Origin of the sequence: Chitinophaga rupis (assembly GCF_900109685.1) — a bacterium.
In the GTDB taxonomy this organism is placed as follows: domain Bacteria; phylum Bacteroidota; class Bacteroidia; order Chitinophagales; family Chitinophagaceae; genus Chitinophaga; species Chitinophaga rupis.
Genome location: NZ_FOBB01000008.1, coordinates 115343 through 173013, shown reverse-complemented (window position 1 = coordinate 173013; position 57671 = coordinate 115343). Strand labels below are relative to the sequence as shown.

39 protein-coding genes (2 of these 39 running past the window's edge) are annotated in these 57671 nt (G+C 48.0%); 6 read left to right on the top strand and 33 right to left on the bottom strand.

Going from position 1 to position 57671, the window contains the following annotated elements; translation table 11 throughout:
- From BMZ54_RS25395 to BMZ54_RS25360, 8 genes are all read right to left on the bottom strand, one after another.
- Window positions 1-1213: the 5' portion of a RagB/SusD family nutrient uptake outer membrane protein gene (locus tag BMZ54_RS25395; protein ID WP_089918774.1), read on the bottom strand. The gene continues 554 nt to the left of window position 1, outside the view; the window shows 1213 of its 1767 coding nt (coding positions 1-1213); its start codon is at window positions 1211-1213; the stop codon falls past the left edge of the window.
- A gap of 13 nt (window positions 1214-1226) precedes the next feature.
- On the bottom strand, window positions 1227-4355 hold the full coding sequence (locus BMZ54_RS25390) for a SusC/RagA family TonB-linked outer membrane protein (RefSeq protein WP_162277665.1): 3129 nt from the start codon (window positions 4353-4355) through the stop codon (window positions 1227-1229).
- A gap of 40 nt (window positions 4356-4395) precedes the next feature.
- Entirely contained in the window at window positions 4396-5412 is a 1017-nt protein-coding gene (locus tag BMZ54_RS25385; RefSeq protein ID WP_089918770.1) for a DUF4961 domain-containing protein, read from the bottom strand.
- A 26-nt stretch (window positions 5413-5438) separates the two neighbouring features.
- The gene (locus tag BMZ54_RS25380; RefSeq protein WP_143081132.1) at window positions 5439-5864 is read right to left on the bottom strand and encodes a DUF5004 domain-containing protein; all 426 of its coding nucleotides are present in this window, start codon (window positions 5862-5864) and stop codon (window positions 5439-5441) included.
- Window positions 5865-5881: 17 nt separating this feature from the next.
- Window positions 5882-7660 carry a RagB/SusD family nutrient uptake outer membrane protein gene (locus BMZ54_RS25375; RefSeq protein WP_089918766.1) on the bottom strand — a complete coding sequence of 593 codons (1779 nt, stop codon included), beginning with the start codon at window positions 7658-7660 and terminating at the stop codon, window positions 5882-5884.
- A 133-nt stretch (window positions 7661-7793) separates the two neighbouring features.
- Window positions 7794-8618, bottom strand: a complete 825-nt coding sequence (locus BMZ54_RS25370) for an alpha/beta hydrolase (protein ID WP_089918764.1) — start codon at window positions 8616-8618, stop codon at window positions 7794-7796.
- A gap of 8 nt (window positions 8619-8626) precedes the next feature.
- Window positions 8627-10015 (bottom strand): SGNH/GDSL hydrolase family protein, encoded by a 1389-nt coding sequence (locus BMZ54_RS25365; protein ID WP_089918761.1) that lies wholly within the window; start codon window positions 10013-10015, stop codon window positions 8627-8629.
- Between the two features lie 13 nt (window positions 10016-10028).
- On the bottom strand, window positions 10029-12323 hold the full coding sequence (locus BMZ54_RS25360; protein ID WP_238386693.1) for a GH92 family glycosyl hydrolase: 2295 nt from the start codon (window positions 12321-12323) through the stop codon (window positions 10029-10031).
- A 343-nt stretch (window positions 12324-12666) separates the two neighbouring features.
- Here BMZ54_RS25360 and BMZ54_RS25355 point away from each other — a divergent pair, with 343 nt between their 5' ends.
- Window positions 12667-15246, top strand: a complete 2580-nt coding sequence (locus BMZ54_RS25355; protein ID WP_089918757.1) for a glycoside hydrolase family 2 protein — start codon at window positions 12667-12669, stop codon at window positions 15244-15246.
- A 135-nt stretch (window positions 15247-15381) separates the two neighbouring features.
- On the opposite strand, the gene BMZ54_RS25350 is transcribed toward BMZ54_RS25355, so the two are convergent.
- The 4 genes from BMZ54_RS25350 to BMZ54_RS25335 all read right to left on the bottom strand — a co-directional run bounded on the left by BMZ54_RS25350 (window position 15382) and on the right by BMZ54_RS25335 (window position 18732).
- Window positions 15382-16224 carry a DUF899 domain-containing protein gene (locus BMZ54_RS25350; RefSeq protein WP_089918755.1) on the bottom strand — a complete coding sequence of 281 codons (843 nt, stop codon included), beginning with the start codon at window positions 16222-16224 and terminating at the stop codon, window positions 15382-15384.
- Window positions 16225-16652: 428 nt separating this feature from the next.
- A complete protein-coding gene (locus tag BMZ54_RS25345) occupies window positions 16653-17894 on the bottom strand; it encodes an RNA polymerase sigma factor (protein ID WP_089918753.1) in 1242 nt (413 codons plus the stop codon).
- A gap of 44 nt (window positions 17895-17938) precedes the next feature.
- Window positions 17939-18280 carry a YciI family protein gene (locus tag BMZ54_RS25340; protein ID WP_089918751.1) on the bottom strand — a complete coding sequence of 114 codons (342 nt, stop codon included), beginning with the start codon at window positions 18278-18280 and terminating at the stop codon, window positions 17939-17941.
- Between the two features lie 95 nt (window positions 18281-18375).
- Window positions 18376-18732 carry a nuclear transport factor 2 family protein gene (locus BMZ54_RS25335; RefSeq protein WP_089918747.1) on the bottom strand — a complete coding sequence of 119 codons (357 nt, stop codon included), beginning with the start codon at window positions 18730-18732 and terminating at the stop codon, window positions 18376-18378.
- 545 nt (window positions 18733-19277) lie between these two features.
- Here BMZ54_RS25335 and BMZ54_RS25330 point away from each other — a divergent pair.
- The 3 genes from BMZ54_RS25330 (at window position 19278) to BMZ54_RS25320 (ending at window position 21787) form a co-directional block, all read left to right on the top strand.
- Window positions 19278-20273: an SDR family oxidoreductase gene (locus BMZ54_RS25330; protein WP_089918745.1), complete on the top strand. Its 996-nt coding sequence runs from the start codon at window positions 19278-19280 to the stop codon at window positions 20271-20273.
- 101 nt (window positions 20274-20374) lie between these two features.
- On the top strand, window positions 20375-20566 hold the full coding sequence (locus BMZ54_RS25325; protein WP_089918744.1) for a DUF3606 domain-containing protein: 192 nt from the start codon (window positions 20375-20377) through the stop codon (window positions 20564-20566).
- Between the two features lie 60 nt (window positions 20567-20626).
- Complete coding sequence (locus BMZ54_RS25320) at window positions 20627-21787, top strand: transglutaminase domain-containing protein (protein ID WP_162277664.1); 1161 nt, start codon at window positions 20627-20629, stop codon at window positions 21785-21787.
- A 30-nt stretch (window positions 21788-21817) separates the two neighbouring features.
- On the opposite strand, the gene BMZ54_RS25315 is transcribed toward BMZ54_RS25320, so the two are convergent.
- From BMZ54_RS25315 to BMZ54_RS25210, 19 genes are all read right to left on the bottom strand, one after another.
- Entirely contained in the window at window positions 21818-24334 is a 2517-nt protein-coding gene (locus BMZ54_RS25315; protein ID WP_089918738.1) for a DUF5686 family protein, read from the bottom strand.
- 351 nt (window positions 24335-24685) lie between these two features.
- The gene (locus BMZ54_RS25305; protein ID WP_089918734.1) at window positions 24686-25609 is read right to left on the bottom strand and encodes a helix-turn-helix transcriptional regulator; all 924 of its coding nucleotides are present in this window, start codon (window positions 25607-25609) and stop codon (window positions 24686-24688) included.
- An 81-nt stretch (window positions 25610-25690) separates the two neighbouring features.
- Complete coding sequence (locus BMZ54_RS25300; protein WP_089918732.1) at window positions 25691-27418, bottom strand: hypothetical protein; 1728 nt, start codon at window positions 27416-27418, stop codon at window positions 25691-25693.
- A gap of 2 nt (window positions 27419-27420) precedes the next feature.
- Window positions 27421-29676, bottom strand: a complete 2256-nt coding sequence (locus tag BMZ54_RS25295; protein WP_143081131.1) for a hypothetical protein — start codon at window positions 29674-29676, stop codon at window positions 27421-27423.
- Between the two features lie 215 nt (window positions 29677-29891).
- Window positions 29892-30197 (bottom strand): hypothetical protein, encoded by a 306-nt coding sequence (locus BMZ54_RS25290; RefSeq protein ID WP_089918728.1) that lies wholly within the window; start codon window positions 30195-30197, stop codon window positions 29892-29894.
- A gap of 15 nt (window positions 30198-30212) precedes the next feature.
- Window positions 30213-30647, bottom strand: coding sequence for a MauE/DoxX family redox-associated membrane protein (locus tag BMZ54_RS25285; RefSeq protein WP_089918726.1), 435 nt, complete (start codon window positions 30645-30647; stop codon window positions 30213-30215).
- 482 nt (window positions 30648-31129) lie between these two features.
- Window positions 31130-32053 (bottom strand): hypothetical protein, encoded by a 924-nt coding sequence (locus BMZ54_RS25280; RefSeq protein WP_089918723.1) that lies wholly within the window; start codon window positions 32051-32053, stop codon window positions 31130-31132.
- A gap of 306 nt (window positions 32054-32359) precedes the next feature.
- Window positions 32360-34189: a glycoside hydrolase family 35 protein gene (locus BMZ54_RS25275; RefSeq protein ID WP_089918722.1), complete on the bottom strand. Its 1830-nt coding sequence runs from the start codon at window positions 34187-34189 to the stop codon at window positions 32360-32362.
- A 15-nt stretch (window positions 34190-34204) separates the two neighbouring features.
- A complete protein-coding gene (locus BMZ54_RS25270; protein WP_089918720.1) occupies window positions 34205-35752 on the bottom strand; it encodes a glycoside hydrolase in 1548 nt (515 codons plus the stop codon).
- A gap of 49 nt (window positions 35753-35801) precedes the next feature.
- Window positions 35802-37466: a RagB/SusD family nutrient uptake outer membrane protein gene (locus tag BMZ54_RS25265; protein WP_089918718.1), complete on the bottom strand. Its 1665-nt coding sequence runs from the start codon at window positions 37464-37466 to the stop codon at window positions 35802-35804.
- 18 nt (window positions 37467-37484) lie between these two features.
- Window positions 37485-40559, bottom strand: coding sequence for a SusC/RagA family TonB-linked outer membrane protein (locus BMZ54_RS25260; protein WP_089918716.1), 3075 nt, complete (start codon window positions 40557-40559; stop codon window positions 37485-37487).
- Window positions 40560-40730: 171 nt separating this feature from the next.
- The gene (locus tag BMZ54_RS25255) at window positions 40731-44714 is read right to left on the bottom strand and encodes a hybrid sensor histidine kinase/response regulator transcription factor (RefSeq protein WP_238386692.1); all 3984 of its coding nucleotides are present in this window, start codon (window positions 44712-44714) and stop codon (window positions 40731-40733) included.
- Window positions 44715-45028: 314 nt separating this feature from the next.
- The gene (locus BMZ54_RS25245) at window positions 45029-46951 is read right to left on the bottom strand and encodes a sialate O-acetylesterase (protein ID WP_089918711.1); all 1923 of its coding nucleotides are present in this window, start codon (window positions 46949-46951) and stop codon (window positions 45029-45031) included.
- A 56-nt stretch (window positions 46952-47007) separates the two neighbouring features.
- Complete coding sequence (locus tag BMZ54_RS25240) at window positions 47008-48573, bottom strand: glycoside hydrolase family 43 protein (RefSeq protein ID WP_089918709.1); 1566 nt, start codon at window positions 48571-48573, stop codon at window positions 47008-47010.
- Between the two features lie 42 nt (window positions 48574-48615).
- A complete protein-coding gene (locus tag BMZ54_RS25235) occupies window positions 48616-50598 on the bottom strand; it encodes an alpha-L-arabinofuranosidase C-terminal domain-containing protein (RefSeq protein ID WP_238386691.1) in 1983 nt (660 codons plus the stop codon).
- A 364-nt stretch (window positions 50599-50962) separates the two neighbouring features.
- Window positions 50963-52498: a serine hydrolase domain-containing protein gene (locus BMZ54_RS25225; RefSeq protein ID WP_089918702.1), complete on the bottom strand. Its 1536-nt coding sequence runs from the start codon at window positions 52496-52498 to the stop codon at window positions 50963-50965.
- Window positions 52499-52588: 90 nt separating this feature from the next.
- Entirely contained in the window at window positions 52589-53365 is a 777-nt protein-coding gene (locus tag BMZ54_RS25220; RefSeq protein WP_089919012.1) for a TerC family protein, read from the bottom strand.
- A gap of 308 nt (window positions 53366-53673) precedes the next feature.
- On the bottom strand, window positions 53674-54192 hold the full coding sequence (locus tag BMZ54_RS25215) for a GNAT family N-acetyltransferase (protein ID WP_202909355.1): 519 nt from the start codon (window positions 54190-54192) through the stop codon (window positions 53674-53676).
- Between the two features lie 169 nt (window positions 54193-54361).
- Window positions 54362-55114, bottom strand: a complete 753-nt coding sequence (locus BMZ54_RS25210; RefSeq protein ID WP_089918700.1) for an SDR family NAD(P)-dependent oxidoreductase — start codon at window positions 55112-55114, stop codon at window positions 54362-54364.
- Between the two features lie 108 nt (window positions 55115-55222).
- Between BMZ54_RS25210 and BMZ54_RS25205 the strand changes: the two genes are divergently transcribed.
- Window positions 55223-55582 (top strand): winged helix-turn-helix transcriptional regulator, encoded by a 360-nt coding sequence (locus BMZ54_RS25205; protein WP_089918697.1) that lies wholly within the window; start codon window positions 55223-55225, stop codon window positions 55580-55582.
- A gap of 30 nt (window positions 55583-55612) precedes the next feature.
- Here the strand turns inward: BMZ54_RS25205 and BMZ54_RS25200 are convergent, their stop codons facing one another.
- Window positions 55613-56065, bottom strand: a complete 453-nt coding sequence (locus BMZ54_RS25200) for a ferritin-like domain-containing protein (protein WP_089918695.1) — start codon at window positions 56063-56065, stop codon at window positions 55613-55615.
- 297 nt (window positions 56066-56362) lie between these two features.
- Here BMZ54_RS25200 and msrA point away from each other — a divergent pair, with 297 nt between their 5' ends.
- Window positions 56363-56854: a peptide-methionine (S)-S-oxide reductase MsrA gene (msrA, locus tag BMZ54_RS25195; protein WP_089918693.1), complete on the top strand. Its 492-nt coding sequence runs from the start codon at window positions 56363-56365 to the stop codon at window positions 56852-56854.
- 78 nt (window positions 56855-56932) lie between these two features.
- Here msrA and BMZ54_RS25190 read toward each other — a convergent pair whose 3' ends face one another.
- Window positions 56933-57671, bottom strand: the 3' portion of a protein-coding gene (locus BMZ54_RS25190; RefSeq protein WP_089918691.1) for an alpha/beta hydrolase. Its footprint extends 41 nt past the window's final position; only the last 739 of its 780 coding nucleotides appear in the window; the start codon falls outside the window, past its right edge; it ends in the stop codon at window positions 56933-56935.

The following is a 57671-nucleotide window of genomic DNA, read 5'->3' as shown; positions in this document are numbered from 1 at the left end:
CTTCATATGTTTGTACTGTGCCGTTCAGCCATTTGGCACCATTATAGAAAATGGTGGCGGTAAAGCGTGGATCACGTTTTACATCAGACAATACACTATAGGGATCGGATACCAGGTACCCGGAAGCCGGGTCTGTAATGGGCAAGCCGTTCTGCATGGGGAAAGCATCCACCAGCTCCTGTGTGGGGCTGGTATTGCCGGTGCCGCCTGCTGAAAACCCTACAGGCCCATTGCCGGTTTCAATATTGGTGGTGTTGTTCCCCGGCCGGATAAAAATGCGCTCACTGTTATTCTGATCCAGGAAAATACCGGTAAAAGAAGTATGCAGAGCATAGGTATGCAGGTCTATCACGTCCTTTGCAGCCTGCGCTGCCTGCACCCAGCGGTTCGCATCGTAATTCGTATACCCGGTAAGGTTATTGGCGTTGTCAATATTATTACCGTTAAAGAGCGGGCTGGCAGCCAGCAGCAGCGCTTTCATCTTAAGGGTCATAGCGGCTCCCTTTGTAGCGCGGTAGTTATCGGCATCCGCTACCGGGGCTGTGAGCAGGCTATCCCTGATGGCGTCACATTCACTCGTGATATATGAGATACAGTCTGCAAAGCTGCTGCGGGGAAGGCTAAGATCCTCTCCGATATTATATACCTTATCGCCCAGCAGCGGCACGCCGCCATAGCGCCTTACCAGCTCAAAGTAGAAATAGGCCCGCAGGAATCGTGCTTCGCTTCTCCACACCTGGGCGGTTGTAGCGCCATTGGCAAGCCCTCCCTTTACCGGTACTACGCCAATATTATTGATGAAAATATTGGCGTTGCGGATGCCTGCCCAGAAAGATTCCGGTACCCCGGTATTATTAGGCGACTGTGAGAGATTAGTACCTTCCCATAAATTTTCCGAGCCAGGGAAATTGAAAGCAGTTACCGCATTGGTAGCGATGAGGGTAACCGGTATATTGCCGCCTGTTTTGGAAGATACCGCATCATCTGACGCTGCATCCAGGTAATCACCGCCTACCCGGTTATGGCCGTTCTTCACAATGGCATAGATCCCATACAGGAACGACTGCGCATTTACGCCTGCAGAATCCAGCGGATCAAATACATAGTTGCCGGTCACTTTATCAACCGGGAACTGCTCATATTTTTTGCAGGCGCCCAAAATGACTGCCACCAGCAGGAAAACAGCTATTGTATGGATATAATTTCTTTGCATAGCTCAATCTCATTTATAACTTAATATTAACCCCGGCAGTTACCACTCGTTGTATAGGGTAGCTATTGGGCATGACTTCCGGGTCCATTCCCTTAAATCCTGCAATGGTGAACAGGTTCTCCCCATCCAGGAATATCTTTAAACCGGAGATGCGGATCCTTCTCAGCAAACTATAAGGCAATGAATATCCCAGCTCCGCATTGCGCAAGCGTACATAATTGCCATTCTTCAGGTAAAAAGTGGAGAACAGGGAGTTGTTATTTGCCGCAGATACCGCCAGGCGGGAAAGCGTTGCCCTGTCTGCCGTTTCCGGCGTCCAGCGGCCGGTGGCGCTGGCATATGCCTGCCCGTTAGTAGTGGAATAATCCAGGCCAAAATGATCGATCACATTATTCTCTACACTGATCTGCCGGTTAGCCACCCCCTGGATAATAACGCTGAAATTGAATCCCTTGTAATTGGCGCCCAGGGTTACACCGTAAAAAGCCAACGGCTTGCGGCCCCCGATGGTAGACTGGTCAAAGTAGTCAATCACACCATCCCCGTTAAGATCTTTGTACTTGATATCACCGGGGCTGGGGGTATACCCTGCTATATGCGCGCTGGTGGCGGCATCATGCGCATCCTGGTACAGCCCCAATGCCGTATAGCCGTAAAAGGTACCTGATACCGGCAATCCGGTGCGGCTGTTCCAGGCGTATGGCGTTGTCAGCTCGTCGTTGTAAAGGATCTTTGAATAAGCCAGGCTACCATTTGCCGTTACAAAGTAATTGAAATTGCCTGCGTGGTTGTTATAGGTAAGCGACAGCTCTATACCCTGGTAAAGGTTCTTACCAATATTCTCCAACGGGTAAGCAGTACCTAACAGGGCGATGGAGTTACCGCGAAAGCCCAGCACATCAGAATAGCGGTCATGGTAATAATCAGCTGACAGCTGCAAATGGTCATGCAGGAAAGAGATATCCGTACCAATATCCAGCTTATCCCCTTTTTCCCAGGTGATGTATGGATTAGCCAGCGTACCCTCATACTGGTAATACACATTGGTATAGCTGGTGCCTACCTGGTAATTCTTATTATTGTTGTTGGATGAATAGGTTTGTGAATAGGCATAATACAGCGCTGCATTCAGATCAATATTTGCATTGCCTGTTCTTGCATAGGTAGCCCTCCATTTCCAGCCGCTGATCCAGGAAATATTATCTTTTATAAATGATTCACGGCCCATTTCCCAGCCCAGGCCTGCACCATAGAACAGGCCCCACTGGCCGCCGGGAGGGTAACGGTTATTTTTGCTGCCAATAAGTGTGGCATTCACAAAATATTTATTCTCATAATCGTAACCGGCCCTTACGCCTACATTCGTAGTGGTGGAAGCCAGGTCGTAGTTAGCCACAATGGACTTCACATCATATAATGCCTGGGCCGTTACATTACTTTTATTAAAGTGCCGGTCGTAGTTCAGGCTTAATTGTCCAAAGGACTGACGGGAAGTGAATACTGTACGGAATTTGTTGTTCTGGGCAGTAGTTGTGCCATAAATGAGATACTCATTATCGATCAAACCATAGGAAGGATTCTGCAGGCTTCTGTCCAGCGCTGTAATGGACTGGTAAGATAAATTCCCTTTCAGCTTTGCGCTCAGTCCGGGCAATACGCTGTTCAGGTTATAATGCAGGTCTACATTCGCCAGGATATCATTGGTATTATTTTGTGTATATCCCGAGTACTGCGCCCTTGACAACAGGTTATTGCTATAAGGGCCGTTATTGCCGCCGATATTATTACCGCCGAAAGTGCCGTTAGGATTATAAATGGGATAGGCGTTATTGGGCGTGCTATACAGCGCCGACAGCAAGGCATTGTAATCATTTCCGGGCTCCCGCGCATTCTGCACACGGCCAAACAATTGCAGGTCTACATCCAGGTTTTTATTAACCTGCACGCCGATGTCGGAATTGATGATGTAACGCTTTAAGCTGTTGTTGGTATTATAAGTAATATCCGGGCTGGTTTTGAAGATGCCTTCCTGGTCAAAATAGCTCAGTGATACGGAATAGCGGGCTACGTTCGTTCCCCCGTTCACGTTTAGCTTATAATTGGAAATGGGAGAATAGTTCCGCAGCAGGGTATTAAACCAGTTCACATCCGGATGACCAATGGGATCAGTATGGTTCCGGTAAGCATTGAAATCCTCCGCGCTATACAGCGCCGGCTTACCGTCATTTGCCAGCGTTTCATTCAGCAGATAGGCATACTGGTAGGCCGGCAGCGGCTTTGGCATGCCTAATGACTGCTGTACGCCGGATTGCGCCGTAAACGAAATACGCGGGCGTCCCAGCTCTCCCCGCCGGGTAGTGACCAGCACCACGGGATGTGAGCTGTTATTACCCAGCAATAAGGTGGAGAAGCCATCTTTCAGCACTGAAATGGATTCGATGGATTCCGGATCAATTGAAGAAATCTCCCGCTGCACGCCGTCTATTACCGTTATAGGCGTTTGCCCGCGTACGCTCAGGGCTATCTCTGAATTATCTGTAGACCGGTTGTTATTGGAGCCTGCATTTACCAGTGTTTGTCCAATAACCTCGGGAGAAGATATTTCCTTTACATTGAAAGATGTGAACCCGCTATTCTGTTTGGTGTACACACCGGCCAGCTGACCCGGGAACGCATATACGTACAGGGAAGCAGGCGTGGTGGTGAGCTGGTTGGTGTAGATGGTGGATACTGCACCCGGCACGTGGGAACGGTCTACCCGCTCATACAGCATGTTCACCTCCTTTGGCGATTTCAGGAAAGCATCTGTTAGCTGCACATCCAGGGGCTCTCCAGCATTTACGGGTAATTCACGGGTATAGTAATCCTTATACGAAAACACCAGCGTGACGCCTGCCGGCGCATCTATTTCAAAATGCCCGTTCTCATTCGTGAATACCGCAGCTGCTTTATTTTTAACGCGGACGCTTACACCGGGCAGGGGTTCATTAAATTCATTCACAACAGTGCCATTTGCCCATCCCGGATGAGCAATGCCCTTTGTGGTGGTATCCTGTGAAGACTGAAAGGCACGCGTAGCATGCGGAAGCGCCAGCAGACAGGCTACACCGATCAGGCATATATTATAGTACCAAGAGCGCATAGAATCAGGTTTTAAACGATGATTTTGGTAGCGGCAATGATCAGCCACATTTAAACTTATAAGTGAAGGGAGCAGCGGTATTACCATAGCCAACCTGCTTGGTGCCGGATTTATCCCGGATATAGTAAGTCATATTAGTGACCGTTTGGCTATCGTTGATACCAAAGAACGACCGTGGCCAGAGGGTGATCTCATACCGCCCCCTGCCGGTGAGCTTCATCAGTGTTTTGCTGGTTTGCTCACAGACAATGATCGTTTTACCATCATTGGTGGTACCGGTTGCGCACAGGTATACTTCACTACTTCCTGACAGGGCTGTGTTGGCTACATTGGAATCGAAGGTGATGGTCACCAGGTCATTATCCAGGGATTTGGGCGGTGAAATAGTAGTGAGCTGCGGATTACAGAAGTCAACCAGGTCGCCGCTTCCACCGGTTACGGTAAAACAGTCCCCGATATATTCATTGTAATATTCCGCAGTAGGGCCATAGCCTGCATCCACGTTGCCATCAGAAGTAAAGCCATTGGTAGTATTCGCTACTACATACGCCAGCTTAACAAGGGCGGGGTTATCATCTGCCCCAACTTTCAGCTTAAGGAAAATAGAGCCGGTGATCTTGTCATTATTGCCATAGGTAAATGGTACATCACTCTGCATCACCACCCATTCCATATCATCTATCAGGTTGCCGGCAATACCAAATGTTGCGCGCATATAATCCGGCCAGTTCTTGCCATCGCCATGCGGGGCCAGGGTACTGAGCGGCGTCATTACAAAGCTGCCATCTCCTTTGCTGCCTCTGTAAGTGGCTGTTAAGTTCTGTGTACCCTTCCAGCCTTTAGGCATCAGCACTCCCAGGATCAGCTTATCTGAACCATCGGAATTACAGGATACATCAATGTCCAGCTGAATAGGCACCACATCTCCCACCTTAGCAGATGCAGGAATAGTGACCTTGGTGATCTTTATATGACAGAAGCTGAAAATAATGGCCACTATAAGCAGCGCAGCCAGCATCCAGATCCTCTGTCCTTTGATACGTAAACGTGGTAACATATAATAATCAGGTAAGTTTTCAAAAATCAGTTATCCCTTGACAGGGTATAGATATAGGCATTCAGCTCACAGCCGGGAACGAAGCTGAGGTTTAACAGCCTCACACCGGCACTCGTTGGATAATTGAGCGAGGTAGTTACAGCGCTCCCTCCTTCAGGCGTAAGCGTGAGCTTGAACGGGTATTCCGGATCGTCCAGCGCATACTTCCCGTTTGCATTCACCAGGAAGGGCAGCCTGTTCTCCAGCATATAATTGCCCGTGGAATCAAACCTTAACCTGAACTGTGTAAAATCAAAAACGTTGGTAATGTCCGTACCATTCCGGGTAGCTTTAACAATTTTCCAGCGGCCGGTTAAATTCTTGGGCGCTTCAGCTACCGGGGCAATCTCCTCTACTTTACAGGAAGCAAGGAAGCAGATACAGGCGGCGATGAAGAGTATAAAGCGATTCATATCATACAGGATTAAGATCAATAACCAGGATTTTGAACTAATTCCGGCGACTTGCCGGTTTCTGAAAGCGGGAATGGCCACAGGTACATTGCCGGACGGAAATTATGCTTGGTAACGTTGAATGGCTTGTAGGTAACGGCGCCTCCATTGCGGTTCACTTCCATGCCCATGGATTGTATGTTCTCTGTTTGCGGCGCTATCTTCCATCTTCTCACATCCCAGAAGCGGTGCCCTTCGTACGCCAGCTCCACCCTTCGCTCATTCTGGATCCGGCTGCGCATTTCAGCCTGTGTAAGGCCGGTGGGCAGCTGATAAGGGTCCAGCCCTGCGCGCTGCCGTACTGCTTCCACAGCGGCATATACATTACCTGTAGGCCCTTCATATTCATTGGCAGCTTCCGCATAGTTCAGCAATACTTCTGCATAGCGTATCAGCGGCATTACCCTGTTGCTGGCAAAGCTGAGGGTAGCTGCAATGGCGGCAGGATCCAGCATTTTATTATTGTAATAGCCTGTAATAGTACCCTGGTGCACTGCATCCTGCCCCGTGAGGATGCCGTTATAATTGCCTACGAAAATGTTTACGGGAGCAGATCCATTCGTTTGCCCGTTACTGGTACGCACCAGCAAAACCGTTTGATCCCGGATAATGCTGTATTCCAGTCTGGGATCACGATCCTTATAAGGATCAGCAGGATTATAGCCTGAAGTGGGATCGGTGATGGGCTTTCCATTTCTCATGGGAAAAGCGTCCACCAGCCCCTGGTAAGGGAAAGAGCCGGTGCCATTGCTGCCACGGGAAGGAGGCAGACATATATTTTCGAGATCACTGTTACCCGTAGGGCGCATCAATTCAAAAATGTATTCCGTATTCACACGCAGGGGAAATAATCCCTGGAACCCATAACCCGGTAAGCTTGTCTGGTAATTATTCTTTGTGTTCAAAGAATACACACCCAGTGCAATCACTGCCTGGGCAGCATCCTTTGCCAGCTTCCAGCGGTTCATATCAAAGGTTGGATAACCTACCAGTGCAGGATCTACTGCCACACCTCCACCAGGGCCCGCATCTGCCGGTAATGTGGTACCATTGAACAATGGGCTGGCTGCGTATAACAGCACCCGCGCTTTCAATGCCAGGCAGGCGCCTTTGGAAGCGCGTCCGTAATTGAGGCCCATTTGTGTGGCGGGCAAAATGGCGGCAGCAGCATCACATTCAGAGAGAATGTAATCCACACACTCCGCATATGTATTTCTTTTGGCCTGAATAGGCTTGTCATAGGTAAGCAAGGTATCACCTACCAGCGGCACGCCTCCGTAATGCTGCACCAGCATAGCATAATACCAGGCGCGCAGAAAGCGGGCTTCTGCTACCATCTGGGTTTTGTAAGCTGGTTTTAATGGTGCGTTGGGAAGGTTCTTAATTAACACGTTCACTGCGCGGATGTTGCTGTAGCAGGTCTTGTACGGCTCTTCGCCAATGATGCCTGCATTTACGGTACCGGTTGCAAACTGTGTAGCGGGTGTTGAAAAAGCATGTGAGGGTTCTGCCTCATCACAGGCAGCCTCCAGCCCGCCGCAAACGACAAAGTTATAGGAAAAGCGGCTCAGGCTTGCACTAAGCCCTGTATTGGAATAAATATTAGCTAAGAAACCAACGGTCCTGGAACTGTCAGCAAAAATAGTTTGTTCGGTCAGGTTGGTGGTAGAGGTGGCAGCAAGAAACCCCTCTTTTCTGCAGGATGCATACACCAATGCCGATGCCATTAGCACTAAAACGGGAATTCGTTTTATCATAAAATTGGCGTGGTTTATTTGTATCAGTGAATAGGTTGCCCCAAAAATCTGCTAAGGTGGTATAGTATTAAAATTCTCTGATCTGGCTGATGAATACTAAAATACGACTACTAAACCGGTTTAGCAAATTAAATCAATTATTTTTCTCAAAGTATTGATGAAAAAACAAGGCTTGGTACCGGATGGAATTAGACCAGTATTCCCAGGTATGCGCGCCGGGTCTTACCGTGTAATCATGCGGTATATTACGTTCCAGCAGCGCTTCATGCAGCTTGTTATTATACCGGATAAAGAAATCGTCTGCTCCGCAATCAATAGTAATATCCAGCTGATTGGGTGTGACCAGGTACAGCATGTTTATCACACTATTCTTTTCCCAGCGCTCCGGGTTCTCACTGTATTTTCCCAGCACCTCATCCAGCCCAAAGCTCTTCGGAAAAGCGCGCAGGTCCACTCCCCCGCTCATGCTGCCCACTGCTCCAAAAGTATTGGCATGCCGGAAAGCAAGGAACAGCGCGCCATGCCCGCCCATGCTTAGCCCTGCAATTGCCCTTCCCTTACGGCTTGCGATGGTGGAATAGTGCTCATCGATCCAGCTCACCAGCTCACCTGCAACATAGGTTTCATACTTTGAGCCGGCTTTTACCGGGCTGTCAAAATACCAGCTGGCAAAATCGCCGTCCGGGCATACAATGATCATATGGTATTCGTCCGTTAACCTTGCCAGCCCGGTATCTTTTTTTATCCAGTCGCTGTAATTACCGCTAAACCCATGCAGCAGATAAAGCACCGGGAGCCTGCTTTTGCTGTTGTAGTTCCGCGGAGTGATCACAACGGCCTTGATCTCTTTGTGCATAGCAGCACTGAATGTAGTAACGGTATCCACCTTTGCTGCCAGCAATACTGAAGTATACAGTATGCATAGCAGTAATAAACTAATTCTGAAAATGTTCTTCATAAGTCGGGCTATCTGGCTGCTGCAATGGTAATGGTGTGCAGTTTTGGTTGATTGATCTGGTAAATTTTATCTGTCAGGATATTCATCTCTCCCTGCCATACTTCACGCAGGGCTTTGTAACGTGCACGGGAAAAATTATCCTTGTTGCCGCCTACCGCCCAATCTGTTGCTGCATGGGCATTCACAGAGTCCATCGCTGCATTATCATCTTTAAAAAGCATTCCTCTTGGTTTCAGGAAATCAAATTCTATCCAGGCATACATTCTCAAACGTCTTTCAATATCCCAGCGCTCCTCATTCAATTCCCGGATCTGGATAGCCTGCTGGTATTCCGGTGTGCGGGTATTTTCAGCCAGGTTAATACCTGCTGCCAGCTGCCCTGCATCGTAAACGCCTACTTTTTCGCCATCCATCAGCAGGTTATAACGGCCTGCCTGTAACCCGCTCACCTGCAATATTTCCTGGTTAAACTCTTTCATAAAAGGCACCACCTTCATAGCATCCGCCTGTTTATTATGATTGCCCCAGCCGCGTGGAATAGTATCCAGCGGGTAAGGGAGCGACTGCGCCAGGTAACCAAAGCTGATACCGGATGCCGTTCCTGTTACCCCGTTGATCTTACAGTTCACTGCCTGCTGCACTTTTTTGGTGGCGGCATCGATCCGTATACCGGCAACCGGTTGGTCAGCAAGGCCCTGCGCCTTCAGGAACAGGTACGCCATTACCATGTGACCATCGTTATCAGGATGGATACGATCGCCGGGCGTAAGGCTGAAAGTGGAATCCCGCTGCTGTTCGCGTTGATTGATGGTCCTCATAGGATGGTAAAAATCAACAAACGGCCATCCGTTCTTTTTTGCCGCCTGTTCCTGGAAGGCCACTACTTCATTCAGGGCTTCGGCTTTGTGAGGGAAGATATTTTTATCCGTGAACTTAGTTGTTTCATCATAAGGCGAGGTGCCAATGAAGATCTTCTTAATATCAGCACGCTTTTTCAGCTGATCTTCCACCATACGGTAACTGCTATACGAACGTTCCAGCTTTTTCTGCATAGTATCCTTTCCATCCGCACGGTACCATTCAAAGTAACCGGTATCATTCATTCCCCAGGTAAGGGTAAGCACGGTGGGCTTTTTTGAAAGCACGTCATCCTCAAAACGGTCGCGGATCTGGGTAATAACATCCCCTCCTATCCCGGCATTGAGGCAGGTAATGCGCCTGCCCGGAAAATGGGTCATGTAATACAGCCAGATGTAGGAATGATAATGGCCTCCGTCGGTGATGCTGTTGCCAACAAAAACAACACGGTCGCCCTGCTGAAAAGGTGCCGGATGCTGCTGTGCTTTTGCCTGTACAGCAGCTGCAGCCATGAACAATAACAGTAGTTTTCTTCGCATGTGCATGTATTAATTAGTTGATCCCCCATTGCTGAGCGGGAGCAGGCCCCATGACCAGCTCCAGCATGCCACCCTTCGCAATTTCCCGGTAGTCGATGTGGCACTGGTTGAGCGGCTTTCCATTCAGCCTTGCGCTTTGGATGTAAATATTCTCCGGTGAATTGTTGATGGTTTTGATGGTAAAGCTGCCCTTTTCCAATTTTACGCTTACCTTATCAAACACCGGGCTGGTGATCTCCTGGCGGGTATCGCCGGGGCACACAGGGTGCAGGCCAATAGCAGCCAACACATACCAGGCCGACATCTGCCCCACATCTTCATTACCTACCAGCCCTTCTACACTGTTATGATAGGCCCTGCGGCAAATAGCCCTTGTCCATTGCTGTGTTAACCAGGGTTTGCCCAGCCTGTTAAACAGGAAAGGCACATGATGTACCGGCTCATTGGCATGATTGTAATAATCATTCCACATCATGTTTTCCGGCGTATGTTCAAAGAATGATTGCAGATCGCTGATCACTTTTTCCTTTCCACCCATGAGCGCTACCATCCCATCTACATCCTGCGGCACAAACCATCCCTGCTGATAAGGGTTGCTTTCCATGGTGCCATACCAGGCCGTCATACGGCCTGCATCCGGCCATGGCAGCCAGTTACCCACCGTATCCCGTGGCCTGAACCATCTCTTGTCTGCGTCAAAGATCTTTTTATAATTTTCGCCTCTTAAAGCATATTTCTTTTCATCGTCCGGGTGATGCAACCCTTTAGCCAGTTGCGATACACACCAATCCGTGTAAGCATATTCCAGCGTATAGGAAAGGCAGAGGTTACCCGGCGTATAACCTTTATCCCCGTTTCCAAAACGTTCTACAGAATTAACAGCAAGGCGGTACGCTTCCGGCACATTATAATTGCGGATGCCTTTTGCATAGGCATCTGCGATCACTGACACAGCGGGATTGCCCAGCATACAGCCGGAATAAGCATTAAGCAGCTCCCAGCGTTCCAGGTAATCCTTATTCTTTTCCTGCGCCAGTGTAACCAGCGAGTTAACCAGGTCATTGACCAGTGAAGGATTGATAATGGTTTGCAACGGCATCTGGCTGCGGAACACATCCCATCCGCTGAAGATGGTGCGTTTGCGGAAAGCGCTGCCGGTATGTACTTTGCCATCTCCGCCCGTATATTTACCATCTACATCCTGCACAATACGCGGGTCTATCATAGTATGATATAAGGCCGTATAAAATACCTGCTGTTCTTCTTTTGTGCCACCGGCTACCTGTATGCGGGAAAGCTCCCTGTTCCACAGCTCACGTGCACGGCTATGTACCTTTTCAAAATTCCAGTCCCTTATTTCCTGCTGCAGGTTAGCTGCCGCACCTTCCATGCTCACAAAGGAGATACCTGCTTTCATGAATACCTGTTCTCCTTCCTTTGTATCGAACTCCGTGAAAAATCCCAAGTGTTTTCCTTCTTTTTCTTTAACGGCGTTCAGGATGGCTGCATGGCCTACCTGTTGCTGGTAGCGGTCGCTTGTTACATCTTCCAGCTTGCTCGGCCAGCTATCCGGAATATCAGCGCTCCATACGCCGTAGTGCCGTAAGGGCTTGCTGAATACTGCGTAGAAATAAACGGTATAATCTGCATGACCATCTCCATTTCCCCAGCCACCACCATCCGGTGTGCATTTCATCCATCCTGTGATGGTGCTGTCATTTACTATCTTTACATACTGGCTGGTAGAAGTACCTCCCACCCTGCGGGCAAGATCTATCTGGATCCTTGACTGCTGATTAGCGGGGAATGTGAATTTTAAGATACCACTATGCGGGGCAGCTGTCATTTCAGCTTTGATCTTATAATCCGATAGCTGCACTGAATAGTATCCTGCAGCTGCTTTTTCACTTGATTTAAGGTAGTTTGAACGATAGCCGTCCTGGCTACCCGGCTTGCCGGCCTGTGTTCTTAAAGGCCCTGTTGTGGGCATTACGAGGAAGTTGCCCAGGTCTCCATACCAGCCAATGCCGCTCATCTGGGTAAATGCAAATCCTTCTATGCTGGTATGTTCATAGCTGTAACCGGAACCGTTATCGCCACCGGTGATAGTATTAGGACTAACCTGTACCATACCATAAGGAGTGGTAGCCCCGGGAAATGTTTTTCCCAAGCCATGATAGGTACCGGCAGCACCTACGCTGGTACTGGCGCCTACAAAGGGATTCACCAGGTCGGCCGGTGATTGGGCGGCTGCGCGGTGAATACAACATACAAGCGTACAAACGATGATTAACTGGATCTGCTTCACTATCATTTATTTTTGCAGCAAGATACTAAAACGTGGCAACCCTCTATAGAAGTGGCAATTGTCATTTTTGAGCACAGGCCTGGTCTGCGCCGCTGCAGATACCCCCCAAAAGCCCGTCAGTAGCAGGTAAAGGAAACTTTTCATACGCGTGAAACATGCTAAACTGATTTAGCAAATAAAGTATAAAAGAATTTCCCGCACAACATCATTAACATATTAATATTTATATAATTTGTATTCACTTACAGAACAACTAAATAACAAGCTATAAAAATCACTATTTTAACATTACTAAACCGGTTTAGCAAAATATTTTTATTATTGCGGAAACATTTCACCACTTATGAAGTCAATTGCATTGCTGCTTTTATCCCTGGTTACCGGTACTTTATTATATGGTCAAGGCCTTCACTGGAAAGTATCTCCACAGGCAACAGCTCAGGGCCTCGCTGCTGCTATTGCCACTCCGGGTTTTCCGGATAAGGATTGGGTACCGGCGATTGTACCCGGCACTGTATTTTACGCCTATGTGAAAGCAGGGATAGAAAAAGATCCGGATTACGCGGATAATATTTACCAGGTGGATGCCGCGAAATATAACCGGCCTTTCTGGTACCGGACAGAATTTCCTGCAATAGCGGTGCAACAGCAGCAGCGTGTGTGGTTAAAATTTAACGGTATCAATAAATACGCAGACATTTATTTCAATGGTAAGCACCTGGGTTATTTACATGGGCATATGCAGCGGGGTAGCTATGATATTACTTCCCTGCTGCATCCAAAAGGCAAGAATGCCATTGCGGTGCTAATCTCTCCTCCTAAATATGATCCAGCCCATGATCACGGCCTGGCTAACTGGGAAAGCCCTACCTACATTTGCAGCGGCAGCTGGGATTGGATGCCGGCCGTACCTGGGTTGAACAGCGGCATTACTGATACAGTAGCCATTTCCATTACAGGCCCTGTGAGCATCTCTGATCCCTGGATACGTACTGATATGCCGGATACCAGCGCGGCGGCTATCACGGTAGCTGCCCGGCTTACCAACGCCTCCCCTGCTGCCATTACCGGCACATTGAAAGCCGTGATCAGCCCGGGTAATATTACTATTAGCAGCAAAGCCATTACCCTGGCTCCGGGAAGCAGCCAGGAATACAACCTTCCCGCTCAAACAATTCAGCATCCACATCTCTGGTGGCCCAATGGATATGGCGATCCATTCACGTATTCCTGCAAGCTGTCATTTGAAACAGGCAGCACTATCACAGACAAAACAATACAGGCTTTTGGTATCCGAAAAATTTCCAGCGACACTACTTCCCTGAACGGACCTATGCGTTTATACGTGAACGATGTACCCGTGCTTGTCAAAGGCGGCAACTGGGGCATGTCAGACTATATGCTGAAAGCAAGGGGCAGCGACTATGATACCCGCATACGCCTGCACCAGGCCATGCACTTTAATATGATCCGTAACTGGACAGGAGAAGTAACGGATAATGCTTTTTATGACTACTGCGACAAATACGGCATTATGGTTTGGGACGACTTCTGGCTGAACAACATGGGCGGTATTGACAGCCTGGAGATGTTCAGGGATAATGTTGTGGAAAAGCTTAAAAAATTAAGGAACCACCCCGCTGTTGTAATATGGTGCGGCGCCAATGAAGGGGTACCTGGCGGTGATGCGCATGGCGCTATCAGCAATGTTATTACTGCTGCCATTCAACAATATGACGGGGAGGGCAGGCTATACCTGCCCCGTTCAAATGCGGGAGTTGCCAACCCTAACTTTTCCATACAGGGCGGCAGTAAAAACCTTTCCGGCAGCGGCATTTGGGCTAATGTTGATCCCAAGACCTATTTTACCGACCCGCATAACGGCTACCTGTTTTCCCGCAATAGCTGGGGCATGCGCAGTGAATTGGGCATGGCCACATTTGTGAACCCGGAAAGCTTTAAAAGATTTATGCCGCGGGAGTTTTGGATCCCTCCCACCCCGGAGGCTGTTAACAGCAAGGATAACATGTGGGCCAGGCATTTCTTCAGTACAGATGGTGCAATGGGCGGCGGAGCCGACCCGGTAAAGTATATCAACGATATTAATAAAAGCTATGGTAAAGCTGTTACCCTGGAAGATTTTTGTAAAAAGGCGCAGCTGCTGAACCTTGCAACCATGAAAGCCATGTTTGAGGCATGGAATGATCATATGTGGAATGATGCATCCGGTTTATTGATCTGGATGAGCCAGTCGGCCTACCCTTCCATGATCTGGCAAACCTATGACTACTATTATGATCTTACAGGCGCTTATTTTGGCGCCAGGTCAGCTTGTGAGCCCGTACATATTCAATGGAACCCGGCCACGCGAATGGTAAAAGTGATCAATAATACACAACATGCGTTGCATAACCTGACTGTTGAAGCGAGTGTGTATAATGCAGATGGTAAACCGGTTGCAGGATATGGAAAAAAAACAACGTTACAGGTAAATGTCACTTCTTTAAATGATGCCTTTACCCTGTTGGATGACACAACGGGCTTGTCTGCCGTGTATTTCCTGCGGTTGAAATTATATGATGATAAAGGAGGGCTACTATCCACAAACACTTACCTGCTGGGAAAAGAATATCTGAATTATACTGCGCTGAATACACTGCCACGGGCAGCTGTTGCCGTAAGCGCACCTGTATTATCTGGTAACCATCTTACATTCACCGTTACTAACAGCTCCAGACAATCCGCCGCTGTTGGTGTACGGGTGCAGCTGCTGGACAATAATAATAAACAGATCTTACCGGCTTTGATCAGTGATTCCTATTTTAACCTGATGCAGGATGAGCAAAAACAGGTGCAGGTAGAAGTAGATAAGGCATTATTGAAGAATGGGTACAGGCTGGAAGCAAAAGCGTATAATGATTAAATCCCCGCAGCTACGGCGGTAATAGGGGCATGATACAAACCGCGATAAATTCAGCCGGCAGCTTGGCCTTACTGTAGCCGGCTGAATTTTATGTTGCGGGCTATTGTGCCATATAATTATCTGTTTACCGGCCGTTCAGGCGCAGCAGTCTTTTTTAACGCCCTGCGGTTGGTCATATTCATCATGGCGGCGCCACCAGGGGCCTTCTTCGTTGCGTCCTTTGGGAGCGCGGTCCAGCCATGGGTACATGCCCCAGAGGGCATCTACTCCGCGTGCATAGGCGGAATAAGTGTGGTATACAACACCATCTTCCAACGCAAACGCGCTCATACCCGGCCTGTCACGATGGTATGAAGGAACATCAGTTCCACACATGGCAGCCAGCTTAGCCTCTGCCCCGTCACCACCTCCCTCATGGCCTGCGCGCCAGCGGAATACATCGCTCGTTGGCGCCTCCTGCCGGTAATTGTATTCAACGCCACCCTCTCGCTGCTGCTCCTCCGTGAGCGCAACGCCGAAGTCGAAATTGAACTCCCCATCCAGCGACGACGCCCATGGAAAGCTCCAGCACATCCGCTGCTTATATGCCTGCAGCTTTTCGAGCGAAGCCCGCGATACGGCCCAAAACATCACATCGTGATTCGCCAGGTGAACGGCAATACCATTGAACCCATCTGCAATGGATGAGCAGGATGGACACCCCGCCGTCCAGTCGGGGCCAAACATGAAATGATAGATGATCAGCTGCGAACGTCCTTTAAAAAGATCCGCAAGCGATGCTTCGCCTTCATCCGTATCAAAGCGGTATTTCTTGTCTATCCGCACCCATGGCAGCTCCTGCCGCAGCTGCGCTACCTCATCGCTATGTTTTGTTAATTCCTTTTCGGCTTTGAGCAGCTCCAGCCTGGCTGCAAGCCATTCTTTTTGCGAAACTACCTTCCGGTTTTCGGTTCCGCTAACAGTTTTGATCGTAGGCATGATTTCATTTTTATAATGCTACATGATTGGTTTGTAAAAAAGCCAGGCTGTACGGGTATAACCTTCCGGGGGGTTTCAGATTAACTTTTATGCGACCGAAAAAATCGTACCATATACTTTTTGTACATTCACTACCATCACGGGCTGGATCAGCCATCAATTAAACTACCTAACAGCTCTTAGGTAACAGCCCGTATAGACGGCGCACTGGAAGTTGCAGCCATTTTATGCGGTACCCAGGTAGCTGAGCGGATCCAGCTACAAATAGAGTATGCGCCGGAACCAAGGTTTCACAGCGGAACGCCGGAACAGGCATCTGCAGCGGTGTTGGAAGCATTCTATGAAAAATATGAGAATACTAAAAACTATAGGGAAAATGCTGCGAGGGAGTATGCAGCAAGGAATGGTATAAACACCAGGGGTCTTCATTAAGTAGCAGCCCGCTTTTCAGCCAGCCGTTTTATTTCCTTTGAGAGGGTTTGCTTTTCTATCCTGGACTTTGTAAGCCCAACCGCTTTTTCGTAATGGTGAATTGCTTGGTCACTGTTTATACCGGCATACAGATACCCCAGCAGGGAATGATAATAGACATGTTCATCCAGCTTAAGCTTCTCCGCTTCTTTTATGCCTTTTTCATGACCGAATACTTTTGCAAATGCAAACGCCCGGTTCAATGCAGTTACAGGCGAGTATTCAATAATGACAAGCTGGTTGTATAACTGCAAAATATGCTGCCACTTATCTTTATCCGTTGGGGTGGCATGCCAGTATGCAAGCATTGCATCCAGGTGATACTTTGAAATTTCATTGCCCTGACAGGCATTTACCAGGTAATGATTTCCTTTTTCAATTAATTCCTGATCCCACAAATTCCTGTCCTGGTCCTCCAGCAGAATTGCTTCTCCATTATCGCTTATTCGTGCGTCAAGACGTGAGCTTTGAAAACACATTAAGGCAAGCAGTGCGTTTGCCTGTGGTGTGCTTGTAAGGTTATTCTCCGTAAGGATATACGTTAGCCGCACCGCTTCAGAACAAAGGTCTTTACGGATCAGCTGATTATTTGTCTGGGAAAAATATCCTTCATTAAACAACAGGTATAAAGTTTTTAAAACACTTTCCAAGCGGGTCTTAATTTCCGCTTCACTTAAAATTTTGATCTGAAAATCACCATTACGAAGGTTGGCCCTGGCCCTTTGTAAACGCTTTTTTATGGTTTCGGTTTTTGTTAAAAACGCATTTGCAATTTCTTCCACGCTAAACCCGCAAAGGATTTGAAGCGCTAAACAGATCTGGGCTTCTGCTGAATTACCGGGATTGCAAACGGCAAAGATCATAGCCAGCTGACTGTCGGCTATATTTTGATCGCTAAAGTCAAACTCCTGCGCTGCTTCAATATCATTTAACTGTTTGGCCTCTTTAACCTGCTTTTCAATAACCGCATTATGTTTAAAATAATCTTTGGTTTTGTTTTTTGCTACGGTATAAAGCCAGGCAGCCGGATTTTCCGGAACGCCTTTAATACTCCAGACTTCGGCGGCTTTCAGAAAGGTTTCGCTCGCAATATCTTCGGCAATTTCAAGCTGCTTTAAATTAAACGAATGATAGAGCACAGCCACTATTTTGCTGTATTCCGTTCTAAATAAGTGTGGTATTAAGCTATCTTGTTGCATAGATAAAAAAAGCCCCTGCAAATTTGCAAGGGCTATCAAAATTATTATAGTGCATTAATTTCCCTGATCTCCACATTTCCGCCGAATGATAATATCGGGCAATCCTTTGCAAGCGCGGTTGCTTCTTCCAGAGAGGCTGCTTTTACAAGCGTGTAGCCCAGGATGGATTCCTTGATCTCTGTGTAAGGTCCGTCAGAAATGATACCGTCGCTTTTTAATACATTACCTGTGCTCATCAGCCGGTTGCCCCGGTCAACCAGCTTACCCTGTGCGGCAATCCCTGCCACCCAGTTCATCCACCTTTGCGTATTGGCCTGCATTTGTTCCGGTGATGCCTGGGGCATAGTCTTGTAATCTGCTCTGAATACAAATAAGAACTCTTTCATTTTTTTAAGTTTTATGGGTTTATACCCTAGGGACGACCGGTAATTCTCAATGGGGACAAAATGGAAAATATTTTTCATTTCGTACAGGATCCAGGCTAAGATTTGGCCAGTACCGGCCTTGGATCAAAGATGACATTCAAGGACTTAATACCGTCCTTGCCTACCTTGTACCAGCCGGCGGCAAAGAGGACCACCTCTCCCATATTGATGTCATAAAATACGGATACATCCTGATCCTGCACAAAAAGTTTTTTTACCTGGTATTTGAATTTCATCTTTTTCATATCCTGTATGTATACCTCTGCACCATTGCGCGTACCCAGCACGCCCACAAAAGTAAAGTCATCTGCCAGGTATTGCCTGGCCGTATCAAAATCTTCTTCATTCAATGCCTGAAGAAAACCCTGCACCGCTTCAACCGGGCTTACGAGGGTTGATTGTTGCTTTTCCATAAGACTGGTTTTTATTTAAAGAAAAGGTTTCCGCAACTGGCCGGCTTATCAGGTGACCGGCGTTATCAATATCGCTGTTTTACAACAAGTTCCTTGCCAGTGGCCAGTGATAAGGTGGTGGGCTCACCGGAAAAATCGATCTTTCAGTGATGTAATTTAACGGTTCCCTGACATTATTCAATGCCGTGAAAACCGATCTTTAAAATCCATGACCAAGCTGCCGCTTATAACCCTGAATGAGTATCACACCTGTCTTAGGGCCGGCCTTTGGATCAGCCCTTTTTTGTTAACGCTATTCACGTAGAGACCGGCTACGCTTCAGTCCAATGGCAGTCCATAGTGTGGAGTGCTGCCTCCCCGGTACAGCATGAAAATTCCCCAGCCCTGCTATCAATTTTTAGAATGGCGTACATGAAGGGTCCATTGCATTGACATGGCGTAAACTTTGTAACGGTTCGTTAATAATAAGCAATGAACCAGGATATCTTCAGCTGGTTCTAGCTAATCAATAATAATTAACCATTCTAAATCTTAATGTTAGTCATATGGACCAGTCAAACAAAATAAGCCGCCGTAAGGCAATAGGAGGCCTGGCAGCATTAGCGGCAGCCCCATCTTTTATTATAAAAGGTACCGCTCAATCCCGTACATCCGCAACACCGGGTCTTGAAGATCCGACTACAAAATATCCCAAGCCACCATTTAATGCGCAAAGCCAGCCCTGGCCCGGTTTAGCAGGAAAAATGGAACCCCGCCCGGATCATGGCGAAACGTCCTATAAAGGTTCCGGCCGTTTGAGCGGACGTAAGGCATTAATTACCGGAGGCGATTCCGGTATGGGGCGTGCTGCCGCTATTGCCTATGCACGGGAAGGCGCCGATGTTGCCATCAACTACCTGCCGGCTGAAGAAGCAGATGCCCGGGAAGTAGTTGAACTAATTAAGGCAGCAGGCCGTAAGGCGGTGGCTATACCTGGTGATATACGGGAAGAGCAATTCTGCCGGGATTTAGTGGCAAAGGCAGTACAGCAGCTTAATGGATTAGATATTGTGGTTTGCAATGCCGGACGGCAACAGGCCAGGGCATCGATCCTGGAAGTAAGTACGGAAGATTTTGATGCTACTATGAAAACTAATATCTATGCACCGTTCTGGATTATTAAAGCAGCCCTGCCGCATTTAAAACCCGGTTCAGCCATTATTGGTACAACATCAGAGCAGGCCTATGATCCGTCTCCGGATCTGTATGATTATGCGCAAACCAAAGCTGCAACAGCCAACTATGTTAAATCGCTGGCAAAGCAGCTCGGCCCAAAAGGCATTCGTGTTAATGGCGTCGCTCCAGGTCCGATCTGGACACCTTTACAAGTCAGCGGCGGCGCTACACAGGAAAAACTTAAAAACTTTGGCGGTGATACACCAATGGGCCGTCCGGGTCAGCCGGTGGAGCTTGCCTCTATTTATGTTCAGCTCGCAGCAAGCGACGCAAGTTTTGCCACTGGGCAGATTTATGGTTCTTCCGGAGGGAAAGGACAACCATAACCGGTCCTGAATGGTCCGGCAGCCTTACTGGCCGTCTCCGGCATGATGTATGTGTTTATATTAATGACAGACCAAGATTTTTCATTTAAAACGCTAATATTATGGCAGACAATAAATCAAACGTGGGTCAGCAGGATAGAATACGGGTTGATGCTAACGACCCCAGTGAAGTAGAATACCTGCACCGGCAATTCGCCCACCTTAAACATGAGCAGGTTGTGGAGGCTATTAAATCCAAAGGGCCCTTACGGGCAGATGTGGTTAAATACCTGGAAACATTGAATAAGCGGTGATAAAATCCTATCCCCGCGCACAAACACCGGAGTTCTAAAAGTATTGTAATAGTAATATCTTTGCTATACGTTCATAAGCCTAAAACTGCTACCGCGGCAAAGCCTGTCCCCAATATTTATGCGGAGGTGGACGCCAAAGCTTTACAAGCGCCGGATTCAGCTGCCACTACTACGGCCGGTATTGCGGCTTACATTAATAGCCAGTTTAGCCGGAATAGTGATAAGGTGCGGGCCGCCTTTATCTGGGTGGCCAGCAATATCCAGTATGATCTGAACAATATGTTTGCCCTTAACTTTTATGAAAAGAAAGAGGAGAAGATAGAAAAGGCCCTGAAAACCCGGAAAGGCATTTGTGAGAATTATGCAGTGTTGTTCCAGGACATCTGCTCCAAAGCAGGCATTAAATCTTATGTGATAGAGGGCTATACCCGGCAAAATGGCTTTGTGGACTACATTCCCCATGCCTGGTGCGCAGCCCTTACAGATACCGGCTGGGCCCTGTTTGATCCTACCTGGGGCTCCGGTTATATCCAGAATAAGCAATTTGTGAAAAAGATCAGCAACCGGTATTTTGCGGCCAGCGGCACTGAGCTCATAAAGTCGCATATGCCTTTTGATTACCTGTGGCAGCTGCTGCCTTACCCGGTTAGCAGCCAGGAGTTTTATGATGGTAAAACCAAGCCCGATCCTGCCAAACCGTTCTTTAATTATGCGGATTCTATTGCCGCTTTTGAAAAGCAGGACAGGATCAGCTATTACACGGAAGCTGCCCGCAGGCTGGAAACCGCAGGGGTAAAGAACTCCATGAGCTTTGACCGCCTGCAATACCTGCGCAGGGAAATTGAAATAGATGCGCAGAATAACATTGTATACCATTACAACGGCGCTTTAGCCCGGTATAACAATGCAGTAAATGCTTTTAACGATTACATTAATTTTTATAACAAACAATTTAAGCCGGAGCGCAGTGATACGGAGATACAAGCCATGCTCACAGAATGCAGCACCGAGCTGAAACAAGCCACAGAGCGGCTGGATAAGATCAAAAAACCGGACGCTAATACCACTACACTCATTACCGGTATGCGCAAGCAGATCGGCGATTTGAGCACCCGGGTAAATGAGCAGCAGGAATGGCTGACTAAATATTTTACTAAAGGCAGATCCGGCCGCAGGTCTATGTTTGTGAAGTACACCTGGTTTGGCGTACCCTTGAATTAGCGGGGCGCCGTTCAAAAAAACAGCTCTCCCTTACAGCTCAAAGTTTATTCCTCCCCGTACACTCCATTGCGATATGGAAGGATGGTTCAGGTAGGTAAAACGCCGGATCACATCTATACGCAGTACTTTGAAAATACGGGTAATACCAGCGCCTGCTTCAAAATACGGACCGCTGTTAAGTGTATACGTGGCCGTTACATTATCCTTAACCGGAAATTTAAAAGCGCCATTTGCCCAGGGCTGGTTCTCTGCGCGCAAGCCACCATATAGCAACCTGCCGGATATTACTTCACGCCATTTTAACTTCCTTATCAATGGTATACGGTCAAAAAAGAAGCCTTTAAAAGAATGCTCAATACTGATGCCTGCATAGTGATCGCTTACAAACTCAAGATAGTTCATCATATTAAAGCCGCTTGAGCTGTATCCCAGCGTTTGGTTGCCCTGGTGCATCTCTAACAAAGGCCAGGGTAAGCTGCCTGAAATATAGCCCGCATTGCCCGTTATATCTGTATAACCAAAGGGTGCCCAGTAAAACCTTTTGTAGAGGGTGGCCTCGAAGCGGTTGTAATCATATTCACCACCCAGCGCATTAAAGCCATGCGTGTAATTAACGGTTAATATCGGGTAACGGTTTACAACATTAAAACGCCACAGGTCATTCTGGTAAAATTGCTCATGGGGCGCCCAGCGGAATGTGGCGGAGAGCTCATTCGTTTGCAGGGAACCAACCGTATCCACGCCCTTTGCAAAGAACAGGCTTCCGGAGGGATGCTGTTTCTTATATTTAACGCCAAAGCCTGCCAGCAGGTGGTTGCCAAATTCATAGACATAATCCACACGAAAAATGTTGTTATACAGGTATTTGTCATTAGCCCCGCTATTAATGGAAAGTAAAAGATTACTTTCCACGTATTCATCATCCGTACCGGGAATGTTTGTATCATGCCGGTAGCCTACCCGCAGAAAATGCATGGGATACCTGTAAACAGAGCGGTTGTTAAAGGAATAGGTGGCGCTGCCAAAATATTTGAATTGCTGGTCTTTTGTACCATACGCCAGGTAACCATCCAGGTAATACCGCTTGCTGAAATAGGGAGTGGTACGCCCTCCTACCCGGGGCTTAAAACCTTCGACCGGGTTATAGCTCAGGAAACTGAAAACCGGCCCAATGCTAACAGCGCCAAAGGACTTATAACCCGTTGAGCTCATATTTATCAGGTCGGTGGTTAGTTTGTAGGATGGCATGTGCAGCAGGCTGTCAATATTCCCATAGGTGCGGATTTCTGTTGTGGACAAGGTATTGAGCCGGTAGGCCCGGAAAAAACTATCCGGTTTTACAACCGGCTTATATTCGACGGTATAGTCCTTTTTAAAAAGGCTGTCTGCAATGGGCTGCCCGGTTACGAAGTTGCTGAAAAGCACCAGTCTTTCGCCAAACAGGCCGGAGGTACCTTTGGTTAATCCAAAGTCTGTGATCACATCAGAGTAAGCCAGGTGAAATTTATGTGTAACACTATCCTGCTCAAAATCCTGGATAACAGAGAAATTCCGCACCAGGCCCAGGTTCATATTCTTATTTGTATGCAGGTTCAGTTTTCTTACCGCGTAATGCCCGTCCAGCGTAATATACAGGGTACCTGTAAAGAGCAGTGCATTGGTATTCCGGGGCATTAAAGAAAGGCGTACCAGCCTGATGTTCTCCTCTACAATGGTGTCCTGTATAAAATATTTGTAAAAGGCAGGTCCTGCGTCTGAGATAGGGCTGATGAACTGCCGGGTAAAAGCCACCACAACAGGATCGTATATATTAATGTCTTCGTATAACCGGTTCAGGATAACGCTTACTCCATGTGTATCTATAAAATCACCGTAATCAACTTTCTTCTGCCCCTCTATCACCTGGTTCTTCCTGTGCGGGCTGCGCTGAAAATAATTGCGGGATACATTTTCCTCTATATAAATGGGCACCAGCTCTTTGCCTGCTACCTTGGTAGTATCCTTATTTTCAAAAATAAAATGATACCGTTTCAATGGGCCTTTATCCGATAGCCAGCGTGGAAACCCATCCAGGTACATACACAGCTTTTCATACTGGCCATAACTTGCAGTAGTATACGCGCCGATACCATTCTCATCACGGTGGGCAACTACCTGTTTTATTAATTCCACTGCAGGATTATTCCGGTTGCTGTAACGCTGCCGTTTGCTATTTACCACCACCGTTGCCAGCTGCCGTTCCCTGGAGGCCAGCAGCACATTTATTTCCTGTATATAGGCATTAGTGCAAGGCCGTACCTTTGTAAAAAAACCCTCCACCGAAAATTGCAGGAAGCTCACATTACTGCCTATACGCAGTGAATATTTACCTTCAGTATCCGTAAGGGTGGTATAACGGCCGTTCCCGGCGCTTACCTTTACATTGGACATTGGCAACCTGGTCACCGAATCCTGCACAGTACCGTAAACATTAACTGATTGCGCCTGCAGGCCGGTTTGTTGTAGCATGAAGAACAGCAAAACAAGTATGCAGGTGCGGTTGGGCATGTTATATGACTTTAATGGCCTTGCTGAAAGCCATACCAATTTCGATTTTATTCCGGAGAATTCAGCATTTACAGACGATCAGGAATATTTCCAGGACCGGTTGTTCTTTAATGCCGATAAAACATATTTTATGAATTATGCCCAGCAGGCATTTATTCATCTGCACCGCTATCCGCTAACATTCAACGTTTCAAACGCCAATCATATTACAATAGCTAAGACTTTTATCTATGCCTTTTGTTTAACCGGGAGCTGTATTAAGAAATTATAAACTTTACATTATGTATGCTCCGGAGGCAAATTCCAGCGCTGCCACCCGGGAGCTCGGGATTAATATGGCAGGGGTATGATCTATAACAATTTAATGCTTCCCGGCAGCACGCCGAATTTTTTTCTGAAAGCAACTGCAAAATGGTGAGCATGGGCATACCCCACTTTATCGGCCACCTCGCCTACCGGCAATTTTTCGTCTAACAGTAATTTTTTAGCCTCCTGCATACGCAGGTCGCTTATATAGGCAAATACGGTATTACCGAATAGTGCTTTGAACCCGGTTTTTAGTTTTGTTTGGTTGATGCAGGCCATACGGGCCAGGTCTACAATAGAGCAAGCCTGCTGATAATGCGCATCTATATAGCTTTTAACTGCGTATAATGCTTCTTTATCAGCCGGCTTTAATTTTGTATTGCCGGCCGTACCCTTATCCAGCTGGCTCACCTGCGACAGGAACAGCTCTATGGACTTTGCTTCGAGGTATAGCCCCTTTAATGAACCACTATAGGGCGCGCGTTTCATTTCGTTTATGACGGCGTACATATTGGGCTGCATGGCTGCGCAAAAACCAGGCAGCGGGCGGTTCACTATTTCACTTTCCCCCAAGCGGTTCATAAAATCACTTTCCGGTGTGAAGATGCTTTTAAAGAGCTGCTCGGATAACATCAGCTCAAAAAACCGCCGGGTACCGCCATAGGTGGGTGATATGGAGAGCTCGTAAGTTTCTGCTGCTTCCCTGAAAACAACAAAATGCTTTTCCCTGAAACTTTGGTCTTTGCCTGAACGTGCCCGTGGCGCAGGATCGGCCAGGCGAAAGTGGGAAACAATTGCGTTCTGCCGTGGTTTGAAACTATATACGCGCTGTTCAGGGTTAGCGCAGCTGCCCCATTTAAGGCCAATGTCCCCAAAATAAAGCTCTTCAGTATCCAGGGAATAACCGGACGGGTCCTGCTCTGAGTGACGATATTGTTGTAATGCACTGTTTAAGCCTGTACGGTACATAGAATTCTTTTTGCACGTTTACAGATGCTGCTATGATAACTAACAGGCTACAAAATAAAGTATTTAAAGGGAGAAACCGGCTTATTGCGTAACCAGCACTTTCTTTGCATATTGCAGCTGCGGTGCATAAAAGCTTACAATATACAGGCCGCTGCTCAACGGGCCTTTCAGCTCATGTACGCCATTGCCCATAAGCTCCTGCCGCAGTATGACCTGCCCCAGCAAATTAGTGACGGTAATATAGCACCTCCCCGCAGCTACGTTCTGCATATTCGCATATAATCTTCCGGCAGCGCTATAGGCATTAAAAACAGCATTGTTATTGCTACCAGGATCCGGCCCGGCATTATCCTTTCTTTGAAATACCAGGTAAAAGCGGTTTTTATATTCTCCTTTGTTCAGGTACAGCCGGTAGGGCGCCTCTGTCTGAAGGCTACGTGTAACCTTTGCAGTGGTATCCCGGAGATAAATATGCCAGTGGGCAGGGATCCGTTCCAGGTCCTGCCCCTTAAAGGTGATCCATCCCGCACGGTCTGTCTGGAGCACGAGCGGAATGGCGCCGGTACTGTCTTTGAGGGTAGGCCAGGCACATATAGATAACATTGCATTATCGGTGGATAGTGCATACAGGTTGGGCGCCCGCGGATCTGTATTCAATCTTTTCAAAGCGTCCAGGCGCTCTTCAAAGCGGGTGCTGGCAGTATCTTCAAAATAAACCACCACCGGATCCGGGGGATAGCTTTCATCGGCAAATGCAGCGGTTAACCGCAACATAGGCGACAGGTTGGGATACTCCTTATGAAAGTTGGGGTTCAGGTCATTAACCCGGGTGTTGTTCTGAACAGATAAGGCGCCTGTAACCGGATAAGCGCCATCCGACACATGCACGAAAAAGCCCTGCATGGCGCCAATGATATTGCCGGCAATACCGTCGCTGGATACGCCATTGATGTAAGAGCTGTAGGTGCCGGTATACTGGTCCGCTGTTCCTGCATTAAAATAATAGATGGCGTCGTCAATATTTGTTTTTGTCCACCCGCCGGAAACATCCCAGTCAATCGGAGAGGGATATGGATTGCCAACCAGGTTAAAACCAAGGGTATAAGGCTGATGGTTGTTATACAAAGCAGGTAAGGACACGGTATGATTGTTCACCACACCTGTAATATCTGCTGTCACAGGTAAAGCGCCTGTTCCAAAATTGGCTGCGTAGCCCTGCATCACTGCCAGGGGATCTGAAGGGTTCACGTAGTGCACCCAGCCTGAGCTTGCGAGGCTCTGATCATACCGGTACAGCGTAGGAAAGGAAGCGCCCAGGTCTATATCGTCTGCCAGCTCGCTAACAGTTGCATGCTGAAAGGGCGAGCTCAGATACTTGTACCCGAAGCCGGAAGCCAGGTACCGCTGCATAGTTATATTACCAAGCACCTCTCCTGCTCCTGTGCCATCGATCAGCGCTGTTTGTCCAGCGGTAGAAAGCAGGGTGAGATTTCCGCCTGCCTGCAGTGTGCCATTAGATAAGAGGACCGCTTTCAGCGAATGGCCCGCAGTAGTAATAGTAGTGGTGCTGTTAGCGCCGACTGTTATGTTATTAAAGACCGTTGGCCCGCCATTCAGCGTTTGTACGTTGCCGTTAAACATTACTGTACCAGTGTTCTGGGTAAAGGTGCCATTGTTCTGCCAGTTAGCCTGCAGCACGATATTCCCTTTACTGATAACGTAAGCGCCTGAGGGAATAATAAGGCCCTGGCCCCGCAAAACAGCCGGGATAAGAACAGCCAGGATAAATATATACCGGTTCAGATTCATGCTTATTGAATAACAGTGATATCAAATACCACGGTGCCCAGGACCTGGTTGCCAAAGGTACCTGCACCGGTGTTGGTAAAATTAATCTGCACCGTATTAGCAGCGCTCACCCGTGACCATGCAATACTTACGCCGTTAGGCAATGCGGTGCGGGGATTTACAATAACCGTTGCATTAACGTTAGCGCCGGTTACGGTGGCTGTTTTGGTAAGGCTGGCCGTATAAGTGATATTGGTGTTGTCTGTAATGGAAACGGATGTTTTAATGATGTTGTTCATAACAGAGCCGCTGGCCCCCAGCTTAAAGGTGCCTCCTACATCCAGCTTGGCCGTAGGGCTTGTAGTGGCAATACCCACATTTTCTGCGGGTGAGATCCGCATTGCCTCATTGGAAGCAGCCGTACCTGCCACCAGGAATATAGTGGACTTTGCAACGTTATTGTTAACAATATAAAGGTCGTTGCCGGAACCGATCAGGTAACAATCATTGGGCTGGCCGGTTTCAATGGGGTTGCCGGGCTGGTACGCATACCCGGAGCCGTTAATGCCCAGGTCCACAAAGTTGGTGGTTTCGGTCCCGTTATCTGCTGTTGCCACATAGTCTGAGCTGGCCTGCGTGCCGTTAGACAGGTTGCGGATATTCATCTGGAAATAATTATTAACTGTGCCCTTTGCATAAATGGCATTCACAGAAGTAGTGACGCCGGCATCTACCAGCAGCCTTTCCCGGTTAGTGGCGTCGAAAGCAGTAGTTCCGATAGCCACATTGCCAACGCTGTCAATGATCATCCTTTGCGCGTTATTGGTGCGAAAGCTAAGCCCTACATTGCTGGTAGTACCCACAAAGTTGGTGGTTTGGCTGGTGCCGCTGTTGCCGGTGGTAGACCAGCTGCTGCCGGGTGTGCTGAAAGTGCTTACAGGCAGCTTTTTGACGATGCCGCTGGAAATAGTTAGCATACTGTCTGTACTGGTGGCGGTACCTGCCTGTACCCCTAACAATGTTACGGGATTAGTACCTACCACATGCAGAGGTGCAGTAGGCGTTCCGGTGCCAAGCCCCAGATAGCCGGTTGGAGCTACTGCATTCATTACCGTACCGGAGGCATTGCGCCATTCGGTGATATTGGCGGTCTGGGAAGCGGAATTAGGTTGAATGGCCAGCGCTACGCTTACATCCCGCTGTGCTTTCACGAGTACGCCTGTATTAAGCAGGGTGCTGCCACTCACAAATGCCGGGAGGGTAGCTGTCTGGCGGTCCCCACCCAGGATGGTGGTATGATAGGACCCCATTTGTAAGGCCCTGCCTCCTCCGCCCTGCCAGAAAAGGTCGCCACCGTCGCCGGCAATACGGAAATCGCCCACACCTTCGCCTGACGTATTGCTGAACAAAACCTGGGATACGCCGGCCACATGCCGGATCTCCAGGGTATCTTTTACTACCAGGCGGTTAGCAGGATCGGTAACGCCAATGCCTACACCTGTTGGGCTTACCCGCATGATCTCTGTACCGGAACCCATAATATTTGCAGCCGAATAGACAAGACCGGTGCGGAACGTGATAGGCCGGGTTGATTCCGATCCCAGCATCATCTGGTTGCCGTCATTACCGAAAAAGGAAGTATTTACATTGGTTTTGGTGAAAGCAAACAACATGTTGCGGGTACTGCTCCCTGACCCGTATTGCACCACTGAGCCGGTTTCATTGGCCGGTACATTACTTTCTCCAAAGGCCATCCTGAATGCGCTGTTGTACGCGTAATTGGGATAGGTGGTGGCTGTAGAGGCGATGGCGCCATTCACCGCCAGCTTTTGTGTGGGGGTTAGTGTGCCGATGCCAATATTGCCAACGCTGTCAATCGACATGCGGGTAGTGTTGCTGGTGCGCAGGCGCAAACTGACGCTATCCGTTGTGCCCAGGAAATTTGTGCTGGAATTAATTCCGCTGTTACCGGTGAGAGACCAGGAACCGCCTGCCCCGGAAGCGAGAATGGTCCACGCGCCATTGATATAATAGTAAAGCCCTTTGGTACCATCTGTTTGAAAAACGAGCAAGCCTTCAGCCGGGCTTGCAACTGCCGTTCGCTGCGCCGCTGTCATGCGGGGCGGCAGAAAGCCTTTGCTGGTGGACTTTACATCCAGCGCCGCCGATGCCTGCCCGGTTGTATAAGCTGCATCATCTGTAACAATCACTGTCTGGGCAAATACTGACGAGCAGCAGCACCAGCACCCTATCAATAATTGTATGGTTTTTTTACTCATATATTTCACATTAAACATTCAAGTCTGGTTCAGGTGAGGTAACGGCCATGCCGGTGATCATTGTGATACTGATAGGAGGAACAATGGAAGCTGCCGCCTCAGGTGCGGCAGCTTTCCGGGCATACAAATCGTTTGCTGCACAAGTGGAGCGAAACCAGTTCTTTGTTTCATAAGACGTATGGTGTATCCGTTAAATATTATCGCTCTTCACATGCTTATTCGGACTTATTAAAGGAGGCGATTTCATTATTTTCGTGGCCGGCAATTACTACATACACGCCAGAGCCCGGTGAGGTTTCTTCCACGTCTGCTTCGGTGTACACCTTTCCACAGATAACGGGACCGAATTTGCAGCCTGTTAATAAGAAATCCTCACTGGCCCCGGCAAAAAAGTAAGGATTACCTGATTCGTCTGTATAAAACTGGTAGTACACATCAACGGACCTATGGGCTCCTTTTACTACAAACACAGCCGTTGTAACAAGTAAAAAAACTAAGGTGGCAAAATGGATCTTTTTCATAGAATGTATTTTTTATTATGGTTTAAAAAAAGACTGACGTTGTTTAGGGTTGATTTCAAAAATTATCCCCGCGGCTGCCATTGCAAGGAATACAGTGTTCATTATCAGCTGTCCGGCCCACGACGTAAATTTGAATAATCCGCTACATGCACAGGGAACATTAACGCCCCGGTAGAGTATTAAAATAATATAGATAGAATAGGTTAGCATGAGGATAAACGTACCGCCCAATGCCCATACCCGCATACTGGGCCAGATAAAAAGAAGTGCCAGGCCCAGATGGATCAATGGCACCGCCCAGGCCAGAAAGCCGGCAAAACTATTTATATAGTCAAAGGCCGTAAGTTGATTGCGAAACATACGATGATCCAATAGCTTGGTCCAGCCGGCATATACAAATAGGATAATGAACATTAGGGCTATCAGGTCTGAAAGTAGCTGCTTTTTCATAGAATAAAAATCTTGTTCTCAAAATGAACAAAATGAACAGACTAATAAAACTTATAAGTGCTGCAACTTGTTCCTCCAGCGGATGAGCTTCTTCATAGGACAAACATTATGTCATGATCCGGGAGCCATGGCTGTGTGGCTGGCAAGGGGGCGCTTTTTATTATAACATTGTTTAACAAAAAAGGTTCATTACACAGGTGTATTCACTGCGCCGCCCTTTCCCTATGCTTAAGATGTAAATGGGCAGGAGAACTGCTGTGATCAGCCAGGTGTTTGCATATGGAGCGTAAATGTCTGCTGTGTTAATGTTCAAGCCGCTGCGGCCTGCCAACAGCAGGTCAGAGCAGAAAGCGTGCACAGCAGCGTAGCTCGATAAAAAAAACAGCCGGACGATACCGCCGGCTGTTTTAAAATGCCTCCTTAACCCTATAAACGCTTACTCAGCTATTCCATTACGCACAAGCTGATTGCTTAAAGTATGGCTATATCTTAATAAGATAAGCTCTTATTTGCATAGCCTCTATTCGTTTGGACTGTCCTGTAACGCCTGCCGGATCATTTTCACTATGCCAGCCTCCTCCCCAGCCATAACCCTCCTGGTGAACCCTGTAGTAAATATAGGGCCTTGCCTGTGTAGAGGGAGCAGGGTCATTAAAAGTTAATGTATAGCTGCTATTTTGATAACCAGGCCCAAAGATCTGTACTGATTCTATGCGCCTTGATTGACCTGTAGTTCCGGACTGTCCGGGAGAACCTGTATATCCCGGCTCCCATCCTGTACCTTGCAAATGTGACCTGTAGTTAAAACCAAACGAAGGAGTATAGTAGGTGGTGCCCAGGTTATCAGCAGCGCCAAATTGTATCAGGGGCAGCGTATAGGCCTCCAGCCTTCTTTGCTGGTTAGTGGTTCCCATAATTTGATTACTGCCGGGAGCCGCATTATTAAAAGCATCAGGCGCTCCTGCATTCATCACATTGAAATTTATATACTGCCATCCAAAAGCCTGCAAATTGGAGGACGTTACTCCCTGTGTTTGGTACCAGGTGCCATCCAGCACCACTCCCACACCTGTCACGGGGTGTGTGGGCAGGTTGGCGGCCATGATCCCCGCCTGCCTTGCTGTTTCAAAAGCGGTGGTATGGGCGGCTTTCAACAGGTCTGTTTTATCATCTTTCCTGATGGATAAAGTATTATAATAAGATACCCGGAGGTTCTCTGCCTGCTCAAATAAATGATCCCTTAATAAGTCTTTATATAATAAAGAAACGATTTCGTTGGGGATCTGGTCGGCCGTTTTAAAAGTTAACGGAGCACTTTCCCTGGAAACGGGGGATTTTTCAAGTTCCTTTTTACAGGCGGTAAAAAGGATTAAAGATGCAAAGATGCATACATGGATCTTTCTCATACTGAATGGAATTTTGAGGTAAAAAAAAATCAGGGCAAATAAATAGGGGTGCGTTTTAGCAATAGCCTTGATAACTGGAAATGCGATTTGGGTAATTAAACGGTACGTTTTGAGGGATTACGTTTTCATAAGAAGGGTTTAGGATACTAAATTAATCATCTTCAGGGATAAAATTTAAAATGTTCCAAAATATAACATGACCAGCTTAATCAGCAAAATACAAGATAAGCCCTGCGGATGACAAGGCTTATCTTGCAGACGCCATTGTTTGGCGCTATTCACTAACAAATGAAATACGGAAACCTGCTACTTCAACACATCCAGCACCGGGCGCTCTATCCCTGACAACGTTTCTACACCAGGTTTTAACAGCTCCAGCACGGCTACATGGTTCACACCTTTCTTCAGCCACTCTGCGGGCACATAAATAGTTTGCTGAGGACCCACTTCCCAATACCTGCCTAAATTATGTCCGTTGATCCATACTGTTCCCTTGCCCCAGCTGCTCATATCCAGGTAAGTATCCCCGGTTTTTGATAAAACAAAAGTACCTTCCTTCAGCACCGGTGCATTACCACGGGGAAGCCTATACGCTTTATTTGTCCTTGCAGGCAGCGTATCAAATGGAAGCCGGAATTGCTGCCAGTTCAGCAGCTCCTTGTCATTCAGGAGCACTTTTTCCGTGATCCCTTTCTTATTCTGTAAAAGGTAAGGGCCAAAGTTAATACGGCCCAGGTTCTCCACCAGCAGCTCCAGTGTTACTTTACCTTTGGGAAGCTGCACCTGCAGGCTGTCCTGGTTTAAGCGCCGGTCCAGCACAGCAGCTCTTTTACCATTAATGAACACCAGCGCATAATCACGCAAGGCTTTTATCTTCAGCAATCCGGCCTGGCCACCGTTCAGGGTAGTGCGGTATAATACCCATCCATAGGCTTGTCCCAGGTCTTCAAACGTTAAGGGTGTTGTATTGTTAACCGGTTTAGGTAACAGGTCAAAGACGCTACGGGTTTGTGTGAACCGGATGGCGGGGATCTCAATAACCGGCCGGGCTGCGGGCACTTCCGGCAGCACCTGATCTGCCGGCAAATGCCTGCTGATCACTTCCCTGAACTTCATAAATTTCTCAGTAGCATTGCCTGCTTCATCCAGGGGTGCATCATAATCATAGCTGCTGATCTGCGGCTCATAAGGATTCTGATCATTATAGTTGGCGCCATTCATAAAACCCCGCGTGGTGCCACCATGGAACATATACATGTTGATGGAGATGCCTGCTGCCAGCACGCTATCCAGCCTGCCCAGGTATTTCTCATAGGGTATGGTATGATGTTTTGTTCCCCACCAGTCGAACCAGGCAGGGTACCATTCTGCAATGTAAAAAGGGCCTTTGCCACTATGCCAGGTGCGGATCAGCTGTTTCACTTTTGCAGGATCATCTATCCCGTTAATAGCGGGCAGCAGGCCGGGTAAGTGCCCGTCCTTAATTGCAGGCTCCGGATCGCAGGTATATAACAGGCCGTCAAAGCCGGCTTCCTGGAATATTTTACGGTTAATGTCCAGGTACTCCTTATCATTTGAATAAGAGCCATACTCATTTTCCACCTGCACCATTAAAATATTACCACCGTGGTTCACCTGTAAAGGCGCCAGCTGCTTACCTACTTCTTTAATGTAATTGCGATAGGCTTCCAGGTACTTTGGCTCTTTGCTGCGCACCACCAATCCTTTTTCTTCCTGCAGCCAGTAAGGATAACCGCCAAATTCCCATTCTGCGCAAACATAGGGGCTTGGCCGTAGCACTACCCACAAACCTTCTTCCCGGGCAGTGTTTACAAAGGCGGCAATATCATTATTCCCTGAAAAATCATAATGCCCTTTTTCCGGCTCATGCACATTCCAGAATACATAGGTACCTATGGTGTTCAGCCCCATTGCCTTTGCCATTTTCATCCGTGCGCGCCAGGCTTCCCGGGGCACGCGGGGGTAATGCATTTCGCCGGAAATCATCTGGAACGGCTTACCATCCAGCAGGAAAACAGAATCACCTAACGCAAAACTATGCGTGCCGGTTTGCTGCCCTGCTGCTGTCAAATAAAAAGCCATCATAGCAATGATCACTACGCTTATCCTTTTCATGCTGTACTGATTTAATCAAGATCTTCCCGCCAGGGTTACCACTGCACGGGCAGGAATACGGATGCTGTTTGTTACAGTAATATCGGTGTTGCCGGGCGCCAGGCTGTCCTGGTCCGATGTGGTGTAGGAACGTACCCGGCTTAATTTTGCATGCCGGCAGTGGAGGGTTATGTCCACTGCGGCTGCACTACTGTTCACTACTACTATACTAACGGTATTATCAATGTTCTTGTAGGCAGAGATCAACAGGTTCTTTCCCAACGCTGCACTGTCGCTAACGGTTACCTGTACACGCCGGGCGCCGGGGCGTATAAAGCGGCTGTAGTTGCCCATGGCCCACAGCATTTTACTGTCGTGGTACTGCCCGTCTGTTTTATTTTTATCAATGTAGATGAGGCCATCTTTATAATCATAGGGCGATATGGCCAGCCAGTATTGCCAGGCAGCGGCATTAGCCACCGTCAGGTCATTATGAATAACTCCTGCAAGATATAAGGCCGCTTCCATGCCCAGGTCTTTTTTACTGCCATTGATCTCGCCTGCATTATCGCCCAGGATACAATATTCCGATTGCCAGTATTCCAGGCCGGCTATGTTTGCAACACCGGCAGCCAGCTTTTCCCTCATTTGCACCGCCTTGTTGTAAGGCGATGTTGTGAAATAGCTGTGTGCGGCAATGCTGTGCTGTACCTGCGGCAGGTTGCCTAAATATTCCGCGGAATGCGGGTCAAAAAAAGTATTGGTTTGCTCTCCCTTACCGGGCTTATCTCCTTTTTCGTAGAGGTAATTGATCTGGCCTGCTTCGGGCAGCAGTATTTTTGTAGAAAGCCCCTTATCTGCAAAGGTGCTGCTGATGCTGCGTACAAGGCCGCTGATCTGCTCATTGGTATAAGGGCATCCTTCCTGCCCACCATCACTCCAGTCCCACTGCGGTTCATTAACCGGGCTTATATAATTGAACAGGATGCCGGCGCTTGTATATACGCCGTTCAGTACCTGTACCAGGTAGGCAGCCAGGGCGCTGTATTTAGCGGGATCAATATTGCAGTATCCCCCGCTTGCAAATGCTTTCCCGTTCTTTGTAAGCTGTACCGGGGGACTGTTCAGAAAAGCCAGGAACTGCTGCACACCACTTGCTTTGGCTGCCTGTAAGAACCATAATTGTCCTGCCTGTCTTTTCCAGTTCCAGGTGCTATCCTGTTCCAGGAACGATTCCGCGCGGCGCCATTCATCTTTAATGCCGCTGGCATTCCCTTGCTGAGCGCTGCCTGCGCCAATATTAAAACGCCACAGGGAAAGTCCTATACCTTGCGGCTGCCCGCTGGCAGTAGTATCCATACTAAACAGCCAGTTCGCCATTTGCTGTTTCTTACTATCCGGCCAGCTGCCGGCATACTGGCACGACCATGCATCTGATGCGCCAAAGTTCCGGATGGTCTGATGAGTGACAGCAGCATCAATGCTTACAACAACGGGTTTATGCTGTGCCTGTGAAAAAAAGTAAAAAAGTAAAAAGCAAAAAGTAAAACTAATGCCGCGAACAAATGAGTGATTACTTTTCATTGCACATCAACTTTTGATTTCTACTTTTTACTTTTTTACTTTTTATTTTTTAATATCCTGCATTCTGTGTGATCTTGTTATTGGATGCCTGGATCTCGGTTCTTGGAATAGGTAACCAGTAATGCTTGGCGGCAAAAGCGCGGCCGCTTAAGGCTACCTTTCTCGTATATACGTAGCTGCCACCACTGGTTGTTACATCCACACCGTAGGCCGGTACATTCTCCGTTACATCTGCTATTTTCCAGCGGCGCACATCATAGAAGCGATGTTCTTCAAAAGCCAGCTCCACCTGCCTTTCCTTGCGGATGGCATCACGCATTTGTGCTTGAGAAAGTCCCGCCGGAAGAGCGGGCTGCTTTGCCCTCTGGCGGATCAGGTTAATGGCGCTGTACACCGTACCATCCGGGCCTGTTGCTTCGTTCTGCGCTTCAGCATAGTTCAGCAGCACTTCTGCATAACGGAAATAGATCCAGGGCTGCAGGCCGGCCACATTCCAGGGATTGTCAATGGGATACTTATCATCCATAAACTTACGCAGGTAATAACCTGTTTTGGTAGTGTTCCAGTTGGAAGGGCCATCTTTACTATCCTTTCCGCCAGGTGTATAGATCTGCACAGTGCTGTTCCTGTAGGTGGCGCCGTTATATAATATAGTGGCATAAAAACGGGCATCCCTGTTTGCATAGGGGTTTTGCGCATTGTAACCTGAAGTGGGATCGGTAATATCTTTACCATTGCTCATCTGGTAAGCATCCACCAGGTTCTGTAAAGGTGTGTTACCTGCCCAGCCGTTATAGCCATTAGGGCCGTTGGAAATTTCCAGACAAACGTGGCGTGCGCCAATAGCATACTGCCTTGCAAAAATGATCTCGTTACCCGTGTATGACAGGAACAGCTTGGCATAATCCGCATCCAGGGAATATTTGCCCAGGTCCATCACTGCTTTTGCTGCAGCGGCGGCAGCGGCCCAGGTGCCTGCATTATACAGGGGGCTGGCTGCGTACAGCAGCAGGCGTGATTTCAATGCCAGCGCGGCGCCTTTGGTGGCCCTTCCCAGCTGCCAGCTATCATCATTTGCCAGCGGCAGCTGCTGAATAGCGCTGTCCAGCTCTGACACGGCATAGTCTATGCTTTGTTTTATGCTAGCCCGGGTAAATAAAGCGTCATCGCCCAGGTTATCTTCCAGGTTATACACCTTATCGCCCATAAGCACTACGCCGCCGTAATTGCGGATCAGATCCTGGTAACGGAAAGCACGTATAAAATGCAGCTCGCCCCTTAGCTGGGTGCGATGCCCGGCGCTCATTACAACACTGTCTATATGATTCAGCGCATAGTTACACTCGCGGATGCTGCGGTAGCTCCTGCCCCAGATGGTGCCTGCAATGCCGGTATTCTCCGGCGCCAGCTGCCCGCGTTGTACCAGCCAGGTATTATCATCATTGTTGTAAATGGATTCATCTGTAAGCGCGCTCCACAGAGCATATTCAAACCCGCGGCCAAAACCGGGGTTGGTGCCTTCACCTTCTTTATCCTGCAGCTTAACGCTCATATAACGGTTGATCACATAATCCTCCAGCAAGGCAGAATCGGCCAGCACCGCCACATCAGGTACACGGTCTGTAGGTACAATATCCAGGTAATTCTTTTTACACGAAGCAAACGTTGCTGCCAGTGCAATGATCCCTATGCTTAAAATATTTTTAGTCTTCATGGCTGCTTTTTTTACGGTTTAAAACTTAACATTCACACCAACATTCACAATACGCTGCTGCGGATAGAACTGCCCGCTGCTGCTGGTGGTAGATCCTGTGGGACCACCTTCCGGATCATAGTCCTTCACTTTGGTAATGGTAAACAGGTTAAAGGCATTGGCGTATACACGCAGCCCGCTTATTTTAATGCGTGACAATACATCTGCATTAATGTTGTACCCCAGCTCAACGTTCTTTAACCGTAAAAAGGATGCATTATTCAGCCAGAACGTATTATTATAAAGTCCTCCGTTAATAGAGGCAGAAGCCCGGTTATCCGCACGCGGATAGCTGCCGTTGGGATTATTGGGACTCCAGCGGTTATCGGCCCAGCTGCTATAGAAATTACCGATGGTGCCGGATTCCGGCAGTACATACTGGCTTACATGTGTTTGCCCGGCCAGCACAGCGGAAAAGTCAAAACCTTTATAGTCTGCGCCTAATACTATACCATAGGTTATTTCAGGAATGTTACCATATTTTGAACGGGTGGCATCATCAGCCGTGATCTGTTTATCACCGTTGTAATCCTTGTAGATCAGGTCTCCCAGCTGTGCGCCGGCCAGGTGCGGATAATTATCCAGGTCTGCCTGGGTTCTGAAAATACCAATGGCATCATACAGCAGGTAAGTATTCAGGGGGCGGCCTGTCTGGCGCTGGTAATCCAAAGCGCCGGCTGCTTCGTCTATAAAAATGATCTTGCTTTTTGCGTAGGTAAAGTTACCGCCGATGTGGTAATGAACGCCGCCGGTAGAGTTGTCATACCCCAGGGTTGCTTCTATACCATTGCTGTTCACTTTTCCTATATTTTCGGAAGGCACCAAAGGATCGCTGCCAAAAGGGTTTACAATACCGGATACCTGCGGGATAGAGGCATTCCGCTGGGTAAGGATATTGGAACGCTTTTGCTGGAAGTAAATAAACTCCAGTGAGAAATGCTGCAGAAAAACAGCATTCAAACCCAGGTCCATTTTCTTGGCTGTTTCCCAGGTAATATTGGGATTGGCCAGTTTAATAATGTCTATACCCGGGTGGATATTGGAGCCTACTACATATTGGTTGCTGAAGCTGTAGTTATCAAAATACTGGAACAGTCCTACATTATCATTACCCAGCGTACCATAAGAGCCACGCAGCTTCAGGTCCTGGATAAAGGATACCGGCTGAAACCATTCTTCTTTGGAGATACGCCAGCCCGCGGATATGGAAGGGAAAAATCCGTATTGCTTACCCGTGGGGAAAGTGGAAGAACCATCTATACGCGCCTGCCCTTCCAGCAAATATTTTTCCTGGTAGTTATAGGCCAGTCTTGCAATGTAGCTTTTGCGGGTGAACGTGTAGCTCTTACCTCCATTGTCCTTGTCCGTAGCAGCGGATCCGCCCTGGGACAGTTCCGGCAGCTGTGAGGAAGGGAAGTTTAACCGCGATGCAGCCAGGCTGTCCATTACGGTTTTGCTTTGCTCATAACCCACAAAGGCATCCACATGATGCTGGCCGAACTGGCGGGTAAAATTCAGCTTGATGTTGGAGGTGAGCAGTGACTGGTTCTGCTGATACTGGTTCAGGGAAGCCAGGCCGGCGGAACCGCCTACCACTACTTTATTATAAGTATTGGCAGTAGCATCATAGCTGTATACCGGATAAGGTTTGCTGAATGATTTGTCAGCGCTCCAGGATTTATCTACTGAGAAAAAACCGTCCAGCGAAAGGCCTTCCAGCCCCGGAATATCATAAGAACCTTTCAGAATGCCGTTAAACACCTGGGTGGGATTGCGGTTTGTGCCGCCTATATCTGTTACCTGCAGCACCGGGTTGTTATTTTCTATACCCGAAGTAGGCAGCCCGTTGGGATAAATAGCGGCTACGGTAGGGTAAGCGCGGTAAATAGAACGGAAGATATCACCGGCGCCTGTTTGCGGGTACACACGGTCTTCTTCCCTGCCGGATAGATACAAACCTACCTTCAGGCGTTTGGTTATATTGGCATCTATATTTGACCGGAAGTTGTACTGGTCATACTGAGTAGCGCCATGTTTATAAATGCCCTGCTGCCCGATGGTACCCAGGGACACATAATATTTTACATTTTCACTGCCCCCGCTTACAGACAGGCTATGCTGGTGCTGCAATGCAACACTCCGCAGCGTGGCCTTCTGCCAGTCGGTATTGGGATAGTTCAGCGGGTCTGAGCCGTCCCTGAACTTCTGGATCTGCGCATCTGTATAGAACTGGTTTAGCCCGCCACCGGGGTTGGTATAATATTGGATCTCGTTCGCGAGCGTAGCGTAGGTAGCCGCATCTGCCATTTTAGGCAGGCGGGTGGGCGAGGAAAAACCCTGGTTAAAGCTGTAGCTGATCACCGGCTTGCCGGTTTTACCCCGTTTAGTGGTAATTAATATTACCCCGTTGGCCGCACGGCTGCCGTATACGGCGGCAGATGCATCTTTCAGCACCGTCATGCTTTCAATATCGTTCGGGTCCAGCCTTTGCATGCCGCCTATTTGCCCCGGCACCCCATCTACCACTATTAATACATCATTATTACCGGTAGTGGCCAGGCCGCGTATATACACATTAGAACCATCATACCCCGGCTCTCCTGAGCGGTTATTGGCAATTACGCCGGAGAAACGGCCGGCCAGGGAATTGGATACGTTAGGCTGCGGACTTTTTACAATGTCCGCTCCTTTTATAACGGAAAGGGAACCGGTAAGGGTGGCTTTTTTCTGTGTGCCGTAACCCACTACCACTACCTCGTTCACATTCTGGGTGGTAGCAGCCAGGGTGACAGACAGGGGTGCATTGTTCCTTACCACTAATTCCTGTGTAACATAAGACAGGTGATTGAACACCAGGGTATCCCCTATACCGGCGGCCAGGGAAAACTGCCCGGCATTATCTGTGGTTGTTCCCTGGGTGGTATTTTTCACCCGCACCGAAACCCCGGGCACCGATTCCCCACCGGATACCACCTTCCCGGTGATCTTCGATTGCTGGGCCCAAATGGTAATAGGAATAAGGAAAAGAAAGATAGATAGGAATCTTTTTTTCATAACGGAACCTGTTTAAATGAATAATAGCTGGTCTTGAAATTTTGGTCTTGAACTTTTTGTACTCAGTTTACAAGACGCAAATTAGCCGGTAAGGGAGGCCCCGGATAGGGGGTAAATCATTTAAAACAGGGGGTAAAATCACATTTTGGGCGTATTCCGATCATATTTTGATCATATTTTGATCACATTCAGATCCCCGTTAAAGGAGGGCCGGTATTTTTTCACGTACTCCGAAGGGTTCATACCGAACAGCTTTACGAACTGCTCCCGGAAGTACCGGATATCGCCAATGCCTACCTGCTGGGCGGCCTGGTTAATGGTATAATTTTCCTTCAGCATTAATACAGCGGCCTTTCTTAAGCGAATAGAACGGATAAAGGCGTTAATGGTTTGGCCGGACATAGATTTTACCCTTTTATACAGGCTGGAATGGCTCATGCCAATGGCCTGTGCAAATGTTTTGATGGAAAAATCCTCGTTATCCAGGTTGGCCTCCACGATCTTAATACACTGGTTCAGGAAATCGCGGTAGTCTGCCGGCACGCGTATGCTGGTGTGTTTCAGGGTTATATGATCCAGGAAGTATTGCCGCAGCAGGTGCCGGTTCTTGATGATGTTCTCTGCCTTCACCATCAGCAGCTCTTTGTCAAACGGCTTGGTGATATAATCGTCCGCCCCTTCTTCCAGCCCTTTCATCTGCACATCGGCAGCGGAAGCGGAGGTAAGCAGAATAACCGGTATATGGCTCAGGGTTTCTGTTTGTTTGATACGGGTGCACAGCTCCACGCCATTCATGCCTTCCATCTGGATATCGCTGATCACCAGGTCCGGCATATGCTTTTCCACCAGGGCAAAACCATCATCCCCGTTATCTGCTTCATAAATAATATAGCGGTCCGCAAAAAGCTGCCGCAGGTACTCCCTTATTTCCGCATTGTCATCGATCAGCAGGATGGACCGCTTTTCCGTTACCAGCTCCTCTACGGGTTTAACCGGGCCGCTTACTTTTTCCTTTTTGATTGCGAGGTCTGTACCTTCTGCCAGCTCATGCAGGATCCCGGACCTTGCCGTGGTATCGGCAACCAGGTCGGCGCCTTCCAGGTGGCCGGTGCCTTTCTTTAAGCGGATGAAAAAGGCGGTACCCTCATTTGCCGGGCTGGTATAGGTAATGGAACCCTTATGGCTTTCCACAAAATGTTTTACCAGGTAAAGCCCTATCCCAAAGCCGGTTTGCAAATGTTCCCGCCGGCCTGCTGCCCGCTGGAACTTATCAAAGATCCTGTTGCCCATGCCTTCTGGTATGCCGCAGCCGTTATCCCTGATCAGGATCTCCACTTCGTTTTCCGTTTCCCGCAGCTCCAGAAGGATGCTGCCCCCATCCGGCGTAAATTTAAAAGCGTTGGATAACAGGTTAAAGAGGGCTATTTCAAGCTTCTCGTAATCCGCATACAGCACTATTTGCTCCTGGCTGCAGCGGAACTGGTATTGCATGCCCCTTGCTTTTGCCTGCTGGGAAAAACACAGGTATACCTCATTACACAGCTCCACCACATTCAGCCGGGTTATCTTCAGCTGATCGCCCTGGGTATCTGCTTTACGGAAAAGCAGCAGCTGGTCCACAAGGCTTAGCAGGCGCCTGGCATTCCGGTATACTACGCCCAGCGTCTCATTATCATCCCGCTGTTCCTGTTTTTGTATGAACTCCTTTAATGGATTAATGATCAGGGTAAGGGGCGTTCGGAACTCGTGTGATATGTTTGTGAAAAAGGACAGCTTGCGTTCATTGATCTCCTTCTCTTTTTCATTTTCAAGATGCGCCAGCTTAATTTCATACTGCAGGCGTTCCTGCCGCGACCTGTACCAGATAAAGAACCAGATGACCCCTGCTGCGCAGGTAATATACAGCAGCCGCGCCCACCAGGTGCGGTACCAGGGCGGCAGCACAATAATGCTTACGGTGCGTACCTCCCGGCTCCATTTCCCATCTGCATTAGTAGCCTTTATTTTAAAAACATATGTGCCTTCCTGTAAACGGGTATAATTAGCGGTACGGGATTCCCCTACGTAGTTCCAGCCCTTATCCCAGCCTTCCAGGTAATAGGCATAGCTGATCTTATCGGGCGAAGTATATTCAAGCGCAACAAAATCAAAAGAAACAACCGCTTTGTCATAGGGGACCTTCAGCTCCTGTACATCATGCTGCTCCAGCGGGATGTTATTTATTTTCATACCGGTAAGCAGCAAGGGCGGCATACCTACCTGCTGGTACACGCTATCGGGGTGAAAGATGTTGAACCCTTTGATGCCCCCGAACATTAGCTCGCCTGAGCGCAGCTTCAATGCTGCATTATAGGTGAACTGGTTGCTCTGCAGGCCATCTGACTGGGAAAAATTCCTGAACGTCCACTTTTCCGGGTTAAAGCATGACAGCCCGTTGTAGGTGCTGAGCCACAGGTTGCCGGCATCATCTTCCAGCACTTTAAGAATGGAATTATTCGGCAGCCCGTCTGCATCTGTAAAACGGGTGAAGGTACCGGTGCCTGTGTTAAACAGCAGCAGCCCGCCGCCCTCAGTACCCAGCCAGCAATTGCCCCGCTTATCCATATAGATGGCACGGATGGTATAGCCTATATTATATTCCTGGTGATGTTTGCGGGTGCGGTCAATCCGGATCAGCTTTGCATAGTTACCGGCCCATAAATTACCCTTGCTGTCTTCTGCCAGGCTCTGGATATTTACAATGCCGGGGTCAAAAACCTCAAACTTCCCTTTGGCCCGGTTAAAAGTATACAGGGTGCCATTGTTGGTAGTGCTGGCCCAGAGATCTTTCCGCGCATCTTCATACACCAGCCATACATTATTTTCTTCTACACCGGTATAGGGGTTAAAACAGGAAAAATGCTCAAAGGTGCCGGTTGCCCTATTGTAACGGTTTATGCCCCTGAACCAGGTGGAGAGCCAGATATCGCCCAGGGAATCGCGTATGATAGAGGTGATAAAATTGCTGCTGATGGAGCCTTTTACTGCGGGGTTGCGCGTATACCGGGTATAGGTATTGTGCTCCCTGTTCCAGTATTTTAAGCCGCCGCCATCTGTTCCTATCCAGATATTTTTTCCCTCATCTTCACAAAACGAAAAAATGAAATTGTTGATAGACCCGAAAATGCTGTCATCATTAAAAGCATACAGCTCAAACAGGTGCTGCCGGGGCTGAATAATATTAATACCTCCCCGTAAGGTGCCGATCCATTTCCGGTTTTCCCGGTCCTCATAAATGGAATAAACCGCATTGCTGCTCAGCTGCTGCTTGCTGCCAGGGGCCGGGAAAGGGGCCGCCTGCTCAGCGGACGAATGCAGTACGTACATCCCGTTACCATCTGATGCTATCCATAACATGCCCTGCCTGTCCATGCACAGGTTAACGATCTTGCTATTTTCCGTGATGTAGTTGGCGGAATAGGTATTAGTGCGCTGGTCGTACCGGAAAAGGCCGTTATCTGTACCCAGCCAGAGCGGGCCTTTGGGATCCACTTTCAGGCAGTTCCCCTTGTTGATCTCTTTGTTTACTACCTGCAGGGTTTTATTTACGGCGTCAAACCTGCACAGGCCTTTTCCCTGTATAAATAACCAGGCGTAGCGGCCTCCCCGCTCAAAATCAATGGCGGTTACCTCATACTCCGTGATAGCCTGCCGGCCATCCTGCAGGGGTATCTGGCGGCCGGTATGCATATCCCCTTCAAACAACAACAAACCATTGCTCTCTGAACCGATCAGGATAATGCCTTCCCTGCTGGCTTTAATGATATGGATATTGCCGTTCACCGGCCCGGCGATATTACTGCCTGCCGGTATGTAGCGGGCAACGGAAAACTTTTCATTCACCGGATCAAAAACGCTCACTCCTTTGCGGCCGCCTATCCACAGTCTATGGCGCAGGTCTCCCTCAATGGTATAAATACCATTATCCATCAGGGAGGTGCTGTCCCCTATCTTATTTCTGTAAATTTTAAATTTATAACCGTCGTACCGGTTTAACCCATCATAAGTACCAAACCACAGGAATCCTTTATTATCCTGGTAAATGTTGGTAACTGCATTGTTGGAAAGACCATCCTCTATGCCCAGGTATTTAATGGGATAGCTGGTTGCTGACAAGCGGCCCGTGATAGTAATAAATAAACATAAAATGACAATCCTGTGCCCCCACCCCTTCATACATCGGTTTTAAGTCATATAAAAATATCAAAAAAGGGGTTATAACCGGTTTTTATGTTCATTTAATCTTTGCTAAGCGCTGGTATAGCTGGTGCACCTTTTGGCTTCTTAATACATTTTCTTCTTCCAGGGCAGATGGATAGAGCAATGATCCGGCATTGTAAATAACAACAGAACGGTCAGCAGCTTTAGCAGAACAGGCTTCATGTGAGTTTATTTTGTATTGTAAAAACAGCACAGATCAGCTATACCAGTCATGGGCCGGTTCTGAAAGGGGATGCAGGCAAACCTTCTTTGTTAAACAGGTTGGGATTAACCGGGCAATCGGCCCAGGCATAACGCACGTATACAGGCTTTGTTATTTCATCATTCCACACCACTACCTTTTCACCCTCGATCCGCGCCTTTGCCCACACAAATTTTTTATCGCTGCCCGCTATGGCAAATTCGCTTAGCTCCTCCCCGTCAATGCTCACTAACCCGCTGCCGGTATGGCTAAAGGAAAGGATCATCCGGTTGCCTTCGATCTTAGCCGATTGAAAAATTGGCCCGCTATACACTACAGTGCTGTCGCCGTATGCCAACCGTTGCGCTGCCAGGGCAAGCCGCTCTCCTACTTCCTTTTTCCGGTCGGGATGCACATCATTCCACTCCCCCAGGTCTATGGCCACAGCCATTGCCGTGCGGGGAACAGCCAGCGACTGTAATTGCGCTTCGCGGAAACCAGCCCACTGGCTTTCCATGGGCAGGTAGTTCATTTCCATAAAACCAGGTAGCTGCACATACAGGAAAGGCGCATCCGGCTGCTGCCATTTGCGCCGCCAGTCGGCGATCATGGCGGGTTGCATGCGAGCATAGTCTGCGGCACGCCCGGCATTGGATTCGCCCTGGTACCAGATAAAACCCTTGATCTTAAAATTGAAGATGGGCGCCAGCATTGCATTGTACAATGCAGTAGGCTGGTTCTGTAATGCTATACGGCCGTTATTAGTGATAGCCCCCTGCGGGTTTACCTGGCCCACCTTATATGCCCAGTAACCTTTCAGGTCAATGGTATCATTGCCTGCAATTAGCTGGTAAGGCTTATCCGGAACAAAGCCGCCCTTGCCTGCATTATTGGTTACGCGGATCACAAAAAGATTTTTACCGGCTTTTAGCGTACCGGCCGGCAGCTGGTAGCGCCTTTGGGGATACATATAGGCAGTACTCCCCACCTGTTTTCCGTTTATGTACAGCACATCAGCATCCACAATGCGGCCCAGGAAAACCTTTGCCGGCAACCCGGCCATAGCAGCAGGCACCGTTATCTCACGGCGGTACCATACTACGCCATTCAGGTCGTGAATGCCCTGGTCTTCCCAGTAACCCGGGATATTGATCGTTCTCCATCCCTTAGGGATATACGATGGGTTGGCCCAGCCTTCCGTGTAGCCCTTATCGTTAGCCGGATCTGGGGTGTATACAGGGGGCAGGCTGCGTTCCTTTTCACCCAGGTAGGCGGTGTCCTTATTTTGTGCTATGGTGCCTGTTACGGCTGGAAAATCCGCCAGGCTTTCCTCGCTCATCCAGGCTTCTATAGGTGTGCCGCCCCAGCTGGTATTGATAAGGCCAATGGGAACATGATATTTTTCGTACAGCTGCTTACCAAAAAAATAAGCTACCGCTGAAAAGTCCCTTACATTAGCCGGGTTTGCCCATTGCCAGGAGCCGCCGGGCAAATCGTCCCGGGGGCCCTGCAGGTCCGTAACATTGGGTACTGCAAAATGCCTTATCAGTGGATAATTAGCCGCAGCAATTTCTGCTTCATAACGTACATCATGCAGCCGCATCTGGTGCACCATATTCGACTGGCCGGCACAAAGCCATACATCGCCTACCAGGATCTCTTTCAGCGTAATATGATTACTGGCATCTATTTGCATGGTATAAGGCCCGCCTGCTTTCATGGCCGGCATTACCAGGCGCCATTTACCTTCGGAAGTAGCTATTGCCCGGAACCGCTTATTATTAAAGCGTACGCTCACCTTTTCACCCGGTGCAGCCCAGCCCCAGATGGTAAGATCCCGGTCCCGCTGCAGCACCATGCTGTCGCGGATCAGCCGTGGAAGCCTTACCTGCGCCTGCAGGCACTGACAAATGGAAAGTGTGAGCACAAAGAACGGGAGCAATTTTTTCATACAACAGTTACGAAAATTGGGTATTGAATACGTGGACAGCTGCCTCTGATAATCCTTTACTGTTCAGAGGCAACCTTATCGCTTATACGAAAGAAATCGAAATCTACAAACCCGCCGGGACTTTTTGTAGCATAATTAAATAATCCAAAGCGGTAGCCCATAAAATGCGGTATGGTATAGGACATTTGCAGGGCTGCGCCGATCTTTGTCCAGGATGTGCCATCTAAAGAAAAATAAAAATAAGCTTTATCAGCCTTGTCTTTAAAATCACAGTCAGCTTTCAGGTACACGGTATGCTGCGTAAGCGGGATGCTTTGCAGCTCCACAGGCGAGCCGGATTCCGCGCTTACCATCACCACCGACCGGGCGCTCCCTGCTGCCTTTACGCCCACCCAGCCGTATTTTTGCTGTAATAATATGAGCCCCGCACAATCACCATCCTTCATGTTCACTACATCGATAGCTGTTACACCGGATGAGAAAGGACCGAATGTTCTTTGCGTGAGCGTATTACGCGCCAGCAGCAGCGTGGTATCCACTCTGCCGGTAGTGAGCCGCAGGTAACCCGGGCGCCGGCTAAGCGACCAGCGGCTGTTGTCAGGATTATGGTTCCACTGCCAAACCAGCGGCAGCGGGGCTTCTCCCGGCTTGCGGCTAAACTCATCTGAAGCCACAATGCCCGGATCCAGGCTTTTGTTTGCAGGAAGATCTAAAGAATCGGGCACTTTGCCGTTATTGCCCAGCACCGGCCAGCCATCCTGCCATTTTACAGGCACCCAATAGGGAATACGCCCCACGGCGCCAAAGTCGCGGAACAGGTAAGCATACCAATCCCCCGCTGGTGTGTTGATAAGGCCTCCCTGTGCTACACCTTTGTCCTGCAAGGCAACGCGGCCTTCATAAGGACCGGTAATTTTATCTGCCCGGTGAATGATCACGGTACGCATGCCGCCCCTGGGCCAGCAGATATTGAACAGGTAATACTTCCCGTTAATTTTGAACAGCTGAGATCCTTCTGAAGGCAAACCTATATCTGTGCCGGCAGGTGCGCTGGCATTTTCAATGATCACCTGGCCGGCAGCGCCCGGCTTAAGCCCTGAGAGGTCTGCATTCAGCTCCGCCAGCATTATTTTGCCACCGCCATACAGCATGTATACACGGCCATCATCATCAAAGAACAGGGAATGATCATGTAAAGACGGTTTGAATGAAACCGCTTTCCAGGGCCCTTTTTCAATATCCCTGGTGGAATAGATATAGGTTTTATTGGTAGTTCCGGCAAAAGTGCTTACATAATAAACCCCATTATGGTAACGCAGGCTGCTGGCCCAGGAGCCCCTGCCATAGGTGCTTTGGCCATTGGCAAGGTTCAGCGCATCCACATCATCCAGCACATCATAGGCATAGCTAACAATTTGCCAGTTAACCAGGTCTTTGGATTTCATAATGGGCAGGCCCGGGCTCATATGCATGGTGGTGCTGCTCATATAATAAGTGTCTCCAACGCGGATCATGGACAGATCCGGTACATCTGTATAAATGATGGGATTGTGTGCCTGCTGTGCCTGCAAGCACCTGCAGATGGAAAACGTGAGCACAAAGAGCGTGGCTATTTTTTTCATACAACCATTTACGTGAAAAGTTCTTCAATACATGGTCAATAGTTACTTCTTTTTCCTGACCCTGATAACGGTCAGGGACATAGGCGGAGCGGTGTATTCAAACGTTTTGGCTGCATTGAATGCGGATGTAACGGGTGTAACCGCAGCGGCGCTGCCAAATACATTTGCCGCTTCAGGGCTGCCGTTCAATACTGTTTTTGCTGCCGCTGCATCCAGCTTTCCAAAAGCGGAGAGATTAATTTTCATGCTGCCCTGCTCCGGCCCTGCATTTACGAGCTTCAGGATCACATCGCCGGTTTTGCTGTCCTGCACACAGGAGGCAGCCAGCGCAGAATCAGCAGGGTTCTTTGAAACAACATTCTCAAAATAAGTATCCCCCTGGTTCACGGAAAATAATTGCTGCACGTAGTAATTCACGGTAGGGTAAGCGGAGGTATTGTCAAAATAGATCATGTCGGGATTCCATTGAGTGAACCCGGATTTTGCCAGCAGGGGCGCATACGACGCCAGGCTTACCACATCGCCGTTACGTTCAATAGCTGTCATGTAAGCTGCTTCAGCCAGGGCGTTCTTCATTTTGTTGCCCCGGGATGCATATTCGCCTATGTAAACTTTTGTAGCATTGCGCTTATAAGTATCATAACGGTATTGGTTGGATATAAACCACTCCGGCGCGCTATAGTAGTGTTCATCCACCACGGGCACCTGCAGCGTGTTGGCCAGCTTCCAGCCTTTATCAAAATCTTCGCCTTCCGGAAAAGGCCCAACGGTTCCGATAACAGTTATTTCCGGGTGTTTGGCTTTAACGGCATCATAGATCATTTTAAAGCGCTGCTCAAATTCAGGCGTGATCTTATCCTCATTACCAATGCCCACGTATTGCAGGTTAAACGGAGCAGGATGGCCGGCTGCAGCACGTTTGGCGCCCCAGGTGGAGGCAGCGGGCCCATTGGCCCATTCCACCAGGTCAAGCACTTCCTGGATATAATCCTGCATTTCACTCATATCAATCGCTTTTTGCCCCGTGCCGCCAATGCGCCAGGTACCGCCGGAATTCTGGCAGCTAACTGCAGCAGGCAATACCGGTAATGGTTTGGCGCCTATATCTTCACAAAACTGGAAATACTCGAAATAACCCAATCCGGCTGTTTGATGGTAGCCCCAAATATTTTTTTGCTCTACCCTTTGTTCAATGGGGCCAATCGTGTTTTTCCAGCGGTACATGTTCCCCAGCCCATCGCCATGCGCCAGGCAGCCGCCGGGAAAGCGGATGAATTTTGGATGAATATCTGCAAGCAATTGGGCCAGGTCCGCCCGCAGCCCATTGGGCCGGTTCTTAAACGTATTTGCGGGAAATAACGATACCACATCTAATGCCAGTTTACCTTTGGTAGTGGCCAGCACCACTAATGCAGTGCTATCATTGGTAGCGGAGACTACCAGGTCTGTGGTATATTTTTGCCAGTCAGGTGATGATACCCTGATCTTACTTTCCGCCAGTGTTTCTCCTTTCGGGTTCTGAAGGCTTACCACTATATTAACGGGGTCTTGCGAAAGCAATTTTGCAAAAACAGAAAAATGGTACTTTTCACCGGCCTTCACAGGTATTTTAGCAAATCCATCGTTCCTGATCCCTACGCCACTATCCCCCAAATGCTCAATGTTCAGCACTGCATAGTGGGGATTGTTGGGATGTACCGGCGAAGTGGTTTCTATATTCAATGAGCCGTAGGAGAATCCGGGGGTAATGTATTGCCAGAATGAGAAAGAATGCCACTCACGCCTGTCAGTAGGGCTGTACTCAAAGGAGCGGTTCTGCACCAGCTCTCCGTATAAGCCGCCATCTGCCGAGTAGTTGATATCTTCAAAGAAAAGGCCGAAGAGGTCAGGGCTTATTTTTTTACCTCCTTTTACGCCCTGGGCAAATGCATGGGCGCACAGCAGCATATTCACTACCATAAAGGTAACTGGCACTATTCCGTGGCACAGGTGTTTGCGATAACTTTGAGCTTTGAATATTTTCATAACTGATCTATTTAATCCATGGCCGATGGTCCAAAGTCCATGGAATACACCGCAGGAAAGTTCATAACAGATAAGTAAATACCAGCGGAGCAGCGTACCTGGTTGCGCTGGCCGCAAGCAACAGGACGGCATAGTCCATACGTGGATTAATGATCACCTGCGGTGGCGGTATTTTGCTGGACCTTATAAGATTAACTGCCTGCCGCAGGATAACAATTGTAAATTTGACAATTAATATCTGAAACGTCAAATTTTTTCACCATTATTTTTTTGATGGCTTTTTTAACCCGGCGGTCACTAAATAAAGCTGAAGTATATTGTCAGGGGTATTACCCGTTTTACGGGGCCGTTACTATTTCAAATTTTATAACGCGTTAAGTTTCTTTAGCGCTTTTATTCCACCCTCATTATCAGGGTTCAATTTCAGCGACCACCTGTACATAATAATGGCATCCTGGCGGTTGCCGCTTTCCATAAGGGCTTCGCCGTAGCTGTCATATACGTTATAATCCGCCGGATCCAGGAAAGTATTCAGCTTAAAGGTTTCCAGGGACATTTGCTGATGGCCTTTAAAAGTGGCCTGGTACAGGAAATCGTAACCGAGAAAGTTCATTTCCTTAACACTGAAATAATAATGTGCAGTGTCCGAACGGTACAAATGAAACATGCTGACTGCATGATCCGGGCCACCCGCTATAAGGGCCTTTGCATAAGCCCTTACCACTGACTTTTTTGTATCAACAGGAATAGCCGGTTTATTATTCAGTAAATAAAATCCTGAGGTAACCACTGCTCCAAAATTGCTTACACCGTTAGTGTAAGCAATGATGGTTTGCTTTCTTTCCAGGCTCCTGTAATAAAAAGTAGCAATACCAAACTTAAAACCGCCATGCCCAACGGCTTTTCCATATCCTGGCTGCTCAAATATTTCCCAGCCTAACCCATAATAACCTTTCCCATCTCCCCACATTGTATCCATATGATCTTCATACACCTGGCCATTATTTAACTTTAAGGGAGTTAGCGCCAAGTCGATACTAGCTTGTTTGAGTAATTTGCCGGCAAAAAAGGCCGCATCAAACTTTAATATATCTTCAACAGTACTGATAACATTGCCTGAGCCATAGGCTGCCTCATTGTTATATTCAGAGAACCGGTAGCGTTTTACCTCGTTAGATGGTATATATACTGAATCAAAAAAGGTTGGCAACACCTGGTGTATCACCCTGGCAGTATCATTCCAGCTGTGGGTACCATACATGGCCAGGTATGAGTTGCTCATACCGGCCGGTTTAAAAATATATTTATCCAGGTATCTTGCAAAAGGTAATCCGCTCAGCTTTTCAACCAACAGGGCCAACAGCATGTAGTTGGTGTTACAATACCTGAATTCATCGCCGGGCTTAAAGTAAAGGGGTTTACCCCACTCCTGCAACATGGTCATCAAAATGGCATTTGTGATCACCGTATCCGGGTTCTTTTTAATCACAGCCTCTGTAAGTTCCAGGTTGGGCAAACCGGAGGTATGTGTAAGGAGGTGTTGTATAGTAATGCCCTTAAACGGAAATTCCGGAAAATACCGGCTGTAATCATCCTCCAGTTTTAACTTACCCTTTTCACGCAGCTGCAGTATAGCCGTGGATGTGAAGATCTTTGAAATGGAAGCAAGGTTAAACCTGGACAATGCATGATTTCTTTTATTTAATCTTTGATCGGCATATCCCCCGCTGTAAATTATCAGGGGATGGTTATTTTCTGCCAGCAATACATTACCGTTATGCAGGTCGTGGATCTTTATAGAATCAAAATAGGAGCGGATAAGCTGCCCTTTCTCCTGACCAGACAGTTTCCCGGAGAAGATCATAAAATAGCCGGCCATCAGCCCAATGAGCAAACGCATAAGAATAAATTTGAGGTAATAATAATGTACCTGTATTATTCTTTTAGCAAAAGTGATGAACCGGTATGCAAATGTGATGTACTGAAGCTTTTATGGTTTTTGGCTGTCCTTCAGCTTTACCGGGCCGCTTGTTTTATTACGTAACTTCAGGTTAAGTATTTCTACAAAAATTGAGAAAGCCATGGCAAAATAAATATACCCTTTAGGTATATGCTGATCAAAACCTTCGGCTATCAGCGATACGCCTATCAGCAATAAAAACGACAGGGCCAGCATTTTTACCGTGGGGTGGCGGTTTACAAAGTTGCTGATACCGGCTGAAGAAAACATCATTACTATTACTGATATAACCACCGCTGCGATCATCACAGCGATTTCATTGGCCATACCAACGGCGGTGATCACCGAGTCAAGGGAAAATACGATGTCGAGCAAAAGTATTTGTATGATCACCCCGGTAAATGAATATTTTTTCACCGCTACAGCGCCATGCTCATCCCCTTCCAGCTTCTCATGGATCTCCGTGGTGCTTTTATAAATAAGGAATAAACCGCCTGTTAGCAAGATCAGGTCGCGGCCGGAAATAGCCAGTTTCTCCAGCCAAAAGCTGCTGTTTATATTCAACCAGCTGCCTACGTTAAACAGCGGGTTGGTTAAAGTCATGATCCAGCTTAGGGAAAGCAGCAGTAGTATACGGGTTATCATGGCCAGCGCAAGGCCAAGCTGCCTGGCTTTTTTCTGCTGTGTGCCCGGTAGCTTACCGGCCAGTATAGAAATAAAGATAATATTATCAATGCCCAATACAATTTCAAGCAACGTGAGTGTTAATAAAGACACCCAGTTTTCCGGGTTGGTAAGAATCTCCATATAGGTAGAATTATGATGAAAATTAAATACGGGACCTGGCATCCGTTCCCTTAGTTATCAAATACACTGCCGGTTCTTTTCCCGGGCAGCAAAAGTCCTGTTTTAATTGCTATCGCTTATTATCACCATGTTTCATTTGTATCCGGAATATACATAAAAATCTTATTTTAAAACCAGCGAATAGCCAACCTCTGTAACTGCTATTCGCATAAGTATTGTGGTATGAAATTAAAAGCTAACCATGCATACACGAAAAAGTCCCGGCTGCATTTAAGCAACCGGGACCTGTTACACGCGGCGGCAATACCTTAGTCATTGGAAGGCGGATAATACCGGTTTGTTATTGAATATACCTGCAATATTTCGTTCTTAATTTCAATCAGTTTTTCAAATTGAAAGCCCAGCTTTTTCAGGAGCCGTATGGAGCTGGTGTTGTGGGGAAAGGTTGTAGCCAGCAGCTGTGCATGCGCCGGGTCCTGCAGGATGTTTAGCTTAACTTCAGCAGCCGCTTCATAGGCATAACCCAATCCCATATACTGCGGCAGGAATGCAAAGCCTAAATCGTAATACAGCAGGTAATCCCGTTTTATAAGGGATATAATGCCAACAGGAATGTTCCCGTCTATAAGCCTCACCACCCAATAGCTAAGGTTGGGCGTAACTAATATTTTGCTTATATAATTTACAGCATCCTCTTTGGAATGAATATTCCTGTTCCCAATAAATTCAAGCCAGCCCTTTGAATTAAGCAGCTCAAATACAAAGTCGTGGTCATTGATGGATAGCTCACCTATGGAAAGCCTGTTGGTAGTAATTGGAACCTGCATTTTCAGCGGATAGTTTTTTAATTCCTGCAGCTATCTAAAGTATGCAGCGCAGGCATTGAGATAACAAAGTACCTTGATCTTCCTTGCTAAGATAATATTTACGGCTCAATTATTAATGTAAGCACCAGGCCCCGTAACGGCAGGCATCCCGGAGCCTGGTGCACAAAGATCAGAACGGGTACCGGCGCATGCCGCCATCTACCACGGCCACGGCGCCGGTAATATACTGTGCACGCGGCGATACCAGGAAAACAGCCATATTGGCTATATCCTGCGGCTCACCGAAATCGCCCAGCGCAATTTCACGCCCGGCAAATTCCCTGCGTTCATTGCCCGGGAAAAAAGGGCGGATATTGTCCGTGTCGATAAGGCCCGGTTGCAGGCAGTTGATCCTGATGCCGTGCTGCCCCAGCTGCATGGAAAGCTGTTTGGACCACACCACGATGCTTGCTTTGGCAACAGCGGAAGCATTTACCTCCCGTAGCTCATACGTACTGGATATGTTCAGGATAGCGCCTTGCTTACGCGCTATAAAATGGGGCAAAAGCTGCTGTGTTAATTGCCGGTGACGGTCAAAGTCCAGCGTCATAGCTGCCGCCCATTCTTCTTCCGCTCCTATGATCTCCAATGGACGGCTGCGGCCTGCGTTGTTAATAAGAATATCTACCTGTCCCAGGCCTGACAGGGCTGCTGCTGCAATCTTTTGCGGCCCGTCCGCTGCAACAAAATCCTGTACAAATGTTAGCGGGGCTACGCCGCCTGCTGCTGCAATTTCTTCTTTGAGGCTGTTCAGCAAATCTTCTTTTCTTGCGGTGGCCAGCACTTTTACGCCTTCCATTGCCAGCTCTTTTGCAATGGCCCGGCCCATTCCCTGGCTGGCGCCCGTTACCACCGCTGTTTTTCCTTTTAAATACAGATCCATGATCTTTCTCCTGATTTGGTTTTGAAAATTTCTTTCCAAAAGTAGCAGGTAGTGCCCTAATTTTGCGGTGGTACAATCAATTGTATGGTACCTACAAAATTGTAAGTAATGGCAGCCAGAAAGCAAAACTCCACTTATACGCGTAATGAAATTTCCCTTAGTGAATGTGATCTTAGCTATGCTATTAATAAGATCGGTGGAAGATGGAAGCTACAGATCCTCAGTATGCTGAACAACAAAAAGCTGCGGTTCACTGAGCTTAAAAAAGAATTTTCCTTTATTACAGAACGCATGCTCAGCTTACAATTGCGGGCTTTAGAGCAGGATGGCCTGGTTAAGCGCACCGTTTATGCTGAAATTCCCCCAAGAGTAGAATATGAGCTTACTGAGATGGCCCTGGAACTATGGCCTATTTTAAACCAGCTGAGCAGCTGGGGCGGCAAACAACGAAAGAGGGCATCTCTTTGAGACGCCCTCTTTTGCTTTAAAGATCAAAAATTATGATGCGTCTCTCAACGCTTTGATCCGGTCATGTGCAGCCTGAATTTTTTGAGCCTGCATGGATACTGTTTGCAGTGCTTCAGCTGGTAATTCATCTTCAGCCAGCACATCTTTATAGGCTTTCTTTATTGCATCTTCACCCCTTTCTGCTTCAGCCAGTATGCTGGCCCGGTCACTGCCGCCAAATAATGACTTAACATCTATCCAGGCGCGGTGTAATGTACCGCTGGCGCTGGTACCGGTTTCAACATCATCTGAATAACGGGCTACTACTGCGGTTAATTCCTGGCTGAACTGACGGCTTTGTGCAGCATATTCCTGGAACAATGTTTTCAGGTCTATATTTTCAGGTTTTATATCTGCAATTACCTTTTCAAAACCAGCTACGCGGTCATTATTCAGTTCAATCAGGTCATTTAATACATCTACTGATTTTTCTGTTGTGTACATGATATTAATAGTTTAAGGTTAATAATAGTTTAGGGTAGTATTTCAACTAATATGCCACATTGAAACAGCGGACAGAGGCGTGAAACGGCCTCCTATAGAAAACGGAATAACCATAGCTATCTCAGAATTTTCAGCGTATGGAATAACGCACAATTAGTAGAATATTCTCAACACTCAACCCGGTTGCGCCTTTCCAATACCGGGTAATGATGGCGTTTAGGGGATGAAGCCCACCTGCAAAAAATAGATCGCACAATGTAGCCGCGAATATTTATTTTTATCTAAAAGAAAAGATCTATGAGCACTGAAAAGGCGATACTGGCCGGTGGCTGTTTCTGGGGCGTGGAAGAGCTGATCCGCAACCTTCCCGGCGTAGCTTCCACGGTTGTTGGTTATACGGGTGGAGATGTACCGAATGCTACTTACCGCAACCACGGCACACATGCGGAAGCAATTGAAATTGTCTTTGACCCGGAAATATTATCATACCGTACCCTGCTTGAATTTTTCTTCCAGATCCACGATCCAACCACGCTTAACAGGCAGGGGAATGACAGGGGTACCTCTTACCGCTCCGCTATTTTTTATTTAAGTGAGGCGCAAAAAGAAACTGCCAACACATTAATTGCAGAAATGAATGCTTCCAAAAAGTGGCCCGGGCCTATTGTTACGGAAGTAGTGCCGGCCTCCGATTTCTGGAATGCAGAAGAAGAGCACCAGGACTACCTGCAAAAAAATCCGTATGGATATACCTGCCACTTTATAAGGCCTGACTGGAAATTAAAGTAATTACAGGCATCTGCTCAACGCAAAAAGATCCGCACGCAAAAATGCATGCGGATCTTTTTTATGGATACGAATACTATTTTACTTCACAGCAGTTGCCGCTGCTATAATAACTTTTGCTACAGCTTCAGGCTGCGACATAAAGATCACGTGGCTGCCTTTCAATTCGGTTATTTTAGTGTTGGACCTTTGGTACATTTTGCGCTCTATTTCCGGCGCAATGCTTTTATCTTCCGTGGCTACTATCCCATAAGCGGGCTTGTTATGCCAGGCCGCCTGGGTAACAGGGGTTGCAAATCCTTTGGCATAAAAAGCACCCTGTGAGGCATACATAAAATCCGCTTGTGCCTTGGGAATATCTGCGCAGAAACCTCCATGAAATTTAGCCTTGTCGTAGTATACAATTCCTTTATCATCCGGCGGCTGTATGCCATTCTCAGGAGCCGGGGGCGCGGTTTGGATCCATTGCAGCGCTGATTCGCCATTGTCCGGCTGGAAAGCAGCTACATATACCAATGCAGCTACGTTGGGATGGTTGCCTGCTTGCGTGATCACGGCGCCGCCCCATGAATGACCTACCAGTATAGTGGGGCCATCCTGTTTATCAAGCACAACCTTTGTGGCGGCTACATCATCTTCCAGGGAGCTTAAAGGATTTTGAACAACGGTTACATTGTATCCTTTTTTTGTAAGTATCTCATAAAGCGCCTTCCACCCGGATCCATCTGCAAAAGCGCCATGTACCAGTACTACATTTTTCACCTGTTGAGCGTTACTTTTTGCAGCAAAGCCCATTATGCCTGCTAAGGCGATCAGTGTG

Excerpts from the sequence above, each read along its gene's own strand:
- BMZ54_RS25345 (WP_089918753.1), bottom strand. The coding sequence starts at position 17,894 with ATGCAACAAGATAGCTTAATACCACACTTATTTAGAACGGAATACAGC.
- BMZ54_RS25340 (WP_089918751.1), bottom strand. The coding sequence starts at position 18,280 with ATGAAAGAGTTCTTATTTGTATTCAGAGCAGATTACAAGACTATGCCC.
- BMZ54_RS25325 (WP_089918744.1), top strand. The coding sequence starts at position 20,375 with ATGGCAGACAATAAATCAAACGTGGGTCAGCAGGATAGAATACGGGTT.
- BMZ54_RS25270 (WP_089918720.1), bottom strand. The coding sequence starts at position 35,752 with ATGAAAAGTAATCACTCATTTGTTCGCGGCATTAGTTTTACTTTTTGC.
- BMZ54_RS25225 (WP_089918702.1), bottom strand. The coding sequence starts at position 52,498 with ATGCGTTTGCTCATTGGGCTGATGGCCGGCTATTTTATGATCTTCTCC.
- BMZ54_RS25265 (WP_089918718.1), bottom strand. The coding sequence starts at position 37,466 with ATGAAGACTAAAAATATTTTAAGCATAGGGATCATTGCACTGGCAGCA.
- BMZ54_RS25300 (WP_089918732.1), bottom strand. The coding sequence starts at position 27,418 with ATGAATCTGAACCGGTATATATTTATCCTGGCTGTTCTTATCCCGGCT.
- BMZ54_RS25215 (WP_202909355.1), bottom strand. The coding sequence starts at position 54,192 with ATGCAGGTTCCAATTACTACCAACAGGCTTTCCATAGGTGAGCTATCC.
- BMZ54_RS25375 (WP_089918766.1), bottom strand. The coding sequence starts at position 7,660 with ATGATAAAACGAATTCCCGTTTTAGTGCTAATGGCATCGGCATTGGTG.
- BMZ54_RS25330 (WP_089918745.1), top strand. The coding sequence starts at position 19,278 with ATGGACCAGTCAAACAAAATAAGCCGCCGTAAGGCAATAGGAGGCCTG.
- BMZ54_RS25245 (WP_089918711.1), bottom strand. The coding sequence starts at position 46,951 with ATGAAAAAATTGCTCCCGTTCTTTGTGCTCACACTTTCCATTTGTCAG.
- BMZ54_RS25295 (WP_143081131.1), bottom strand. The coding sequence starts at position 29,676 with ATGAGTAAAAAAACCATACAATTATTGATAGGGTGCTGGTGCTGCTGC.
- BMZ54_RS25380 (WP_143081132.1), bottom strand. The coding sequence starts at position 5,864 with ATGAATCGCTTTATACTCTTCATCGCCGCCTGTATCTGCTTCCTTGCT.
- BMZ54_RS25285 (WP_089918726.1), bottom strand. The coding sequence starts at position 30,647 with ATGAAAAAGCAGCTACTTTCAGACCTGATAGCCCTAATGTTCATTATC.
- BMZ54_RS25240 (WP_089918709.1), bottom strand. The coding sequence starts at position 48,573 with ATGAAAAAAATAGCCACGCTCTTTGTGCTCACGTTTTCCATCTGCAGG.
- BMZ54_RS25385 (WP_089918770.1), bottom strand. The coding sequence starts at position 5,412 with ATGTTACCACGTTTACGTATCAAAGGACAGAGGATCTGGATGCTGGCT.
- BMZ54_RS25260 (WP_089918716.1), bottom strand. The coding sequence starts at position 40,559 with ATGAAAAAAAGATTCCTATCTATCTTTCTTTTCCTTATTCCTATTACC.
- BMZ54_RS25390 (WP_162277665.1), bottom strand. The coding sequence starts at position 4,355 with ATGCGCTCTTGGTACTATAATATATGCCTGATCGGTGTAGCCTGTCTG.
- msrA (WP_089918693.1), top strand. The coding sequence starts at position 56,363 with ATGAGCACTGAAAAGGCGATACTGGCCGGTGGCTGTTTCTGGGGCGTG.
- BMZ54_RS25355 (WP_089918757.1), top strand. The coding sequence starts at position 12,667 with ATGAAGTCAATTGCATTGCTGCTTTTATCCCTGGTTACCGGTACTTTA.
- BMZ54_RS25315 (WP_089918738.1), bottom strand. The coding sequence starts at position 24,334 with ATGCCCAACCGCACCTGCATACTTGTTTTGCTGTTCTTCATGCTACAA.
- BMZ54_RS25290 (WP_089918728.1), bottom strand. The coding sequence starts at position 30,197 with ATGAAAAAGATCCATTTTGCCACCTTAGTTTTTTTACTTGTTACAACG.
- BMZ54_RS25305 (WP_089918734.1), bottom strand. The coding sequence starts at position 25,609 with ATGTACCGTACAGGCTTAAACAGTGCATTACAACAATATCGTCACTCA.
- BMZ54_RS25280 (WP_089918723.1), bottom strand. The coding sequence starts at position 32,053 with ATGAGAAAGATCCATGTATGCATCTTTGCATCTTTAATCCTTTTTACC.
- BMZ54_RS25205 (WP_089918697.1), top strand. The coding sequence starts at position 55,223 with ATGGCAGCCAGAAAGCAAAACTCCACTTATACGCGTAATGAAATTTCC.
- BMZ54_RS25275 (WP_089918722.1), bottom strand. The coding sequence starts at position 34,189 with ATGAAAAGGATAAGCGTAGTGATCATTGCTATGATGGCTTTTTATTTG.
- BMZ54_RS25235 (WP_238386691.1), bottom strand. The coding sequence starts at position 50,598 with ATGAAAATATTCAAAGCTCAAAGTTATCGCAAACACCTGTGCCACGGA.
- BMZ54_RS25210 (WP_089918700.1), bottom strand. The coding sequence starts at position 55,114 with ATGGATCTGTATTTAAAAGGAAAAACAGCGGTGGTAACGGGCGCCAGC.
- BMZ54_RS25365 (WP_089918761.1), bottom strand. The coding sequence starts at position 10,015 with ATGCGAAGAAAACTACTGTTATTGTTCATGGCTGCAGCTGCTGTACAG.
- BMZ54_RS25350 (WP_089918755.1), bottom strand. The coding sequence starts at position 16,224 with ATGCCTACGATCAAAACTGTTAGCGGAACCGAAAACCGGAAGGTAGTT.
- BMZ54_RS25370 (WP_089918764.1), bottom strand. The coding sequence starts at position 8,618 with ATGAAGAACATTTTCAGAATTAGTTTATTACTGCTATGCATACTGTAT.
- BMZ54_RS25220 (WP_089919012.1), bottom strand. The coding sequence starts at position 53,365 with ATGGAGATTCTTACCAACCCGGAAAACTGGGTGTCTTTATTAACACTC.
- BMZ54_RS25335 (WP_089918747.1), bottom strand. The coding sequence starts at position 18,732 with ATGGAAAAGCAACAATCAACCCTCGTAAGCCCGGTTGAAGCGGTGCAG.
- BMZ54_RS25200 (WP_089918695.1), bottom strand. The coding sequence starts at position 56,065 with ATGTACACAACAGAAAAATCAGTAGATGTATTAAATGACCTGATTGAA.